Here is a 57,671-nt window from a genome sequence, read left to right on the forward strand (position 1 = left end):
ATCGAGCGCCACAAAGTCGGCTTCTTTGCCGACGTTGAAGTTGCCAAGCAAATCGTCGATGTACAGCGATTCGGCGCCGCCGAGCGTCGCGAGATAGAACGCGCGGTACGCGCTCAGCTTGTTCCGCTCCGCTTCGGCCGAGTCTTGCTCGCGCGGATTGACCGAGCCGTCGAGCATCGTGTTGTTGCACATGCCGACCTTGTACGCCTCTTCCATGACGCGAATGAGGCTGAACGCGTTGCCGCCGCCCATGTCGCAACCAAGGCTGATTCGGACGCGATGTTCCGGATCGAGCGCGCGGCCCAAGCGGAATAGACCGCTGCCGAGGAACAAGTTCGAAAGCGGGCAGAACGAAATCGCCGCGCCTGCTTTCGAGAACCGGCGGAACTCGTCGTTCGAAAGCCAGATGCCGTGGCCTGCGGTGAACTTTGGTCCGAGCAGACCGTGCTTCTCATGGACTTCGGTGTAGTCGTTGCAGTCGGGGAAGTGAATCTTCGCCGTCCGAACTTCCGAAGGATTCTCAGAAATGTGCGTGTTGATCCAGCAGTCGTTGTGCTCGCGTTTGAGTTGAGCGCACCGATTCATCAGCTCGCTCGTGCACCCCACGGCGAACCGCGGCGTGATCGCATAGAGATGACGGCCCTTGCGATGGTACTGCTCAATCAGCCGCTTCGACTCGCGATAGAACTCATCAGGCCCGATGAGGAAATCGTCAGGAGCGAAGCGATCGATACCCGTCAAACCGGCGATCGTCCGCATATTGCGGCGTTCGGCTTCGGCGAAGAATTCTTCGGTCGAAACCGGGCTACTGGTGGTAAACGCCTGACAGGTCGTCGTGCCGCCGGCAAGCAATGCATCAAAAAACTGCTTCGCAGCGCCGCGAGCGTAATCACGATCGCGGAACTTCAGCTCCTCGGGGAAAATCGATTCCTGGAGCCAATCGAGCAGCTGCGCGCCGTAAGCGCCAAGGACGCGCGTCTGCGGAAAGTGAATATGCCCGTCGATAAAGCCCGGCATGATCAGGCGATTTTTAATGTGCGTCACCGGCACATTGGCGTAACGCTTCGAGACTTCGTCGAACGCGCCGAACTCCTTGATGAGTCCATTCTCGGTGACCAGCAGGCCATCCTTCACGAACCGGGCCGAGGCCTGCTCATTTCCGATGTGCTTCCACGGATCGTCAACGAAGTCGAAGAACGCGCCGCGGACGGCCGAGAGGGAGGAAGACATGGCTGGGCCTTGGTAGGGAAATGGACGGAGAGCGTCGGCGCAACTGCTGACGGAGCTTCGCCTTCAGTGAGCGAAGTCACGCCTAAAGCTAGCATGTAGTCGAGAAGTCGGCTTTTACGATAAATCTCTGAATCCGCAATCTTCGTGGAGTAACCAGAGATTCATCATTGTCCGCCCGCACATTCGGAAGATTCGGCAAACCCCGGCGCCAGCTCATGAGCCGGCAACTAGGCGGACGACCCCGTGAATTGACGCGTCAACTCGGTTGATTGCCGACTCCACCGCCCATGATTCCACGCATCATTAGTAACGCGGCGCATTGGCTGGCGGTTGTCGCTGCGCTAACCACGGCAGGGCGCTCAGTGGCGGCAACGCAACCGAGCTCCGCGCTGGCTGCGGAGGAATACCTCGGCCAAGAGGGCTGGGGAGCGACCGACGATCGACTCTGGCCTGGCGCTAGTAACTCCTCCACCGCAGATGAAAGCGCCACGGCCGACGCCCACCTCGGCAACGACGACGAGAACCGCCCGCAGCACATCAGCTCGCTCGGCATGGCCGGCAACCCGGCCGCCGTCAACATTGTCGTCGGCACCGGCGCGCTCGGCCGCTTCCTCGGCGTGAGCGAAGAAAGCGGCCTCCGGCTCGGCGGGTTGTGGATCGGCGACGCCAGTGCGGTGCTCAGCGGCGGACTCGATGGAGGCGATTGGGGCCTCAACAGTCTGGCGATCATCGATCTCTCGCTCGACGCCGAGAAACGTTGGGGCTGGGAGGGAACCTCCTTCGGCACACAGTTCCTCAACTACACCGGCCAACCGACCAACAGCCTCGCCGGCACGGTGCAAGGCTTCGACGGTCTCCAGGCCGCGCCGCCGTTCGATCGCTCCGAACTCTACCAACTCTGGTGGCGACAGTCGTGGTACGACGGTCTACTGATCACGCGCCTCGGCAAGTCGGTCCCCTCCTTCGATTTCAACAACGTCCTCAGCGCCGTGCCGGTTGGCAACGACGCCTACAACATCCCCGCTGTCACGGGCCTCATCTACACGCCGATCTTCGTCAACCCAACGATGTATGGCCGCCTGCCCGGTTACTACGACTCCGCGACCGGCCTCACCGCGACGCTCGCCCCCGCAGACAACATCTACGCCTCGTACGGCGTTTACGACGGCAACGGCGCCCGCGGCGAGCATACAGGACTACTTGGACCGCAATTTACAGGCTATTACTTTCACATCGGCGAAGTCGGCTGCACCTGGGCGGCCGGCGCTGAAGAGAAGCCGGGCAAACTCGGCGTCGGCGTCTGGCATCAAACGGGCGATCTTGCACTCCCCAACGGCGGCTTCGACAACGGCGAAAGCGGCATTTATATGTTCGCCTCGCAACGTCTCTGGTTTCAAAATCCCGGCGTCAACCACGACGGCATCTCAGGCTTCGTGCAGCTGGGCGCCAACGACTCCAACGCCTCGTGGGTCCGAGAGTTCTTCGGCGCCGGCTTCACCGCGTTTGGGCTCGTTCCCTCGCGGCCAAACGACTCGCAAGGCGTCGGCATGGCGTGGTCGTTCCTGAACGACGCCCCAGAAGCGGGCTCGTTCTTCTTCCCGACGCACCAGGGCCCCAATCCGCCGGCTCCGTTGAACGACAACGAACTAATGTTCGCGGGATACTATCAGGCTGCACTCACCAAGGCGGCGTTCCTGCAACCGACGCTTACCTACATCCCCAATCCTGGCGCCCGCCAAGACATCTCCCCAGCCTTCGCGTCGTCGATCTACCTCACGGTGCTATTCTAGAGCGTTCCTCTAGCCCCCGGCTCCGCCGGGGGGTCGGCCTCCAAGCCGGTAAAGCACGCCCGCAGTTGACTCATCGAAAGAGCAGGGCAGTGGATCCCTACGCCGCACGCCGCCGCTCATCAATGCCGTACTTCTGCGCAGCCCCGTAAGCCTCGGCAAAGGCATGATAGGCGATCGCCGCTCGCGCAGGATCTTCCAGAATCGCTCGCACCTGCGCAATCGCAAACCGCCGGCACTGATTCCGAATCGCCGGCAAGCCAATCACTGTGAATGCAATCACGCCGCCGAGAATCTGAAAGCCGACCGCGTGAACATTGAACGCGATCAGCCCAAACGCCGCCAGCGCGAACACGAGCGTCGCCTCGACGCCCACCCAAAACCAAGACCACGCATCTAGCGCTTGCAGAATGAGCTGCTGATCGATCGGCGCCTGCGAACCGCTGACGAACGGGTAAAACGCCTTCCGCATCAACCCGTGCCGCACTCGTCGCAGCAGCGTGCGATCAAATTGCGCCAAGTCGATGTTCAACTGCTCCGCCATGTCGGCGAGGATCACGTCCAAATCAAAACACTCGCGAATTCCGAGCCAATCGGAAACCTTCGCGTGAATGCGGAAGACGCGAAAGCCAATGCCGATCGCCAGCGCCGGCAACAAGTATCCTGCGGTCGTCGACAGATTCTTGCTATCGACGGTCCAGGCCGCGTCAACCTTTGCGAGTAGCGCATCAGCCGCCGGTACATACATCCGCAACAGCCACACCGCCGCCAGCGCAGACGCCGTCGTAAACCAGAAGATGCGGTTGAGCATCGACTGGTAATCAGTCACCGGAGCGAGCGGATTAAGCGGCAACATTGTTGCGGGTCGAGTCGAGAAGAAGAGCAAGAAGTTGGGCAACGCCCGTAAGGCCGCGGGAGCGTAGCAGATCGGCCAGTGCTAGCTAAAGGGCAGTCGTTGGCTGCGGAACTTCGCGAGTTTCGACGGCAAGTCTGCCCGCAGCCGCGCGCCCGAATACGCCGCCGAGACGCGTCTCGATGCCGGATGACTTACGGCATACCGTAGCGATCAGCGTCCAGACCAAACCGCTTCGATCACTCGGAGCGCATCATAACATCGCTCACCGTTCACGCGGGAACTGCGGAGAATTGCGATCTCGCTCCCACGCAAAAAGTGGACTCAACCACTGTTATTTCTGCGCTCAAGCCGCGACGCCACAGCACGCTCTTTCCTAGATGCTTTCGCGAAACCTTACTAAAATGAAAGCTTACGCCAAGCGCGCCTCCAGGCGACCGTAACCCCGGCGCGATGAACGCCCATCCTGAGAGCTCAACCGTATGCAGTTTTTCCGTCTGATCGCTCAGCAGTTTGGCGCCATTCGTCCCGCCTTGGACGAAAATCAAAACACGCCTACCCGCGGCCGCCTTCTGCGGCTTGAGCCGCTCGAATCGCGGCAACTTCTCGCCGCAGCGGGCCTCGTCCCCATCGGGGCGGCGCCGGAAGGGGGCCTCTCTGGCAAAATCGTTTACACCCGCGCGGGTCATGGCTGGAACTATTACAGCAGTCTCGGACGCTGGTCCACCGATCGCGGCAACGTCCAATCGATCGTCGAGGACTTCGGCAACCAAGATCAAGTGACAATGTACGCCGATTACCTGCTTCGCGCCGGCGCGACGGTGGTGCCGCTGCGGCCCGTTGGCCGGCAGATCAACGAGGTCGTCCTCGATAACGATTCGCCCGGCGTCGCCTTCACCGGCACGTGGGCCAACAACGCCTCCGGAACGCGCTGGTACGACGAAGACTATGGCGTCGGCGGCATCGACGCCGTGAAGTATCGCACCGCGAGCGCGAACGGCGCGGGAGAAACGGCCGTCGCCACCTACACGCCAAACATCCCGCAAGCCGGTCTCTATCCCGTTTACGCATGGGTATCCCACGGTTCCGACCGCACCGATCAGCTCTACAAGATCAATCACACCGGCGGCCAAACGCAAATCACCGTCGACCATCGCATGGTCGGCAACGACTGGGTCTACCTCGGCAGCTACCACTTCAACTCCGGCAGTTCGGCAGTCGAAGGCTCGGTGCAAATCAGCAACTACTCCATCGGCGGCGGACGCTCGTCGCTCGTCGTAGCCGACGCCATTCGCTTCGGCAACGGGATGGGCGACCTCCCTTGGGGGAGTAGCGGCATCGGCACGGGCAACGTCTCCGGCTATCCGCGCGAAGACGAGGGGACGCTCCCCTGGGTCTACCGCGGGCTAGGGCAGGGGGTCACGCCATCGTCGGTTCTCGGCACGAGCGACGTCACCGCATCGACGCGCATGGCCGCGCACATGACGCCGTCGTCGAATCCGTTTGGTTCGAGTCTGCTGATCAGCTTCCACTCCAACGCTGGCGGCGGCCGCGGCACCGAGGGCCTGATTCATTCCACTGTCGCCAATCGGACGCCGAACCAGCAGGCGCTAGCCGTCATGTTTGCGCAGCAGATCGAAGTTGACATGATCGCGCGCAATGGCCAGTTCCCCTACAACTGGTCGACCCGTCGCGATTACGCCGAAGGCGCTTACGGCGAAATCAACAACACATGGATCGGCGGAAAGTTCGACGCCACGATCATCGAAGTCGGCTTCCACGACAGCGTGATGGACTCAGCCTTCATGCGCGATCCCCGCGGCCGCGATCAAATGGCCCGCAGCGCGTATGAAGCAACCCTCGAGTATTTCATCAATTTCGGGAATGTGAAGCCAGCGAACATCACCCTACCCTCGGCCCCGATCAACTTCGGCGTCGTCAGCAACGCTGCGGGCGACGTCACCCTCTCCTGGAACGCCGGCCTCTCGTCGTCCGGCGTCGGCGGCGTTTACGGCAGCCCCGCAACGGGCTACCGAGTTTACGCCTCGGTCGACGGCCGCGGCTTCGATGGCGGAATCTACGTCGCGGGGGGCGGCACGACCTCGGTGACGCTCTCCGGGTACGATCGGTCGATTCCGTACTATTTCAAGATTGTCGCCGAAAACGCCGGCGGCCAATCTGTCGGCACAGAAGTTCTAACCGTCCTTCCGCGCGGCGGAGCCAAGCAGGTCCTGATCGTCAACGGCTTCGATCGCCACGACGAGGCGCAAAACTTCCGCTACCCATACGCCTTTGGCGGAACCACCGCCGCTCGCGTTTGGTCGCGTTACAACAACAGTTTCGACTACGTCATCCAAGTCCAAGCCGCTATCCACGCCGCTCGCCCTGGAGCGAACGTTGCCAGCACAAGCAACGAGCGGATCATCAACGGCTCGGTTAACCTCAGCGACTACGACGCGGTCATCTGGATCCTCGGCAACGAATCGACCAGCACGTCGACCTTTAGCGCCGTCGAGCAAACGCGGGTGGAGCAGTTTATCGCCGCCGGCGGCCACCTGTTCGTCACCGGCTCGGAAATCGGCTGGGATCTCGACGCCTCCAACAATGGTCGCTCGTTTTACGAGAGCACCCTCAAGGGCGACTACATCGCCGACGCCGCCGGCGCCTACAACGTTACAGCCTCGGCGGGCGGAATCTTCGCCGGGCTGCCGCTGTTCCAATTCTCCAACGGCGCCGCATTCTCGAGTCTCGACTCGCAAATGTACAACGTCCAATTCGCGGACGTGATCGCTCCGCAAGCGGGCGGGCAACTCGCGTTGCAATATTCGGGCGGTTCCAACGGCGGGGCGGGGATCCAAGTCCCTGGCGTCGACGGCCGCGGCAACGTCGTCATGTTCGGCTTCCCCTTCGAAGCGATCACGACCGCCGCCAACCGAGCGAATGTTATGGACCGCGTGCTCGACTACTTCGGCGTGTCGGCCATCGCGCCCGCAAACGCCGACTTTAACGGCGACGGCATCGTTGACGGCGCCGACTTCCTCGCCTGGCAGCGCAACTTCGGCGCGACTGTTCCGCCTCGCACCAGCGGCGACGCCAACGGCGACGGCGCGGTCGATGGCGACGACTTGAATGTCTGGCGCGACCAGTTCGGCAGCCCGCCGCCGGCGATCGCTGCGCCGGCAGTCGTTGCATCGTTGGAAGCTGAGCCTGAAGTTCCAGTAGCAGCGCCGACTCACGCCGCGACTTCGTTCGCAAAGATGACGACCGAAGCAGAGTTGTCCCCCGCCTCGCTGAACTCCTACGCACCGCTAGCGCAACATGCAGCCAGCCTGGGCGCAGCTCTCTCAGACGCCCATCAAATCGGACGCCAACCACTCGGCCGATTCGTTCCTGCAGGCCCGATGCCGGTACGCAACAATCAAGCCGCCCTCGCCGCGAACGATCTTTCGCCACGCAATCGTCAGCTGTTCAAACGCCCCGACGCTTCGGTTCCGCAAGACGCTGCCAGTTTTTACGGCGACGCCTCAATCGACGACGCCCTCGCGACCGAGTGGAGCTGGCTCCGCCAAGTCTAGCGAATGACAATCTCGCGGGTCAGCACGCATTGTTGCAGGAAAACGAACGCCGCCGCCATTGCATCGAAGCTCAGCAGCGCGCGGACGACAGTGAGCGGAGCCAACTGGGACGATATTCTAAGTCTCGCTCATCCCTGCGGGCGGCGCAGGCGGCGTCCCCACTTTTCGCAGGCCGTCACGACGACGACGCTAACGGCCGCCAACGCCAGTGCCGACGGCTCCGGAACCGAGTCGGCTGGAAAGTAGCGAACTGCAAGACTGCGGCCGACTGCAAGCGATGGTCGCACCGAATACAACGCACCATCGGAGGGACCACTCACTTCCGACACGAGCGTATTCATCAGCCGCGAGGGCGCGCTAGTCGAGAAGGACAGGTGTGCGTCTGTGCTTAAACTAGAGCCAAATTTGAATTCCAGTTCACCCGGTTGAACCAGTTTGCCGCTCGCCGCGATTCCGGCTGCGCCGTACCCGTAGCCGCTTGAAGGAGGATCCCAAGTAACACTGAACGGACTCGTAACGACGCTCAAATTTGGCGGCGAAATCAGAGGCGAATCGGGGAAAGAGCTACGCGCGAAGGCAGACACGGTGAAACGATAAGTTTGGACGTCCGTTGAGTTTCCTATGGCTGTGGACGTGAAGTTCCATTCGCCGAAAGTCGCAGCAGTCAAATCTTCCCAGCTACTGAAATTTTCTCCAGGTATGCTGTTTGGCGGATACTCGGTCCCAGACGGTCCTCGCAGCGTCTCTGCGCGCCGGGGGGCAAGTGAAAAGTAGGACGGTGACATCGAGTACGATGTTGATCCGTCGAACGCTGTGCGTTCACTGACAAAAATCGTAATGGTAACCGGCGCCTGAGCCGCGACATCTTTACAGATTGATGCTTGAGCAAAGGCGAGACCGACACAAGCGCAGAGCGCCGCCAGCAGACGCCTCTTCATTAGACGTTCCTCCAAAAAGAGATAACCTGTTCCGCAGACTATTCTCTATTTGGATGGAGACGGTTGCAATAGATTTCCCCGTTTTCCGTCCCGACCTTGCCCGGCAAACCGCCGCTTGCCTTGAGAGGCTCCGCCGTATCAACGGGGCACTCAGTGTTGCGCCAACCGGAACGTTGCTCTAAACCGTTAGCCAGCGAAACGCTGAGTACGCGAGAGCGAAGAGCAGCAGCGCCACGCCAACGCCGCCGAATGCTAGCCAAAATGTTCGGTGGTACTGATCGATGAACCGGTCGCAAGCCGGGCAGATGATTAACTGTTGGGCCTCGCCGTTGCCCCTTGTGCTAGCAAATCGAAGCACCACGACCGATCGTTCAATCTGCTCATGGCGGGCGATGCGCTGGCCGCAGCGGTGGCACTCTACGCCGACGTACTTGCGCTTCCTCTTTCGCATGACCGCACGATACTCCTGGCGACGTGGGTCGAAAGCTAGGGCCGTCTCTGCACTGTTTCCGTAGCCGTACGATCAACCTCACGACGACGCTCGCTTTCCGCGATCGACGCCTCGATCGCGGGCAATAGTACGCCGACAAGATCGCCGACGACGACAATCGCAACGAGCGCACCGACGAGCCAAACTTCTCAAGGCGTCTTTTCCATAAAGCTTATTCTATCCCCGCCGCTCCCCACCGAAAGCAGACCTAGCCGCCAGATTCCGGGGCGGGCTTAGGCCGAGGCGGCAACAGAAAGTTGACGAGGCCCCCCACAACAATAAAACCTACGGATAGCTGCGCTGCCATCGCAGCATGTTCGCGCAGATGCCAGCGACTCGCCTCTTGCCGGTACGCGGCCTCAGTCTCCGGCGTAGGGTTCTCCGTCCATTCCGCGTGTGCATGGATGACGCTGCTGGGCATGATGCACGTCATGGCGCTGATCGCCGATGCAACCAGCGCTGATGCCACAACGATCTCGGCAACGGTGAATCGCTTCATGCCGCTCATTCTACCCGCCGCCGAGTCGGGTGGGAGAGGCATGCTCTTTACAACGCCGCCGCCATCTCCCAGCAGCCTCGCGACGACCGTCGTAGCGATAATCGCAAAAGCGTAGCAAATCGCGTTGTCCTAGCTGAAAAGCATTCGGCGCGAGACAGACCCCAGGCCCGTCGAGATAACGCCGCAGCCCTTAGAAGTCCTTTTGCTTGCCCGGTCTTGGCGAACTCATCGACGCAAATTAGCGACGACTAGCGACTTAAGTTAATAACGGGCTTTAGAGTCGCGAAGGCCTCCCGAACCGGCTTAATTGTATTACAATTAAGCCGGTTGATGCACATCGTTGCCAAGACAGTGCTAATCTCATCGACACTTCTACCGTCTAGCAAATCCACGCACATGAAAATCAAGAACATCGAAACCTACGCCGTCAGCGCCGGTTGGAAGAACTGGCTTTTCGTCAAAGTCTGCACCGACGACGGTCTCTATGGCATCGGCGAGGCCACCATCAACGGCTTCGTGAAGACCACCGAAGCGGCAGTGCATGAGTTGGCCCACTTCGCCATCGGACAGGATCCGCGGAACGTCAATGCCGTCGCGAAGCGCGTGCTCGAAACCATTCAGGACGCCGGCCACATCCATCGACTCGCCACCGCGGCAATCGAGGTGGCGTGCTGGGACATCCTGGGCAAATCGCTCGGCGCGCCAATCTGGCAACTTCTCGGCGGAAAGCAGCGCGAGACGGTGCTCGGCTACGCCAACGGTTGGTATCGGACCGAGCGAACGCCGGATGCATTTGTCGCCATGGCCGAAAACGTCGTCGCCAAGGGGTTCAAAGCGTTAAAGCTCGATCCCTTCGGCACGGCCAAGGACTTCATCAGTCACGACGACCTAGAGCTGTCGTATAACATCCTCGCGGCCCTGCGTGACCGGTTCGGTGCGGAGTTGGAAATTCTGATCGACGTCCACTGCCGGTTTACGCCGAGCGAGTCGGTGCGCGTCGCCCGGCGGCTAGCCGATTTGAACCTTTACTGGTGGGAGGAGCCGACGAGCGCCGAGCGAGAGGAGATGACGAACGAAGTGGCGATGCACTCGCCGATCTTGGTGGCGACCGGCGAGCAGTTCGACAAGATTGGGCGATTCGAGACGCTGGCTCGAGGCGGCTACGTCAGCATCTGGCAGCCAGAGCCGATGTCACTCGGCGGCATCGCCAACACGATCGCAGTGGCCAATATCGCCCGTGCCAACGGAGCCTGGATCGCCCCCCATCAAAGCGGCGGTCCCGTGGCAACGGCCACTTGCCTCCAACTTGCCGCCTGCGTGCCGAACTTCCTCATCCAGGAGCACTTCGACCCCTTCAACGAGCCTTGGACCCGCGATTTGGTCACATGGCGCCCCACGATCGACCCCAAAAACGGCCACCTGTCGCTGCCCACTGGCCCGGGCCTCGGTTGCGATCTGAACCTCGACGTGGTGCGCGAGCACCCATACGACCCCGAATCCTACTTGAACACCAGCGTGAAGGGTTGGGAAAAGCGGCTAGGCGTGCGTCAGCCGGCCGGGGCGAAGTGAGCGCGTCCGCCGCGAATCCGGATCGATCGTTGTAATACCAGATCCCCATCGCGCGCCATTCACCGGCATGGTTCGGCTCAAACCCGGCGATGGTCTTCTCGGTATCGCGGTCTGCTCGGCATCTTGCGCCGCCCAACGCGGTGCGAACTTGCTGGCGATCATTCCTGCTGGGCAGAGAAATCAGAAGTCGAATCCGATGCCGCCGACTCCCAGGTGATAGTTCATGTCTTTGAGTTGAACCGTCCAAGGGGAGGTGGGAGCGTGCCCGGGATACTGCGTGGAACCGAACGTCTGGGTCGTTGACTGAACGTAGAGGTAGCGATACTCGGTGAACAGGTACAGGCGTTCGGTCAGATTCAAGCGGAAGCCGGCCTTGAATTGCGCTGACAGACCCAAGGCGGACGAATTCGGGTTGGCGTTGAAATGGTTCACGCCCGGCTCCGCCGGATCAAGCTGAAGCGAATTCGCGCCATCGATCTTCACGTTGGTCATGCCGAGACCGCCGCCGAGATACGGATACAAATTAACCAGGGGCGTCTGCAAACTGACCACCCCATTCGCCAGCAGGGCGATGTTGTCCATCGGGAGCGAGTCGTCGAAAACATGCTCGGGGAGGCGGTTGGTGTCATTAATGAGTTGCCCGTTTTGCGTGCCGCTCAGATACATGCCTTCGAGTTCAACGGCGGGCAGCAATCCCCAACTCCCTTGCGGCGCGCTGCTCGCCCATTCATGGCCAATCTGCAAGCCGACCATGCCTACCCCGTCGTTACCGGAACTACCGACGGCGTTGACGCTCAAGGGGCCGCCATCGGACTCAAGGAAATAGGCCGTCCCCATTTGGTCGATGCTATTAATGTTGGACGAGCCGCCGCCGCCAAAAACGCCCCCGTACATCCCGCGCCCCGTCGGGACGCCGTCGCACTGAGCTAGCACCGGGAAACACGATGCGAGGAGAATGAAGATGCCGGCGAGTTCCGGACTTAAAACGCGTCTAAATAGCTGGAACATACAGCCCTCCATCCATGAAATAGTCTGCTATTAAGTGGATCGGTTAGGTGGCCGACAGACCTTTGCGTTCCCAATGATGAATGCCCCACCCGAGTTCATTTCACCCAGTCGACCCCTTAGGATTGAACTTCCTCAATCGCCCAGAGCCAAGCTAGCACCGCTGAAATGCACGCACCGCCGTAGGCGCCACAGTCCTGGAACCGTCGATGGAGTCATGGGATGTCCTCCATTTTGTGGAAGCTAGCACTCGCTTATTTTGACCTCCTTGTACCATTTTTTTCGGCCCGCCAGACGCAAATCAGTTTGGCTTCCTGAATGCCTAGGGAAGACGCCCCGCAGGCCTTTGCCGCACCTGCTAGCGTGCGCAGGTGAAATCGCCTTGCCCGCCAAGCGTCGATGCTTCAGGCGGAGCCTCACCGACTCAGCATGGCCGGTGTATCTGAGAGGGCCCATCTCTCGGCTCTTTGCCGCTCTTTTAGGCCCAGGCGGCGGGATCGGACTCAACGCCAGGGCTCGCAACAGTTCGACAAGGTCTCTCACCGAGGCCTGCAATCTATCAGGCATGGGACTGCGCGAAGATAGTCGCAGAAGCGACGTGTATAGTACCCGCGACTGGATTCGAACCAGTAACCTTCGGCTTCGGAGGCCGCGAAGGTAACCCGAGAAGGAAGTCGACAAAGGAAAACATCTAGTCGCAGATGCCGTCGGAGAACGTGCAATTGCCTACGGAACGCGGCTCCGAGCCGATTAGCGGTTTCGACATTCACTGACATCGGTCGCGACATCGTCTCGCCTGCCGACGCGAATTGCAGTCCAGTCTGCAGTCCACGCACCTTCCTGAAGGGCAATTTTTCTGACAGGGCTGGGAGCCAGCGTCCCCCTGTCACCCTCACTTCGGCTTTTCTCGTGTAGTTTTTCCGCACTCTCGCTCGCATTGGTCACGCCGGGACGCTGCACCGAGCACGCCGGAACGCATACCAACTGCCGATCGGCGACGCTGCCTCGGTTATACTCGTTTCGCCAGTCTTGTCCTCATGCCTTCGGCCGACTCGCGTTATGAAGCACTCTACACGGCGATTCTTGTAGTCAAGGCTGCTGTTGCATTCCTGGTATCGGCACGCGGACGAACTGTCTTATACTGCGTCGGTCGTGAACTCTGAAGCACGCAACGATTTGCGGTTCGGGCACTCAATTGGGGGTCCTAAGTGCGGACTCGGTCGTCGCTACCCAACTCAGTACACGCCCTCCTGACGCACTTAGGGAACTGATTTCCGTTAGCCGCATTTATCCTTTCGACTGCGCGTATTGACGTCGTGTAGGTACGCTGGCAAACCGACCGTTTTCGGGTTCGGTCGTGAACACCGGCGTACGCACGATAGTAAACAATTGACTCGTCGCTCAGGCTGATCTAAGCACTGAGGCACAGCGGCACGTCGATGCAGACGGCTTCGGCACACCGTAAGAGCCAAGCAATTAAACGAAAAGGAAGATATTGATTCCTAAGAATCCAACATCGAAATGAGTTCGCTTAGCACAACTACTGGGAATGGTAGATCGACCAATCGGGGTGAAACCAAGTCTGAATCCAGCACTAAAATGGGTATCACCCTCCATCGAATATTGTCAACCGGCGTAATTGCTAGCTCCTTTAGAACGAGGGCAAGATGCTCCTCGAGCCAAGCCACCCGCTCCAAATGTCGCCCTACCGCACCGCCGCGGCCGGCCAGATCGCCGAAGAGTTCGTCACGCTCATTCGCTAACTCTGCCGGTGTTTTCGCTAGCGAGAAGCATTTGGCCTCGATCGCAAAGATGACTTGCGTGATGGGATTGCATACCAGAACATCTATATCTCCTATATCGTCGCCATTGGCTCGTGCAAGCCGACGTCCAGAGAACTTCCTGATCTGTTGTTTAACGGCAAGATGTGGACGCATCGACGCTTCATCGGCTACTCGGTCGTTAAAGAACTTTCCGACGCGATTGACGATGCGTCCCTGGTACTGAAGCATTTCCTTCGAGCGTGCATTTTTTAATCGGCCGGAATTGCAAAGTCGTACGAGATACTCGGCAGCTTGGAATAATGCCCTCCGTCCCCATGCGCAAGTTCTATGCGTCGGCGTGGCCCAAATTACGATAGGTTTTCGCAAGTAAGAGAGCGCTCGATTGAATCTCCATGGAAAGACGTCGGTCTTGCTAAACGGCGGCGTCGGCTTAAGGAAGTCTGCGCGAGATTCAAGGCTAAATAGTCCGAGTGCAGATTCGACATGCAATCGATCAAGCCCCATACTTGCGCGTAGAGACTCGGTCAATTCCTCTACCGTGCAGCAGCCGACGCCAGAATCGTTTACGTACTGCGAAGCAGCTATCTGTAACAGAATCTCAACTAGCTTTGACATTGGGAGGCCGAATTCGACCTCAGTGGCGACTTCCAACTCGTTCAGCTCAGGCGGCAGCTCATCATTCGCCACTTGTTCGAACGCTCGATGAAAATCAGCGCCGCTCCTGTCGACGACACGTCGGTGATATGCATCGCGAAAATCCGCCATCGCGCGCTCAAACCGAGGATCGAACAACGCCAGTCTCCCCGACCTCAGCAGCTCAAAGTCGTGCTTGGCTAAGCCGTAGTGGAGTGCATCTCCAAGCTGGCCGTAACGAGCGATCTCGGATGCCAATGCGGTAAGATGGTCGTAAATAGTCAGCGACAAAGGTCTTGATCCGTCCGGGGGGCACGTCGCTACGTATTCAATCAGGAAGCGACTTGCCAAAGAAGCACGATCCACTTCCGCGATATCGCGTTGGAGCATTGTTAATTCTTTATCCGTCCTTCCGAAACAGGCCAAATGCGTTGCAATGGTGATGTCCAAAAGTCCCCTTTGCGCGATAAGTGCTTCGTGCCGCGAAATGAGATGTATCGCCAAGTCCTCGCTGGCAAGCGTGGCAGCAACGGATTTCAATTCTTGGAAGTGGAATGCAACCGCTTGATGGCAAACAGCCTCCTTCTGTAACTCGGGTATGGGCCCCCCTGTAGTATTGTGTAGGTTGGCCAAGTGCTGACCTAGTGCGTCCGCCAGGGCACTTTCCTCAAAACTCTCTACTGTTCGGACTCGTGGCAATCCAGAGGAGTCCACCGTGCCCTTGAGTTCGCCCCTTAAAACGCTAAAGCGGCGTTTTTCGCCGAGCGGCGCATGAAGCCCAACAATGCGCTCGACTTCGCTAGCGCTGAAATCAAGCTGAAGTAGTTCTAAGAGAGCGGCCACAATCGCACGAGCCAATTCACGCTCAGCCACGTTGTTACTTGTCATCGCGCGGAGCGAGAATTCTGGCGAGAACGAGATGCGTAAAGTGCAGTCGTCAACTTTTTGGACGCTAATTCCGGTTGGGCCCTCACTTAGCGGTGATCCTTCAAACCACTTGTCGGCGTCATATATAGCCACCTCGAATGAGACATGCTTCGTTAGGATCGCCTTGCCACCGCAAGCCGCTGATAGCGAAGGAGTTAGTTGCCATAACCAGAAGGCGATTGCATCGGCCAGATGAAAATAGAGGGAGTCACCGACGTTCGAATGAGTTGCTATCACTGATTGCGGCCTTACCCACAGTGCGAATGGAAGCCCTTCAACTAGCAGATGTGGATCAGGCTCATCTCTGGAATCCCACATGTAGACGGGAAAATCAGACCTACTCTGCAGCCGCAGCACGGTTCCAAATAGTCCAAGGTCCGGCCGTTGGACGGTGTGGGGATCGAGTCTCTCCATCGCTTCGAGTCGAACATCGATCCCGGTGGCGGAAAAACCTATCAGGTCCGGAACCTTATCATCACTGAAATAGAAGGACTTCTCACGGCGTCTGAATAGTGAGTACGAATCTAAGAAGCCACCTCCCATGAAGGATACGCTACGCGGCAATCGCGTCTTCGCTTGCGCTACATGCCATAATGCGATCGAATCGTTAAGATTGAGAAGCGAGAAGATTCGCAATTCATCTGCGGTCAACACGAGGCGCGTTACGTTGGGGTTAGTCGATGGCGAGATGCCTAGCATGTAGGGTCGTCCTAGGCTTTGAACGACTACTAAGTGAAGTATTTCGTTGGGAGCTTCGGGTTCTGCCTTAGCGAGATCACGCTCGGCGACTTCGAAGCGTTTTTCTAGGTCGGATACCAAAGGCTCGCAATTCCACCAATTAGACTCCTGTGAACCAGCGCTAGGGCGAAGTTCGTCGGTTACCAGATAGACAGCGGCGACCTTGTCGGCATCAATCTGGAAGAATGATTCTGACACAGTTTCTGATGGGAGGTGGGCTACCCGGTCGCCCAATGCCTCCCACCGCTGGCGATCAGCAAACTTATGAAGTTGTGCACTGACTGCCACGCGGAAGGCATCGACAACCAGTGAAAGCACACCGTGCGATCTGGCTAACTTTACTAATGCATCGCAGAGTGCGGGCACGATTGTTGAAGGCGAGACGGCAACTATATGCTCATCGACAGTAAGGAATGGACTGCGGCGTACTGGATTCACTCCAAGCGCGTAGTCTATCGATGCGTCGCCGGGTTTGGAGCTTATGGCCTCCAAGTTCGAAAGGCGCACGCCGTATTTAGCAAGTTGTGCGGAGACATCCTCTTTGCGGAACGATACTGCTTCCTCAAGCCGCCGAGCTATCGCGCTGTGAGGCCATCGAAGGTCGCCGTTATCCGCATCCGCCGAAGCCTGTGTACTTCTGTGGAGGCCTGCTTCTCTCACGGCTTTGTCGCTCATCCAAAGACCTGCAAGAGCGATGCCTGCAGCCTCGTCCTGGAACATAACGCAAGCGTCGTCCAGGTGGTGAAAAATGGCGACAAGCAGACAATCAAGCGAAAAGGCATCCTGGGGGTTGTCGGCTGGAATCGTGAGGTACGCACCTCCAAAGCACGCGACTTCGGAAACAAATGGTCCTTCGGCGGAGTCTCCTCCGATCTCGGGCGCTCCGCTCATGGGTTCGGCCGAGTTGATCCATTGGCGCCATTCGAAATCCGAGATCCTTGGCCGATGTTGCAGAGGCTCCGCCAAACTGGCGACGATGGCGCTAATCCTAATGAGTTCCGCGTAGTAGTCTGCGTTCTCTGGCAAAAGATGTAGTGCGCCAGCCTTTCTTGCGAGATCAAGAAGATCGTATTCTTCGATTGTCATGAAGCACGCCTATTACGAAAGCGTCAGACACTAAATCAAAATCTGATCAATATCGTCGAAGGTGGCCATCCGGAGTTCGTTGCTTACGTTGTGCCAGGCGTACAGCATTGGCACGGGATTTCTAAAAATAATCCAACCCTCGATGCGAGAATCCGGAGGCATGAATAGGCTCCCGAGTAAGACATCTTTACGAGCTTTCAGCAGCTCTACCCTGTTGAGATGCTTCCGCAGGTCGTCGGGCCTACCATCGTTCTTGATCTGCCCGCGATAGTCGCTGAGTTGCTCGGCAAGTTCGCCCGATGTTTTATGATGCTGAAGGTGCTTGCACTCGATGATAAGAACTCGTTTTGCCTCGGCGTTCCAGCAGAGGACGTCGACATCTCCGAAACGTCTTAAATCTCCGAATTCGGGGTCAGTGCCGCGAGCAAGAATCTCCTTGACCTGAAGTTCAATCTTTTTGATTTGCCAACCTCGTTCGCATATCCGTTCCGCAACTTGTTCCGCGAAGCGACTCCCCCGGACATTGACCCTTTTTGCTTGCCACATACGCATCTGACCGGAAACGGTGTGGCTGTCCGGAAAACTTCTTTCGAAATATCCGTCGACCACATACGCCACCATATCCCGGACGAGACCAGGGGCGATCAGCAACGACGGGTGTGCTGAATTATCCAACTGGATGACCGGTCGCCTGACCACCGATAGACGCCGCCTAAATTTCCATGCCTGCACATCGCGCGCATCGCAGCCATAGGGAATCTCCTTCCAACGGGTGCGTGGAACGAAGGAAAAAGCAGATAAGATTGCATCCATAGCCGACAATGGCATGCGGGTCGTAATAGACTCGCATAGCTCACTTTTGGTAATTTGATAGACCGCCTTCTGACGCTCAACGCCAATATCTTCGATAGCGTCGAGGAAATGTCGCAGGCTTTCCAAATCGAATCCAAATTCTACGCTCCACGCGTCTAAGAATTCGGAATCAAGGCGGAGGCTTTCGCCAGAAGGTAACGATGGTAGAAAATACTCTTCGTAGTCTGCGGATGCCGCATCAATTCGATCCTCACTTGCTCGCACTGCGAAGGGCATCGCCACGTTCTTTTGAAACTCAGTGTAAGCGTGAACGTCGCCCAAAGGTGTGATGGTCAGCGAAGGACGCATTGCGTCCAAATGAATTGCATCAGACCACCCGCCAAGCTGCCATATTGCATCGACAAGCGCCATTGCCCTATCTGTTTCTAGCCGATTGGGTTTTCTCCCGCCGATCGCTCGACATTCACAAGTTGCGACTTCGGTAAGCACAAGAGAGACAAGGATCGCCGAGCTGAGTTTAAGATCGTGCTCAACGATTACTCTGAGCGTTGATTCCTTGTCACCATGCAACCCAATGTTCGCCCGTGAGGTGCGTGCCCATCGCTTGCGGGCTACTTGCGCCCGTTCATGATTGCGAAGAGCACTCTCGACGACGTAAGCGCGATCCAATCCCGCCAACATGTCGCACAGTTCACATTCTAAGCTTGTAACAAGCTTATTGAGGAAGGTGGTGCATTGACGCTTCGTCCTTAGCGAACCCCGGCCGCCTTCTCGTTTTTCGACGCGAAAAGCAAGGCCCAGGCGAATGCTGGCCGAGTCGTGCTCGTCGACGAACTCGGGCTCTGCGGATAAGTCGGAAGACACAAACTCCCGAAAAGTGCGAGCCTGAAAACTATGCATGTGGCGTGCGTCGTCCGACCCGACCACCATGGACTCAATTTCCGAAGCCTCCGTCTTCGTGAACGAAGTTCCACAAAGTTCGGCAATTGCACTGCAGATTACCGCGACCAGGGCTCGTTCAGCGACATTTGTGGCTTGCGCCAGCCCTCGGTCGAAGGCCTGACCCACGACAATTCTTGTTATGGCCTTATCCTGCTGGGTTGCAATCGAAATGTCAGCTTCAATCTCAGATCGTGTAGGAGGTGGCGCCGTTATGTCGACGTGATCGCCAGCGTGAAAGCCAACCTCCAGTAAGAGAACTGGCGGCATGCATTTTTCCAGCAGTCGATCCAATATCGGCACGATGCGCTGCACCCACGTCTTGAGCATGAGCCACCGTTCATAGTCCAATCCATCTGACTCAAGGGTGGGGATGACGTGGCACCACCACGTCGACGTTTTTGAAACATAAACAAAGGGGATGCCCGATTCTGGTGTGAATTGTCTCCCGGCATAAATGGGTGCATCGTTGTCGTCGTCGAAGAAAGAGTCGTGAAGTTTTTCGACATTCCTCATCTGCCCTTCCACAGTCGACACTGCGATCCGGCCTGACCTCAGAGCGACCTTATGCCGCAAATCTTTGACGAAGCTGGGGGCGATCTGAAGTACGCCGCCATTTGCCCTGAAAGAAGGCGGAACCAGGTCATGTCGAATTGCGTGGCCGTCGTTAGCGTCGACCCACCCGAACAGGTTCAGCAGGCCGTTGTCGTTGAATAGTTCGACTCCGGCACGGCGAAGCCGATCGATGCTGTCGAGGACCTTAAGGAACTTGACCGGTGACATTCCGTGGCAGTGACTCAGTGTCAACAGGTCGGCCGCTGAAATGCCATGTAGGTCCCAGCCTTCTGGGACGTCTTCACGAAGTATGAAATCGCAGCTTCTTCCGACCCCGCAGTGCACAACAAGCGTCACGCCTCGTTTGAAGTCAGGATCTTGCTTGCATTGCTGCGCCGCTGCCGCTATGCGCGAACTGATCAGCTCGCCATACAGTGTCGATGATGGATCGGCTCCGGCGACTCCCGTGTCTCGTACCTGCTGAAGCGTGTCAATTAGGAAGAGATAGTGTGTGAAATGACCGCGCGTTGCTTGCGCAATTGCTTCCGCCTTTGGCACACCCTCTTTCCGCGTGAATGGTACAGGAGCGCGGTCTCGCATTCCAATCAAATAAGTCGAGCTGAAGAGCCGCTGATATATCGAAACTAGGTTTGCAACAAACGCCTCTTGTAGGTCAAACGCCATTGCAAAGTCGACGACGGCAGCGCGAATCGCGAACGAAACCGCGGTTGGCAGAACGAGAGCGACAGACTTGCCGACGCAAGTGACCGGAAACCGCTGAAGAGGCGTTCCCAAGAGAGGGCTATTAAGGACGTGGGGAAGAAGCTCATCTTCTAATATAAATGGTTCGAGGTCCGCTCTTGTAATTCCCAAGCCGGTGAGGGCCGCCTCATCGAATTGAACAATTCTTCGCTTCGCCGCAGACCAACATTTCTTTGGAATTGACGCCTTTGGAAATGGAAAGCCGATGCTGTGACGTTCAAGGCCCGCTCGTTGGCATACCGCCTCCGAAAGGGTCAGCAGTGCATCGATACTCCTTCGAAGTTGAGCAAATGCGCCTTCACCGGGCATTTTGTCCACGATTTCCAGAACGCGCTGAAGGTAGAAGGTCCCCGATTCCCAAATGCCTTCAAGAACGCGAAAGTTACCTCGCTTTGTCAGAGCCAGAGAAACGAATACATCTTCCGCAGGATCTTCCAATTGGCCGCATTCACCATGTTCCAGGTCGTTAAAGCAACTCGCGATCTCGTCCTGCTTCAGCAAGCTCGTGCCGCGCCCCAAGCCGACGGCGAGGTGAACGAGTGCCTCAAGACGTACGCAATTCGACTGCAGAGCAGGGTTTAAGAGAAGCGATCCGAATATGCATCCAACTTCCGGGCCGCATGTTCCGCGAAGGAGTTCTGCGATTTTCGGATGTGACTCAAGTAGCTCTGATGGGCGAACGCCCTGCTGCGCAAGCTCAAGCAGCCTGAATAGCTGATCGTTATCCTCTTCTTCGGCCACTACGGTATCCTCACATTGCTTGCCTGACACCGCGAGGCATCAGGTAACCCGAATACTACCACGCTCATCGCAATCTTCGAGTTCAGCAAAGAATATTGTGCAGTGTGTGGCCGAGGTTCGAAAGGCGCGAAAAGCGGTGACAATGCCTAGCGAGCGTGCACACCTTTACATCGTTGCTTGAGCCAGGCTTACTGGGGTGATACCGAGTCACGGACGCAGATGAGATAGGTCTCGCGAGACCTTGGACGCGACTGCTAAAAGCTGATTCACCCAGAGGTGCCTGGTTGCGTTTACTGCGCGCGTCGGTGAAATCGACCTGCGACTATGCGACGTCCCATGCCCTCAGGAACTGTCTTCCGGACTCGCCAGTGCGGTTACATCCGGACCGACAGGGACAGCCCTTCCCGCTCACACTCCTGACTTTGCCGCTGGCTTCTACTACTGTTCGACCGCTCAACTCTGCATACGCTGCCCAATACCGATCGATCGCTCCGCAGCCCCGACTTCCCGCTGTCGATCGCTTTACTGCATCGACGATGTTTCTATTCAACCACTAGGTCTCTCATCAGTGATCCGGGGTGAACTTCACCAATTCTCACACCAAACATCAACCTTCCACCACATCCACTTCGAAGGAATATATAGACAGTCCCATGAGCAATGTTACACTTGCATCAGAGGCAATAAACTTGATCTTCTCATACAGAGTACTGCGACTAATGCCCCTGATGTTCAGAACCATGAAGAAAGAGGATGATAACCATCCCGCAGTTGATTATTCGGGAAAAGGCCTAGGAGTACGAGGTGCGGCGGTGAACGGGCAAACCGACATCTCAACAGATGCAAGCGGCATGGTCATCCTTGATGGCAGTGGCATGTCAGTAGCACCTTCTTGGAGAGAACTCCCGTTCTTCCTAATACCTAAACGCCTCATCGAGCATGCCCCTGCGGCTCGCGGCTCACAATCGCTGCATTGCTTTCGAATGGGGGACGGGCAATTCATAGACAGCCCGATAGCCGCAGGTCTTGAATTAAAAGTCGACAAGCCGCTCCATGGAAACATTACCCCCGAGGAACCCGTCACACTACAGCAATTCCAGCAAGACCTAGCTAACACGCGAGGTCAATGGACCATAGATGAAAGCTAGACTAGTGACTGCAACACCTCCACAAAAGACAGAATACGCACAATTACTGGACGCACTACTCCACTTGCACGAACTTGAAAAGACGCACCTCTCTGAAAGCGATGATGCCGAACGACTGCGAGACCTCATGGAAGGTCATTGGAAGAACCTAACCGACCAAGAAAAGAACAGGCTTACCGGCCTGTCTCAGGACTTATACTCGATATCGGAGCCTCCAAAGAAACCTAACCCGCCCACTCGGAGCGAAGCTAAGAGAGTAAGTTCGCAGCTTAGACGCGTAGTGGAGGCACGCAAACGCGGCGAATGGGATTCTGCGCTGTCGCTAATTCGCGAAATCGCGGATAGAGTGCAGCCGGACGCCGCATCCTACATGCGAGGAAACATTCTGAGTGATGCCGGGGAATCACAGGCGGCTCTAGTCTTCCTTCAGCACGCACACAACCTAGACCCAAGCAACGGTAATTACGAAGCAATTTATTTGAACAAATTGCATGAAGTAAGCCCTGCGGACGCCGAGGTGGAAGCAGCAAACATCCTGGCGAGTGGGGGGCACGCAACCTCTGTCGTACTGAAGGCAATTGATATCCGCTATTCGTTCACGCGAAGGCAGCCTGACTTCGAGACGACGCACGAGCTTAAAACACTATCTCAAAAACTCCAGGGAATACTCCAAAGCCCCGATGTGGCAGGGGAAAAAAATCCGTCGCTGTACTCAATGGCGTGTGGGCTCCTTGGATTTATTTACGATCACCTCGGAAATTACAATGAAGCGTTATCCGCTTACAACCGTGGCATCGAAGCCAACCCGACAAACGATGGACTTATCGTTGCGAGAGGGATTCTGCAATACGGAAAAACCTCGGAATCCATAAGTGATTTCGAGAGAGCGGTCAATTTGAAAACTACGCTCACATGGCCATATTTCTATCTGGCTCACGACTCTCTCTTGAATCATGAGTTCAACAAGTGTCGCCAGCTAAGTGAACACGCACTCTCAATGCAGCAATCGAATTGGGTTAAAGCCGAGCTGTTCGAGTGGATAGCAATTTGCAAAGCCGAACTTGGCCTTCCGTCACCGCAAGTCGAAGCTGCATTCGTAGAAGCCCTCAAACACGACCCTCAAAACAGACGAATTTCATCTAATTACAATCTATTTATCACGGGGGCCGATAAAGCAACCACGCTGTGGAATATGGAATCCGCTGAGGTCGTTCGGCAATTGGGCCAGCGAGGCTTTGACCTAGCAATCGCAGCCTGATGATTAGGGCGCGCTACCATTCGCCTGTTTCAGCCATAGATCCAGCAAATCTACCTGCCATCGCCTTCTCTGACGCATTCTGCCAACTGCGATAGATCGACCGATCATGCCGAGCAGTCGGTCATGGATCATGCTAGATAAAGAGCAGGCGTCCTTAACTTCTCGGTCCATCCCATTCGACTGCCACAGTTGATCGCCTGACATCGCGGCAAAGCCGGATCACGAATTGACCTTGCCCATTCACCTGATCACCCATGCACCCGAGCATCGGCTTCAGAGGCCGCGAAGACGACCAGAGAACAAAGTCGACAAACGAAAACATTTAGTCGCAGATGCCGTCGACGATCGTGTAATCGCCAGCAGAACGCGACTCGTCACCTATTAGCGGTTTTGACATTCACCGCCATCGGTCGCGGCACCATTTCATCTGCCGACGCGAATTGCGGTCCAGACCACCTTCATGGAAAGCATTTTTTCCGGCGGAGCGGGGAGCCAGTGTCCCCCTGTCACCCTAACTCTGACTTTTCTCGAGCGTTTTTTCCGCACTCTCGCTCGCATCGTCCACGCCGGGACGCTGCATCGAGCACGCCCATCCGCAGGTCTCGCTCAGTAGAGTTAACAGATTCCATTGACAGCAACGTCCAAACCGCGTCCTTCGGATGCCGGTACGGCGACGGCTATCCGGCCCAACGTCGGATGCAACGACTCGCATTCCTCGGTCGCCACTAACCCCACCTCGCACCAACCGCCCCCAGTCTCGCTCGACGGCAAGAAAGATGTATTCTCGGACCTAAGAATATGCTTCTTCTATGCTGACGTTAGACTAGGTAGACAACAACTGTCAGTGCAGTCGTTCTTAATTGCGTTTGCCTTCACCACATATCGGGCGAGAAAGGCATCACGAAGACGTAAGCAGAGTGCGTTTCAACGAGTCTTACATCATTCTTACAAAGCCAATAAATCAATTTTACATTCCAATGATTTGTAAGCCCACTCATCCGATCGTTGTTCTTGGCGCAGGTGGGCAACTCGGTCAGGAAATTTGCAAAAACCTCCAAAGCCGAGCATTGCCTTTTACACGACTGGCGCTGGATATCACCAACCGCTTTACGGTGTTGAGGCAATTACGAGACTTACCCGCTTCAGCGGTAATCAATGCCGCGGCATACACGCAAGTTGATTTTGCGGAAGTCGATCCCGACATCTGCTATTCTGTTAACGCGCAGGCAATTTACCATCTGGTGGAGGCCTGCCGCCTCCTCAAATGTCCGCTCGTTCAACTAAGTACAGACTTTGTGTTTGGCGGTGATCGAACACGTCAATCTCCGTACAGTGAAGACGATTTGCCTAAACCACTCAGCGTGTACGGTCGCAGCAAACTTGCAGGAGAGCAGATCGCTGCAACCTGGCCGGCTCACTTTATCATCCGGACTTGCGGCCTCTACGGAGGGCTAAGTGCCAACGCAGAGGCGCCTAGTTTCGCCAAAACGATGCTTGAATTGGCCGAGAATCACCTCTCGCTACGAGTCGTCGCTGATCAGCGTTGTACGCCGAGCTATGTGCCGCATATCGCGCAAGCGATCCTCAAGCTGATTCAGACTGAAGCCTACGGCACCTACCACATAACAAACGCAGGTTCAACAACCTGGTATGAGTTTGCGTCGACTATCTTCCAGCGGCAGGGGCTGGGCGTGAGTGTCATTCCAATCAGTAGCGCTGACTGGGGCGCTGCGGCTGCACGTCCTCACTATAGCGTCCTCAGCTGCTCCAAATACGCCTCAGTGTGCGGCGCACCGCTCCCTTCTTGGGAGCTCGCACTCAAAGAATACCTAGACTATCGCAACTCAATCTAGACGGTCATCATCGTCGCAGTCGCGTCGCCGAAACAATAAGATTCCGCCAGCAAGGCCGCCGACTGATCTTTCGGCGAAAGAATCGGATTCCGAACAGGCCAGTCGATGGCGAGTTGCGGGTCGTTCCACGCAATCGAATGTTCGCTGCCAGCGGGGTAGAAGTCAGTGCATTTATAGGTAACGTCTGCGACATTGCTGGTGACGCAGAATCCATGTGCGAAGCCCGGCGGAATGTACAAGAACCGGTGATTGTCTTCGCTCAAATAAAACCCAGCCCACCGCCCGAACGTCGGAGAGGCGCGACGCAGGTCAACCGCCACATCGAAGATTTCTCCACGAATCACTGAGACGAGTTTTCCTTGCGGATATGGATTTTGATAGTGGAGGCCGCGCAGTGTCCGCCGCTTCGATCGGGAATGCCCGTCCTGCACAAAAGTATGCTCCAGGCCGGCGGATTGAAATTTTGCCTCGTGAAATGATTCAATGAAGAACCCTCTGTCATCCCTGAACACGGTCGGCTCAATAACTAGCGGCCCTTCGATCGCTGTACCATAGATATCCATATGGGTCTCGTCTCGTTTTAAGGCTAAGCCCGACTTGGCAGTTAGGAAGTTTGCGTTAACTCATCGCGATGGCAATCGCGTTCTCCTCAACTTGACCGGCACGAGTTGAGTAAGTATCAGGCCTACATACGGGACGCTGGGGTTTGTACCAGGCCCCTAGGCCGTGATGCTCGACGATCTCCGCTTTTCTGCCCGAAAGTTCGCGAAAGAATCGTCCTACGTCATCGGGATAAGATCTGGTGTCATGAAACAAAACACAGCCGCCAGGACGCACATGAGGCTCCCATGCCTCGAAATCTGCGCGCACGTTTTGATAGCTGTGGATTGCGTCGATATGTAGGACATCGATTTTTCCGACAAAGACGCGTGCGATCTCGCGAGATTCAGCTCGCAAAAGTATCGCTCGAGGGAACTGAGGCAAGAAACGTCGCACCCACGCCTCAGAATCGCTGCTGCCCATGACGCCGTATCCGGCGTCCCCAGCGTAATGGCCGGATAGAACGTTCTGGTACGGATCAATGCCGATCACGGTGGCATTAGGTAGCGCAGTCGCGAAACAGAAGAGGCTATACCCATACTCGACGCCGATTTCCACAACAGTCTCAATTGCCCCGATTCCTTCAATCAGGTTTTGAAAGCGTTGTTCAAGCCCTCTCCAGGCGCTCGGCGCGTCGAGAGCAAGGACGTTGCTCACCTCGCCGACGCTCGAGTAACGCGCGCTCGGATACGGACTATCGTAGTGATTAACGCCGGATTGGTGGAGGCAGGCGACGCGCGCCGCGGGGTTCAGGCCTATCCATCGTTCGCAGTCATGGCGATCGCGTCGATTGCTAATCGAATCCGCGTTGAATGTATGAATCGATGGAAGGCTTCTGATATAGGACGAGCGCGCCCACCAGAAATTACCTGGGAAATGGGGGCCGATCGACTGCTCGTGCCAGTTCACGCCGCAAACGTCGTGGGTAACTAAAGCGTTTACGCATTCATCATGTCGATAGATCGCAAAATGCTCCATGAGACGCCGCCAGTCGTCAGTGTGCGGGCTGACTCGGAATACCCCCTTCGTGTGCAGATAGTACGCAAAGCAATCGCGACTACTGCAAAAATCCTCCAAGAACATCAACGTGGGAAACTCAGCCTCTTCTATGTCAGGGCTGTAGTAAACGACCTCTAACTTGTCATCTTCAAAGTCGAAGTGATCTCGTTGCGGCCCAAGTAGGCCGACGAAGATTCGCTCAGTCCGGTCCCATAATCCAGATGCCTTTAGTTTCAAAAGCTGCTCTTCAACGACGCGTCGCCAATGGTTCATCATTGCGACGTGAATAAATCCATAAATTGGCAATTCGGCCTCTGATCGTCCGCCGGGCGAAGAGCCTAACGCGACGCTCTGCGATCTACGGCCCTCAAGTGCAGCGTGCTTTTCCGGTGAGGCCGACGCCGAAGTTGCTGAACAAAAGTCATAGTAGTACAACACCCGCTCGATACGCGCCTGAGTGCGGAGCCGGGGCGCGAGGGCAGCCGCCCAGCAAAAGTCCTCATGCCAGCTAACGGCTTCAAACGGCACTGATTTAGCAATTTCAGTGCGTATGGCACACAAATGGTTGGGGCGCCGGTAGTACGCGTCCGAGCGGTCTTCATTGTCGTATTCAATTCCGTACCGGCATGTGCGACCGCCGGCGCCGTCGTTGGTCACCCAGGCGTCAAACACAATACAATCGACACCTGCGTGGTCATTAATTGCTTGGAGAAGTGAATCAACGTAGTCGTCCGTCACACGATCATCGTCATCGACGAACGCGACATATTCGCCTTGCGCGGTGGCAATGAGCGAATTTCGCTTCTCACCGATTGAGGTGAGTTGATTGTCCAGAAGCACGAGCAACTCGACAGGGCGCTCACGTAATTGGATGGCGAGACGTTCAATAAGGGTTGGCAAGAATGACCGTACGCGAGCAGCGATTGACAATACGGCAATGGTTAGTCGAAGGCGGGGTCTGCGGCGTTCCTGTTGTGAAGCACCAGATGGCCGAGGAGGAGGCGACTCCGACATCGACGGGTCGTATCGGTAATAATAAAGCGTCCGGTCGAGACGCAATTCACGATGCACAAGTGGCATCGCCGCTTTCGACCAAGACGAATCTTCTCCCCACGTGATGTCCTCCCGCGGAACGCAACGAGCGATCTCCGTTCGGAAACAGCAAACGTGATTCGGGCGCCGGTAATAAGCGTCGTCACAATTGATATCCTCGTAGTCGACTCCGTACTTACACACCTTGCCTGAGCTACCGTTGACAGTGACCCAAGCGTCGAAAGTAACGCAGTCAACTCCCGGCTCACTTTGTATGGCTTCGACCAACGATTCAACATAATTCGGCGCCACCTGATCGTCGTCGTCAACGAAAGAGATGTACCGCCCCTTTGCCAGCGACGCTAGCCGATTGCGCTTGACTCCGAGCGTCGACTGCTTGTTGTCCATCAGTGAGAGTATCTCAACCGGCTTGCCCTTCGCCTGCCTCGCCAATTCTTCAATTAACGCGGGAAACGAACTACCTGCACGACTGGGTAGAGACGCGATCGCGACGGTGAGCAGCGTCTCCTCTGAAATCTGCGCGCTCGAGGTCTTGCGATCAAATACATCCTGCGCTCCTGCAGTAAACCGCTCCTTGTCGTCAGCGTCAATTAGCGAGTGGCTCTGGTTGAAGAGGTGCTCGACTTTAGCGTCAGTGACTAAGACATGGCGAGCGCCAAGCCGTTCCAGTTGCCAGCCGTAATAATTATCCTGAAACCAAAATTCAAACTCGGCCGGAAACAGTTCTTCGAATGACACTTTCGTGAGCAGCTCTTTGCGAAACGCTATCCCCCAACCACAAAGCTCGAACGAAGTACGTCGCCCCTCATGGAACCGCTGTCGAGGATCGAAATACTGTTCGTGATAATTTGGACACCAGGGACTCGCCGAATCATAAGTTCCAAGGGATTCTAGAAGCCCTTCTGCAAATTGCGGCCTGAACAAAACGTCATTGTTGGCGATTAAGAGATATCTCGCCTGAGACTTTTGAAGTCTTTCAAATCCTTTTTGCAGGAATTGATTGTAATTAAATTTCTGTTGCGGAAAGACAACTTCGCACTCATCACCAAAGCACTTGCCGGCACCCGCGTAGCCGTCCAGTAGATGGGGAGCAGCTGTTTCGACCATTACAACGTTGAAGCGAATGCGATCACTACTAGCCCTGAGCGTTCGCAAGCACTGGCACGTCATTTCGTACTCACGCTTCGTCTTACAATACGACAGTATGATGACATCTACGGTGAGACAATGATTCACAGTGGCAAGCGGATTCACATTCGACGACGATGAGCCATACCGCAATGCCTTAATTCCTGGCGATTCGAAGTCGGCTCCACGCGAGACAACGACCACATTCTCGCCGAAATCCGCTTGGGTCAGTCTTTCTCGCAATAAGAGAATAGTACTTTCCGGTGGACATTCGGCGCCGTCGAGCTCAACAAGCCAGTCTGACTGAATTATCCGCCGACGGGCGAGATCGATGCCCGACGCCGATTCACTAGGGGGGGCGCTCAAGTAGTGAGCACCGTACTCGTCGGCGATCGCCTCAGATCGATCCCGGGATCCCACTTCCACCACGATGACTTCATCGAATAACGGGACAATCGCTGCGAGTTTTGTTGCGAGAATACGCTCGCCACGTGAAATCACAACGCAAGCTGCAACGCTGATGAGTGGCCGATTTTCCGGAAAGGCGACTGATTTCATGGCGGCTCGATTCCACTGCTGGAAGAACGCAGAGTGTGACTAAGCAAGACGAAATCGGGCTCCGGCGATGCCGTTAGCCATCTGGTCGCAAGCAGACCTCGCCCAGAAACCGAAGCAAAGTATCGCTGAAGAGCAAGATGCGACGAATGCCATGCTCTGATGGCCTCCGACAAAGTTCACCGTAATATGCCAAGCACATGCAACTTGAAATTGCGGACAAAAGTCGCCTTGTCACTAGCAACCAGCCATCGCTAGCAATGACAGATTATTGCAAATCCGTCATCAATCACGCTCACGGTCTCGCGCTCATACCGCCACAAAGAAGACAACAGAATAACGTATCACGTTATGCTTAACTCACAAAACAATTTCATTAAAAACATTCGAAAACATTTGCACGCAAATCAACGCTGCGATAAGTTCAGTAAGCGGGAACTAGGAAGCCCTCTTGTTCGCTTGCCGGAGTGCTGCGATGAGTGCGCGTCCGCTAATCAGCCTCTGCATGATAGTGCGAGACAACGCGCGAACGCTCGGCGCCTGCCTAGAGAGCATTGCTCCATGGGTGGATGAAATGATCGTCGTCGACACGGGGTCGACTGACGACACGCGCCAGATTGCCCAGCTCGCCGGCGCGCAGGTCCACCAATTTCCTTGGTGCGACGATTTCTCAGCGGCAAGGAACGAATCTCTGCGGCTGGCGACGGGTGAGTGGCTGTTCTGGATGGACTCCGACGACACAATTTCGGAGGAATGCGGACGCCAGTTGCAAGAGCTCGCTATTGCGCCTTTAGATTTTGCACCAACTGCTTTTGTGATGCAGGTTCACTGTCCGGGACCTCCGGAGACATCCGATGTGACAGTCGTCGATCACGTGAAGATGTTCCGGAATGATCCTCGAATTCGATTCGAGGGGCGGATTCACGAGCAGATTGTCCCGGCGGTCCGGCGGATCAATGGCGAAATCCACTGGACGAGCATCTTCGTCACTCATTCTGGCTCCGAGCACACGGCTGATGCTCGCAAGCGCAAGCAGACTCGAGACTTACGGCTGCTCGAATTGGAATATTCAGAACAGCCGCAACATCCTTTTGTACTTTTTAATTTAGGGATGACCTATGCCGACATGGATGATTTCCCGCGGGCGGTTCGTTACTTAGAAGAATGCTTAACTGTTTCTGCGGCTGAAGAGTCGCATGTCCGTAAGGCGTATGCGCTGTTGGCTGGATGCTTGCAGCAAGTCGATCGCGATGAAGATTGCCGTGCATTGCTTGAGCGTGGCCTGCAGCTGTACGACAAGGACGCTGAACTACTTTTCCGATTGGGCGTTTTAGAGCAAAAGTTATCTAATCACCTAGCCGCGGTTAGCGCCTACACAACGGCTCTGGAGGATCATGGCGAACGTCGATTCTCGAGCCGAGATCGAGGAATCACAGGGTACAAGGCCCGACACAATCTTGCGGGGGTCTATCGGGAGATGGGCCGATTCGATCTAGCGGAACTGCAATGGCGATTGGCGATTCATGATGAACCTGCCTTCAAACCATCGTGGCAAAGCCTGATCGACCTACTCGCTGAGCAGAAAAAGCTGGTGACACTAGAACTTGAGCTTGAAAAGGCTGTCGAGCAGCAATGCTACGCGACTGGCGAGATCGCTGTTGGCAGAGCCAAGCTGCTGGCAGCGCGGGGCGAATATGGCGAAGCTATCAATGCGCTCGACGAGGCAATAGCTTGTTCGAGCGGTAATTCCTCGGAGGCTATGCGACTGAAGTGCCAGCTTTTGTTTGAGCATTTCTCGGCTGAAGACGCGGCCGTTTGGTTAGAGCGACTTTGTGAGATTATTCCTGAAGATGGCGCCGCTTGGCACAATTTGGCTACCGCCCATCAAATGACGGGCCACACTTCGCTTGCGGCGATTCATTACGAAAGGTCACTAGCACTACGGCCAGACGCGGCGAGAACGTGGATGCAGCTGGGGTATGCCCAGCGCGACCTAGGGAGAATTGAGGCGGCGCACCAGTCATGGAGACGAGCCAAAGAAATCGCGCCGCGTGACCCGTTCGTTTGTGCATTGGACGAAGCTTTAGCGTTTTCCGGGGAGCACTAATAATGTCGCGATTCTCCGAGACCTTACTAGAACACGCGCGTCATCCGCGGCACTTTGGGCGTGATGACGAAGCAGAATTATTCGGCCAAGCTGGACTGGAAAATGGTCCGCCTCGCGTTGAGATCTATCTTCGCGTCGCCAACGACGTGATTACGCGGGTGACGTTTTATGCAGCCGGGTGCGGCGTGACAATTGGCGCGTGTTCAGCGTTGAGTGAATTGATTGAGGGATGCACGTTGCGTGAAGCCGCGAGCGTCGACACATTGCAATTGACAAATGCATTGGACGGCGTGCCTAGCGACAAGGGTTACTGCCTGAACGTTTGCATTGCCGCGTTAAGAAATGCCTTAGCCCGTCGACTTCTAGGGGACTTACAGCCGCGATGATGAAGCCCCGCAAGCATCCACTACTAATGACATAATATCAAGCGAGCGATTTCATCAATTCGGCGCATCACTTGAAAGGATCAGTAAATGGCAAGTTGGATGACGTACAAAGGTCTCGAAGTCCCAGATACTCCCGTGGGTGATGCAGGCGTCAATTTGAAAGACGACCTGACTGTGCTTGCCGACCGCGCTCCCTACAATGCTGCCGCCAATCCAACGGTTAATGACGATTCCGGAGACGGATTCGTGGCTGGCTCGCAATGGTTTAACACGAGTACACAAACTCTATGGGTATGCACTAATTCGGGTTTAGGTGCTGCGAGGTGGCGTTCCCTATATCGGCGCATTGACAATGCGATAGTTCTAGCTCCTGACGCCGGCGTCGGTAGTGGTAGCGATAGCCGGGCGCTGCAACTCGACGATAGTGGAAACGCTCGCGGAGCGAATGCCGTCGATTTGCAACGAGTGAGATCCGTCGCTACACAAGTTGCTTTCGGAGCCAACTCGGGGATCTTTGCTGGGCACAATAATGTAGCTATTTCCGATAGTGGCGTCGTCGGCGGCGGCAAGAACAATAACGCAGGCGGCGGCGTCGGGGCCATCTCCAATATCGCCGTAGGCAGTCCAGCAGTAACCATCACTTCGACGAATCATGGCTTAATTACTGGTCAACAAATTCAAATCGCCGGGAGCAATTCAACGCCGGCAGTGAACGGGAACCGTTTTGTAACAGTCACAGGATCGAATACTTTTACTATTCCCGCCGCTGTCGCTATTGCTGGTAATGCTGGCAGTTGGTCTACAAGCGCTACCGCGGCTTATGCATTTGTTTCTGGCGGCGAGAGCAATCAAGCATTGGGCAAGTGGTCGCACGCTCAGGGACGAAGCACTATTAGTCTAGGCAACGGAGCACATACTGAAGGGGTCAGTACTACCGCTACTGGCGGATATTCCCATGCCGAAGGCAGCAATAGCACTGCGATTGGAAGCGGATCGCATGCTGAGGGGTGGTTCAGTACGGCCTCAGGGAATTACAGCCATGCGGAAGGTGCATTCACATCGGCAGGCTTATACGCCCATTCAGAAGGATACGGCACCTATGCTTTTTGGACGGCTCACGCCGAAGGGCAAGGGTGCGCTGCTCAAGGCGTTCCATCCCATGCAGAAGGTTTTGTGACCCAGGCTAGCGGTGCGTATTCTCATTCCGAAGGCGTATGGAGTACTGCAAGCGGAGAAGCCTCTCATGCTGGTGGCCGTAACAGCTCAGCAAGACTAACCGCCCAATGGGCACGAGGCTCCGGAGGCCATGACGATGCATTGGGGACTGCTCAGGCGACAATTTCAACGCTTTGGGGACGTACGACCAACGCAACCGCGACAGAGCTGTTGCTAGGGAGCACAATAGCATTGAGCCGATTCACGCTTGCGGACGGGCAGACACTATCTTGCTTTATCAATGTTGTCGGACGTAAGGAGAACGGAGCGGCGAATGATCATGCGTCGTTTTTACGACAAGCTTGCATCCGACGAGAGGGGGCTACCACATCTTTGGTAGGCGCTGTTCAGACCGTGGGCGCAGATATTAATCCAGCTGGCTGGGGCGGCATCGCAGTCACTGCAGACGACACTAACGAATCGTTGAAGATTGCCGTCACAGGCGCGGCTAGCACGAACATTCGATGGACAGCGACCGTGTTTGCAAGCGAAGCGGCTGACGCAGCAGTTTAGCGACTCAATTGGCGAGCCTCTGCATCGGCCTTTTCCATGCAATTACTCAATACAATCTATTAGCATCCAACACTAGGAGTTTTTAATGGGCGTTCTAAATACTCTCGCTCCCGCACAACCAACGGCGGATCAAGGCGCGCAACGGATCAAGCGGATGCTCGCGCAAACGTTCCAACAGGTAGAAGTCACGCTGCTTCAGCTCCGTCAAATTTCCGATCGACATGGCCCTACGGCCATATCAGCTGCATTAGGAGGCGACGCGGCGGAAGTGGCGGAGCTATACCGGTCGCTTAAATCGGTCGTTGAAAAGCATAAGCAAGGCGTCGCAATTCCAGACTTGACTATCAAACAATAATTATTCGATACGCCTAACCAATGGAAATTCCAATCCATTTTGTCGCCGGTCTGCCTCGTTCAGGTTCAACGCTGCTGTTGAATCTCCTCGGGCAGAACCCATCTCACCACGTCACGCCGACAAGCGGCCTCGTTGAATTGTTCGTGCAGCTCAAAAACCGCTGGCCTGAATTCATCGAATTCAAGGCTCAAGGACTTGAAAAGGTTAAGCCGCGGATTCTCGGCGCCCTTAAAGGATTGATGGCGGGATATTTCGAGAATGAATTGCTTTCCGGCCAAACCGTTTTCGACAAATCGCGAGGCTGGCTGCAATATATAGAACCCTTGGAGGAAGCCCTTGGCCGTCCAGTCAAACTCATTGTCACCGTACGAGACGTCCGGGCCATCGTTGCGTCGTTTGAAAAACTGTATCGCCAACGGAGCATTGAGTACCGCGAGGCAATTGGCCCAACATTCTATCAATGCCAGACGGTTCAGGGACGTGCGGAGGTACTATTGAGTTCTGGTTCTGTCTTGGGACTCTCGTTTGCACGGCTTAGAGATGCCCTGGCCCGTGGCGTTGGAGATCGATTGCTCATAGTTCCCTATCGCGCACTGACCGCTCGGCCCGAAGAGACTCTGGACATACTCCACGCAAGCCTCGGACTAATGCCGTTTAAATACGACCCGCAGAATGTCATTCAAATTACACGAGAAGACGACCACGTGCACGGGATGCCGCTCCACAAGATCCGTGGCCGTGTCGAACCGCCAGTTAACCAGCCCTGGGAGGGGATTCTGCCAGAGGCGTTATGTCGCGCATTGGCTGAGGAGTACGGTGATATTAATCGACTAGCCCTATACCAGCCAATCGAGCATAGGCCCTATCAAAACGTTGGTGATGAAAAAATCTCGCATAACGGCGTGCTCTCTCACTCACTCTAAAGCTTCGTATGGGCACAACAAGATACTCGCCTTTGCTGCTAGCGCATTTGCGCAGTCCTAGTAATTTTGGCGCAGACGAAGAAGCCACGCATATTGGAGGGGTGCTCAGTTCTGAGATCGCGCCAGAAATTATTTTCTATCTCCGAATGCAAGGAGAGCGAATCGACTCGATCCGATTTAAAACAGCAGGCTGCGCAGTCACGATTGGCTTGTGCTCAATCTTGGCCAGCAATATACATGGGTGGTTGGCTAACGAAGCCGCGGCGATAGACACAGCAACCCTGCAAGATTGGATCGAAAGTATACCCGCAGATCGACTCGGCTTGCTAGACGTGGTGCTTTCGGCTCTGCAAAATGCATTATCGTCATCTGATACGACGCAATTTGGCACGCCGGATGCCTCTAGCGCCTCCTTTCATGAATGCGCATCGCATAGTGCCGTCGCAATCACGCGACAATATCCACGCTTTGACACTCGCTTACCTGCTTGCGCAGCTCGTCACGACGTCAGGCCGAATACCGGAGTTTACTTCTGTGCTCACCCACAAGTATTTTCGCAACACAGCCATGTAACTGCAGAGCTGTGCCGTGTGTGTTCTCTAGCAGCTTTGCCGATGCCCGCAAATCTTCGGAAGTATCGAGAACTCCCAATTCATACTGGACCTTGCGAATACCTTGGTGAATTCCAAGAACTCCGTCCCTGCAAAACATGCCGGGGTAATGTAATGACAAAGGTCTTTAACTGTAACCACAGTGCTCACCGTCAGACGACAATGAAGGAGTGCGCAGCTTGCTACGATTACGTTGCCAAGCATGCTACTGACGCGGAGTAGAGCGAGAAGGAGCAAATTGCATGTCAGACATCGAATGCGGGTACTTCTGTGCGTGTCCTCTCTGTCGCAATGGGACGCCTACCAAGTTAGCGTTCGTTGTCGGGCAACTCACAAACAACATCCTTGAGTGCTGTACGGAATACCCCTACGGTACGCTGGAGTTGGAGTATTTTGCGGGCGGTATTGAGGCATGCAACTGGGCGACTTCGCATCCGCAAGTATCGTGCGCGTATTGGGGTGGCAGCGACATAGCGATTCAGGCTCCGCTAGTAAATTTAGCTATTTACGGGCTGACTGGAATCGATCAGCACGCGGGGATGACGAACGGTGGCGTGTACAGCTTCGGCTACTTCAAACATCAGCCTTCCTCGTCAATTGAATGCTTTGACAGTCATGTACTTCCATATGGCGACTGCGACATGTGTGAGGCTTGCGAGCCACCAGCGGGCTCCGCTGTTGTCTATGGGATGCATGGAGAGTCCGACAGGGAGTGTTACAAAATTACAACTTGCGCTGAGACTATACCTTGCGCTCAAGAATCAGCAAATTGCCCTCCGATGCCCTACATTGGAGCGCCGACCACTTGCTGCCAAGAGAGCGACAGTGAATGCGGGTGTGAATCCGGCGAAAGCGACGAGTGCAGCTCATGTGAGGTTGAAGTCTCCCCCCACTTGATCGAAATATTCGGATGTTGTCCGAGTTTTACCTGGCAGTGCCCCGAATATAGATCAGCCTCTTCTGGAGGCTCTGACAGCTCAGGAGGCGGCAACTGCAACAGCGGCGATTGCAATTCCACCCCGACGAGAGGGACTTTCTCAGACAATGCACTGTCGGATTTGGCGGGACTATTTCAGTATGTGCGAGACATTACTCGGCCTGTAATCCCCTCGCTTCAAACCGGCCCAGCTGGGATGAGTCCAGCGTGGGGATTTACGACCTACAGGATTGCACCGCCTGACGCGGGATCGCTTCAACCTCCGTTGTCCCTCATGTACAATTCAGTACATGCAAACCAAGATTCCGCTTACGGGTTTGGCTGGAGCAACGCACTGGAGCTGAGAATTGAAGGCGATCCTTCAGAGTCAGTTGTGTCGTTGACGAATGGAAGCGGACTACGCCTCAACTATGGCGCCACGACGGCAGGCGCATACCTGCCGCCCCCAAAGATCCCGCTTGCATTGAGCGGAGATTCCGGCACCAGTACTTTCGTCGCGACTCAACCCGATGGAACTGCCCTGCAGTTCGATAATTCATCTCCGCATCGGCTGTCTTCCATTACTAGTTCCGGCGGCGCGAAATGGACCGTAATGTACGACGGCACCCCTGAGAGGATGAGATCTATCCTGGATCCCAGCAATCGACGGACAACCTTAAGCTACGACGGGAATGGAAAAATTGCGTCGATCGTTCTACCAGACGGTCGGGAAACTCTATTCACTGTGACCGCTGGAAAGCTGGCCAGCACAACGACGCCGGAAGGTTGCATCACGCAGTTCAACTATCTCACGCAAGATGTTGGCGGCGAGGATTTTATTCATCTAAATTCGATAGTCGATCCAGCTCAGCATGCAACGACATACAGCTATGACAGCAGTGGCTGGTGCAATCAGATTGCTCACGCTGACGGATCAGTCGTATCAATTAGTTATTTGGACTGGAATAACGCCGTCGTCGAGATGGTTGGTTCGCTAAGCGAATCAACGAGTACATGGATAAAGTACAATAGCGCTCGGAACGTCGCGAGTTGCCAGACAATTGGAGGGTTGCCGACCACCTTCATTTGGGACAACGGCATTGTTGCCGGCGTCCAAGACCCGAGAGGTTATCTCACTACCTTCACGTACAAGCAATTGCTGTCTTCAGCACGCGTCCTCGACTCGGTCACTAACCCTGATGGGGGTGTTTACACAATTCAGTATGACGCAAGCGATCGTGTAGAGTCTCTAATTGATGCACGTGGAAATCGCAGCACAATTACATGGGATGGGTTTAAGCGAACTGAGCTTCGCGATGCGATTGGCAATCGATGGACCTATGTCTACGACGGGCTTAGCCGTGTCTGCGGAAAAATCAATCCTTTGGGAGAACGAATCACCTTTCACTACGACACCCTTGGCAATCGCGATTTTACGCAAAACGCCCTCGGGGAAGTATCGACTTCTACCTACGAAAACGGACAACGCAAGTCGATTCAGAATGCTGCGGGATATATCACAACCTTCATCCGAGACGACATGAATCGGGTGGTTCGGAAAATTGACGCTCGCAGTTACGCGACAACATTTACTTATGGGATTAACTGCAGGATATCGCGTATCGAGAACGCACTTGGAGTGCGTACATCCTTTCAGTATGACGAAATGAATCGTCTGCGAGCCACAGTCAATGGCCTTGGTGAACGCACCACATTCGGCTACGACGGTTTAGGAAACTCAAACTCTATGCAAAACCCGCTTGGAAGTGTTACCACTCAATTATACGACGCCAATCGGCGTGTCGTCGGAGTTGTGAATGCTTTGGGCTGCGTGTCGACGCTCTCGTACGACGCATCTGGAAATCTGAGGTCCATCGAGAATCCGCTGGGATATCGTACTACAACGCAATACGATTCGATGAACCGGCCTCGTGCTCAGATGGATGCAAGGGGCAATGTCACGACATTCCAATACGACCTAAGAGGGAGCAGAACGAGTTTAGAAAACGCGCTCGGCCAGCGAACCACAACATCTTACACGCCGCTCAATCGCGTTGAAGCGCTCGAGGAGCCTTCTGGAGCGATCACCACCTTCAATTATGACGCTGCGGCGCGGCAAAAAGCGATTTGGAACTCCCGCAGCTATGCGACTACGTTCAACTACGATGGCGTTGGACGCCTAAAATCCGATATAAATTCGCTCGGCTACCGAGCGACCTACAGCTATGACGCGGCTGGAAGGCGAGTTGCCGTGCAAAACTCGCGAGGATTTTCAACGACGACCCAGCGCGATTCCGTTGGCAATGTCGTCGCAACGGTAGATCCTTTGGGTTACTGCACCACTACCACCTACGACCCTCTCAATCGTCGCATCAGCGTTTTGAATGGCCAAGGTCACGTTTCGACGATGTCATACGACGCAGCCGGAAGAGTTACTGGGACGCAAAATCCGCTCGGCTTCCGCACGACATTCGCCTACGACGCAGCGGGCCGTCGGCTGGCGATCTGGGATGCGGAGAACAATCGCACGACAACTGTTTATGACGCCGCTGGTCGCACTCAGGCTATTGTCAATGCCCTCGGATGCCGTACGACGATGCAATACGATTTAGCCGGCCGCCGCGAGACTCTGCAGGATGCCAATGGGTATCGCACAACTTTCGAATACGACGCAGGTGGGAATGTGTCCGTTGAAGTTGACCCATTAGGGCGTCGCACCAGCTTCAGTTACTCTGCAACTGTCCAGCTGAAGTCGAAGCAGGATCCTCGAAATGTGCGAATCACCTACGTTTACGATTCAGTCGGGCGCCAGACAGAGCAAGTTTTTAGCAGTGGATTGCGATATACTTTCACTTACGACTCGATGGGCAATCGCTTGACAATGATCGACGGCAGTGGGGCATCCGCTTATGAATATGATGCACTTAATCGTCTTTCGGTTGCAGTTACTCCTTCCGGACAGCGGATTACGTATGGATACGATCCCGCTGGGAATCGGGCAAGCATGGTAGAGCCGACCGGCGGTAGGTTCACATATGCTTACGATGCCGTCGAGCAATTGACAGCGATTGATAACCCATTCGCTGAGCGGACTACTATTACCTATGACGAGGTTGGCAGGCAGAAGTCCACTTTATTCGCTAACGGAATGCAGACGTCCAACACGCATGACGGTGCCGGACGGCTGACTCAAATCGATTATTGGCGAGATACATCGAGCAACGCCAATTGGGTCAATTGGGAATTGCCTGACTGGGTCGCAATGGATTTATCAGATTGGCTGGAATTCGAGCTAGAAGGCTCCGGAATTCTGGATCAGGTGGTTTATCAACACGACAACGTGGGTAATCGAACTGCGGTTGCAGAGCATAATGGGAGTGTGACTACATTTATCTACGACACCACCTATCGCTTGACTCATGAACATCGCACGGGAATCGCCGCATACCAAATCACACATTCGTACGACAGCGTTGGAAATCGAAAAGTAGAAGTTGCCGATGGACTACGAACGACCTTCAATTACGATCCCTCTAACCAATTAACCACTAGTACTGATCCATCAGGCGCTACTACGTCATATTCATACGATAACGCTGGCAATCTAACGCAAGAAGCGAGTGCGGCCGGAACAACGGTCAACACTTGGAATGATGATTGTCATCTAGTCAAGGTGACGCAACCGGGTAACGTCGTCACCACGATGGGCTACAATGCGTATGGGCTGCGCGTCACGAGGGAAAGCGAGGGTGGAATCACCAAAAGCCTTTGGGACCTGCAGAACGTCTTGACAGAATCCAACGAGGACGATGCAATTTTGGCTACATACACGCTCGCCCCCCGGTCGTATGGAAAGCTATTGAGTCTTAATCGCGGCGGCACCTCGAGCCATTTCGCACTATCAGATGCATTGGGATCCGTCATTGGATTAACTAGTTCTACCGGAAGCATTAGCGATTCTTATAGGTACAAAGCTTACGGAACTCCAATCTATGCGTCAGGAACCACTGTCAACCCTTTTCGCTGGGGTGGTAGATCGGGATATCACTTTGACAGCGGCTTAGACGAGTACTATGTCCGGTCTCGTTACTATAGCCAAGCGACGGTACGCTGGGTGTCCCACGATCTTGCTGGGGTTTTTGCCGGTCTCAATAAGTATCTTTACTGCTGGAACGTCCCAACGCGTTTCCTTGATCCTTCAGGTCGCTTTGGCGTCGACGACGCTTGTGAATTCGCCAACCAGAAAGGACAGGGGAGGGATGCGGTGGACTGCGCATGCTGGTTGGCAGGGCTATTGGATATCGTGCCTTATCCTCCAGTTGGTGCTAATCCTGTAATTGAATTGGCTGATTGCCTCTGCAATGGGTTGACTAGTTTTCGCGTATATTGTGGATGTGGCTCAGTCCAAGATTCATCATTCCTCGCCTCGGCTGCGCTTACCGGTATCGATTGTTTATCGTTGCCGGTCGGGACAGCAGCTGGGTGCGCCGTAGGTTGCTTAGTGGGCGGTCTAGTTGGAATGCCACTAGTGCTTATAGGCGGTCCAGTTTTCGGATGCTCCATCGGCTCAGCCATAGGTTGCTATTTCGGTGATTTCCTATTTGACGTGGGCGCGCTTATCGGCCAACTTGAGTTATCTGATAGTGAATTAGGCGATGGCTTCGACGCTTGCCAACGCGCCGTTGGGTAACTGTGAGAATAAATCCATGTCTAAACTAGGCAGATCGCCTTATCTAATTTGGGGTTTACTACTTGGAGGGAGCATGCCTGTGGAGTTCTGCTGGGTGTTATGGGATCTCCACTACTACGGTTCAATTAGATTACTGCTTGGGATAGCGATTTTCGCTACGATCGTTTGCCTCACGTACAACACATACAAGTATGCGAAAACGCTCAGACGTGGTGTGGCTGGCCAGTGGTCGGAGTACGATCATGTCGGTAGATCGAACATGTTTTGGACAATGCGATTAAATGGATTGCTGGTTACTTTGTTTGCCGTCGGCATTGCGATATCGCTAGCGTCCGAGTCTCCTGATCACTGGGGGGCTTTTATATGCGCTTGGAGTCTCGTCTTGATTCTTTTCGTACTCGGAATCGGATGCTTCGTATTGACACTGCCCGGCAGGAGACGCTTATAACCTCGGATGGGGAACGGCTGGCGAACGTCAGGCATTGCGAATCGCCAAACGCCCATTTACTGAATTGCTTTTCTGACGCATCGCGAGACGTCAAAAAAACTTCCGGCTGTAAGGAAACCTTGGTCGATTCGATGATCGCCTTCCATCGATGCTCAATGTCATCGGTGTCCGACGGTTGAAGGCCTAATAGTTGCGCAAACCAAACTCCAACGGCCGGCGCTGTCTCTACCCATTGCTCAATGTCATCTGCGTCGTATGCGCGAACTTCCTTCCAACACCCATTTGACGCTTGCTCGTCAGCCCACTTCTTCTTGTTCTTCCAATGTCGAGGGGTGACTGCAATGTAGCCGGACTCGGTCTGATGTGCTGGTGATGTTTCCTGCGTGCGCTTCTCAAAGTCATCGTCGGCTTTACTTTTTACGCCTTTGTTGACGCCGAACTCCCATACAGACTTGCCGGCTGGTACCCAGGCATTTCCCGCCTCGCACGTAATGGTCCCGTCAAAACCAGATCGCTGGGTCGATTCACCAACGGGAAAGTCGATCTCAGAAATATCTGCCAAGGTCGTATGCGCGAGACGGCGTAGTACGAGCGGGAGAGTTGATCGCGAAGTGAGTTGATTTGCCCATCTTTGAATTGCCAACGCGGTGACTAGCTGATTCATGTGAACATCCAACTGGCCTTTACGCGCGATCCTCGGAAGCTTAGTACTGAACTAAAGTCGGGGCGCTTCGGTCTCGCGTGGAGCGAGACACCATCAATCATCAGGTCGATGCAATTAGAGTCGCGCGCGTGAAGATTGGGTCCAAGTGCGACTTACACTGTCTCAGCTCGGAGAGAGTGGGGCAAGGAAGGGGGGCCGTGCAACTAACCTCCCGCTTTTTCCGCCCGCTTGATCAATTCTGACACCGGCAAACTGAGTTCTCGGCAGAGCTTCACCAGCATCTCCAGCGTTGGAGATTTCTGGTCATTCTCCAGATAAGAAACGTACGTCCTGTCGACGTCGGCCGCGAATGCGAGCGCTTCCTGCGTCATCCCCGCCTTGAGGCGGGCATCTCGCAAAACTCCTCCGATCAGAAGTGTGTCCCGGCGTTTGGCCATGCCGGGAGTATCAAGTCTTGGTTCGGGAATGTCTGTCGACTATAGTCGATATTCAGGTGCGGCTAGAAGACTTCTCAAATTGCGCCCAATAATGCCTCAAGAAGGAAATCAGCATGGCCAACTGGTTCGTGAGTGTAGGAGATAGAGAACAGGGGCCGTTCGTGGACGCTCAGATTCGAGAACTGGCTCGCAATGGGAAGCTGACGCCAAAAATGAAAGTACGTCGCGAGGGGAGTGACCGGTTCGTCGAAGCAGGAAGCATTCGGGGGCTGTTCACCACAGTTAGCACCCCAACTCCAGTTGCTTCCTCTCCTCCAGCGCCGGCAGCGCCCTCGACTCTAAAACAGCTTCAAACGATCGACCTCCCCGCGGCGGAAAGAGCCATCGGTCTTAAGGCACACCGACTCGCGGTCGTCGCGAGCATGGCTGGGAAGCGATACGCCAAATTAGCCAGCATTGACGATAAGATCGCAAAAGGTGAAGCAGAACTCGCAGCTGCTAAGAACAAGTTCGAAACATTCGCTGTGACCGCAACCCTCAAGGCGTTACGAAAGACTCAAGCTCAGCTTCAAGAAGAGGTGGGCCGCATCATTAGGTTACATCCGAGCGACGACGCCATCCGCCGCTTGGGGACCGAACTCTCAGTCGCTCAAGCGATCGCAGACCGCCTTGTGAAGATGGGAGGAAAACCTAAATACCATCCTGGGCCAGTGGCGATTGTCTTCACGGGGCTAGTAGTCGTGGGCTTCGCCGCGCTGATGGTTGCAATCAGTCCGCCTATATCCAAAGGCGAGGGCGATGCAGGGCAGGCAATCGTCGCTTCGCAGGAATTCGTTCGTAATTCGCTGCAACATCCGGGCGCGGCGGAATTTCCCTGGTTCGGGGCCATGGCCGAGCCGCTGAAAGACAATCCTCGTGTATGGCGGGCGATCGGAGAGGTGGAAGCATCAAACGCATTCGGGATGAGAAGCACAATCAAATGGAGTACCCTCGTCTACCTCAAAGACGCTGATACAGGAGGAATTGGCGATTGGGAGTGTTGCTACCTTTCGCTTGACGGGAAAATGATGCATGTGCAGCCGATTCCCAAGTATCCCCCTTAATAATTCGTTAACTAGAGTGGAAGCACTGGTGATCAGCGGATATATGGATGTTCGGCTTCGCACTAATCGTTCCCCGGGGGCTAGTTGTCGGACAGACCGCTTCCTAGGGACGGCAGCTGACTTCTACCGTCATCCCGACGCGTTACTCCCGTCGTTGCGTTTGCTAGGCAAACCGCGTTGATGCGGTCGCTACTGCAAAAGAGGGGGTCAGAGCCCTCGTGCAGAAGGCGCGGGAACGCGTCACCATTGCACTCTTGAAGCAGTATCTGTGCGTGGAATTATTAACGCTCGATCTAACTCTGGAAAGTCGGTAGCGGCTAATGTAATTCCATACGATTCCGCGAGTAAGATCGCGAAGCTGCAGCCCTCCCCAGAGAGTGTTTGCTATAGAAGATGATAGCCGCGTGAGCCTCTTCTTTGCGTCCCGTTACGCCTCCTTTGGAATGCGTGCCTCTCCCTCGCCCGCGACCGAAAACGCAAAGAAAGCCAAACGGAGGCCTCCTCTGCGGACGCTACGCGAAGGCGGTGGTGATGCGTCACGGCGCACTACGTTCGCATTGTTCGCTAGGAATGCCCCCCGGCCTCACGAGGGCGGGATAGATTTTGCAGATCTCGCGTCCGACTTTCTTGTTTGATCGCTCCATCGCTAGGGTCATCAGCACTCGTGAAATTACCTCGTCCTCATCCGGGCATAGCCGATGGCAGTTGAACTTCCAATCATCCCAGACCTCAATCACTGGGTAGTGGAGCGTCAGTTTGTTCTCTACCCAGTACGATAGATCCTGGGACCAGCGTGCCCGTAAGGGGTAGCGATCGAGCAATTGAGCCGGCTTGATCAGGGGATAGCTTCGTTTAAGTTCTTCGAATTCCTGGGATGTGTACCTATTACCTCTCGGGTCGAATGGAAGATCAAGGGGCTGAGACGTTTTCTTGAACCGAGCAGACTCTCCCCAGGCCTCGACAAGTCTATTCCACTCCTTTGGGCTGAAAGGGTTTTTACAGGTTCGGATTCTCCATCGCTTCCGCAGCTGATTTATCCATACCCCGTTCCCACCGCCTCCATCTAGCAGCCACTTGAGCGCTTCAACTTTCTGTTCATTAACTGTCATATTATTATGTGTCCTTGTGAGTAATGCCGACGGCTGGAATTCCGTGCGGCCGAGGGTCTCAGATATTTACCCTTCTCGCGAGTGCTCCTTCCGGCATGCAGCCCCTCGGGCTGCATTGGGCCGGATGAGGAGCTGGCTCGCGAAGTTATCGACTCTCCGAAGTTCTAGGTTATTGATCCTTCTGGTCTTCAACGGGCCTAACTTCTCAAACTAGCTTGCTGGTTATGCGGCTATCGCAAGCACTGAGATTCCGCAATTGTCGAAGTTAGTGGCCTCCGCTGGGGGCTGCGGCCACACTTCGACGGTGCGGTTTTCAAAATGAAAGGGAGGTTGAAGGGGAGACCTGTCTTTTAGATTGAAAACGTTCCTGCATCCCTAGCGGACATACTCAGCGTGTCGTGCCATGGACATATCCGGCGGCACTCATGCAATGTCCTGCATACTCTTGATTGATTCGCTTGTAGTCCTTCCAGGCAGGTGCCTTCGGGTTGAGCGTGTAGATCGTGTAACGGTGCTTACTATTTGCGTTGATCTTGGGATGTCTTAACCGCATCTCCAGAGCTCCCACCGTCACGCTATGAAATAGCTGTAGCTTCTTCGCGGTGCGTAGAGCCCGGTTGACTGCAGACCGTCCGTAGCCGGATGCCCGCTGAATTGCTGCTTGTGATGGCCAGCATTCGTACGTGTCGCGATTGCAGTGCGAGAGGAGGACGGAAATCACGCGGAAGGGGCAGTGCGAGACGGGTTGAAGCAAGAACTTGCTGCGAAGTTTGCTGAGGGCAATACTCGATTCTCTAGACATGGCAGTTTCTCCGGTGGAATACAGCTCGGCCCCCGCCAGGGATAACTGCAAACTCCTGACGGGGGCCGGTTGGTTGGCTGGGGGATAGCGATGCGCAGTTTTTAGTAACGACGGGCGAGCTGTTCCAACCAACGTGCCGCGTCGTACAGGAGATTTGCTCAAGGCAACGACAACGAGCTCTGGCCGCTTAGAAGTTCATCCAGACGCGTTCGAACATCCGACGCTTCGAGTTTCCTCCTGCTGCATGATTGGCGATATCGAAGTCAACCGACCTCCAATCTCCATATAGTTCTTCGTACAGTTCCGATGGATATCCAGAGAGGACGACCTTAGACCGGCACCGCATCAGAACTGCCGCTAAGTCTCGATGGTCTTGGTCGGTCATTTCGAACTCGTAGATTGCCCTACTACCCTTAGCACGAGTGGCGTGAACGTAGGGAGGGTCGCAGTAAATCAGCCCCTCTGGATAGTCGAACTTGTTAATGGCCTCGATCGCGGGGCGATGCAGGATCTGGATACACTGCAAGCGGGCGATAATTTCAGGCAGCATTTCGATGGCAGACCACCAAGCATTCACGTCTCCGGCGATGCCGCCGCGGGCACGCGTCGTCGTGCAACTCCACGTTTTGCCTTGCCCGCCGAATGATTGCCGCCATCTCACGAAATCGCACACAGCCATATCGAGATCTGAAGCCGAGGCGGAATATTCTTGGCAGGCCTCGAACTCCGCTTCAGAGTAAGGCGTGAATGCGAGCTTAGCGGCAAACCGATCCCCCTCGTCGCGAAGCACACGAAATAGCCGGTTAATCCGTGGGTCGAGATCGTTGTACGCCTCGACGTCCACAGGCTTCTTATTGAGTAGCACGGACGCGGCACCACCGAAGGGTTCAAGGTAGATCCGGTGCTCTGGAAATAGTTCGATGATGCGGGAAGCAAGGTAGTGCTTGCCGCCATGCCATTTAACTGGGGGTCTAAGTTTCATGCCCGAGATTTGCCTTAACGCGAACGGTGCGATCAGACATCAATGCGGTCTGAAACGCCCTGTTCGAACGCGGCGTCAAATACATGGCACGGAGCTAGAACTATGGCTGGAGCAATCTAATGTCGTGTCATACGTCGAGCATGGTGTAGTCCCGCCGGTCGAGAACAACGAGTTAGTCATGGAATAGAGTAAACCTCTCATTGGTATTTGGTGGGATAACGGTGCGACGCTCGTGGCCGTGTCGCATCCACCGACTCAATGCGTTTCACGCACGGGGAATCTGCTGGACAGCGACCTGGAGCATTGGCGCGAGTGGCCGAAGATCTGCTGGAGCATTAACAAATCTCCCTCCGACGAGTACTTTGGCGTTCCCCGCGGCCGCGTGCTGTACGACACAGGGGAGGGTAGGGGCGTCATCTACCACGGCAGTGCCACCTCACCGGTACGATTGAATGATGTTGCCGAAGCATTCCAGCTAAACGCGTGGGTCGCCGCCACTGACCTACACTACGAGATGGGTGACATCGTTGACGAGATGTTCGACGATGATGATTAGTAACGTCGCCAGCCCGAGTGTCATGAAGGCCAAGGGGCTGATCGCAGGACGGTCGATCTCGAAGTTCACGCTGTGATTTGACTGAAGGATAGAGCAGCTCGCCTATTCTCAAAGATTCCGGCTCCGATCACTATTCTCAAAGGTGGCCCGACGGCATGTTCTCGACGACGGTGGCGAAACCATTCTCACACCTTTGAGGACAATTGTTCTCAAATGGTCCCTTGGGAATGGCTCGATCGCCCGGCTTGGGGAATCTCGTCAGTCAGCTCGTGCTAAAAGAAGCAGTTCTCCTCAACCTTTTGGAGCTGCCCATTGCGTCGATTCAACTGCACCACCCACCTGACGCCCGACGATCCCAAACGCCAGCGAAGCGAGCTTTACGGCAAGTTCCGCACCGACGCAACGAGTCCGCACGAAGTTGCAACGGGGTTTCTCGCCACTCTTCACGATGGCGTGCTGCTGAGCGTCGACGGTCGCATAGACTCGCAAGATCTTAAGCAGAACAAACTGCGCCTCACCTATTCGTTCGGGCTGCCCTTCCCCGGCACGGCTCTAGTCGAGATGCAAGAGATCGAAGAGAAGCTGACCCATCCGCTCACGCAGGAGGGATTCGTCGCTTGGGCGGAGGATCGAGTCGTCGCCGAACCGACCGTTGAAGGCAAACCTAACTCAGTAGAGTTAGAGCTGGCCGGCATCCTTCATGAACGGCTGGTCGAAGGAATGTGCGAAGAGAAGACCAGGGATTTGCAGGCTTGGCTCGGCGACATTCTCTGGTCGGGGCACAGAGGCTACAGCGAGATGTCGCGCGAAGAACTTTTGGCCCAGTTGCAAATCGAGTACATAGACGACGCCGAAGAGGCGTTCGACACGGTCGAGGACGCCCTCGAATAGCTCGAAATTGACGGCATCAACATCAACGGCGGAGGGGGACTAGCTGCCAGCCTCCGCCGTGACTGTATATGTCGTAGTCGTCGAATTCGCCGCACTACTCGAACGGCTTGACCTCTTCAGGAACCATCGACAATTCGCCGAGGACATCACCCATTGCGTCGCAGACGTCGAACCCGCTCCACTCCTTCGCCGGATCCCAGAGGAATTCATCCGCCTCTTCGTCATACCGCAGGTAGAGAGCCTGCTGCAACTCGTTGACGATGCGTTCTAGTTCATCGCGGCTGAGATCTTTAGGGCGCTGCAACGTCGACTCCCGAATTGAAGGTGATCAGGCTAGGAATTGCGGTCGTTGCTGAAGATTCGCCGCAGCATCAGGAATAGTCCGAAGCCGAGGGCGACTGTCAGCCACCATCGCGTCCGACCGCTTCTCGCAGGGACTGGAGGCGTTTCTACCGGCTGCGTCCCCCGCAGATCGTCGACAATCCGTTCGAGCACCGACGCGCATTCCGCCAACTGGGCTGTACTAACTCCGGGCTGCCGTATCTTCTGGGCCAATTCGGCAAGAGTATCTTGAAGCCAGTCGGCCTCGACATCGGGATCGATCACGAATGTGCCTCCGTAACATCGGGCGAGCCGGCCACGTCTCGTCGCTGCCAGCCGTAGCGGTGCGACTGGTACGCTGACCAATCAATCTTCCTTGTCTCTCTACTAGCACCGGCGCCCTCTTCATCAAGGTGGGCAAACGGATCAGGACAGAGGGGACGTTCCAGTGCCCGTTTGCCGATCCAGACGCTCTCACTTGTGTCGTGCAGTTCTAGCCCTTCGAGCCAATGCATCGGCAGGACTAATTGAGCGTCGCCCATCGGTTCGATAAGAGCGAACCAGGGGCGAGCGACTCGGAGTTTCCACTCGGTCTCGGGGATGCGTACTCCCGATCCGGCAACCGCCTCTAGCAGTTCTAGAACACGAGTATTGGTAAGCCCAAGTCGATCGATGCCGAGACTGGCGAGTCGTCCTGCGAAGAACTCCCACCCGGCAGGCAGTTGGCGGGTGAATCGACAGACTTGGACCCAACGCAAGCATAACTCGCGCAACTCGCTGTCGAGCCCGTGAATGTAATGAAGATAAGTTGACGCGCTCCCGGGGTTGCCATCCGGCGCACTTGGCGTTGGAAGAGAGCGAGGCTGCATCACAATTCCGGGATGTCGTGCTCGTTGGCGTCTGGATGCTCTGCTCGCAACGCAGCATCGTGAGCGAGAAGTGATTCGAGATCTGGCGTCTTGTAGTGGGGGCCCTTGAAGGCTTTTCCGAACGCAGTAGTCACGAGCGGAAGCTTCGAGCAGTTGCTCTCGTGCACAGCCTCAAACACTTCCGAGAGTGGAATCCCGCTGGCGACCGCATCTCCGCAGAGCACATACAAGCGGTCGCCGAGTGCATCGGCTGCGGCCGGGAGGTCGGCTTCGGCATTCGCCACCAGCCACTCCCCCAACTCCTCAATCGCCATGGCTGCTCGGCTCAGCAAGACGTCTTCCGTGCCATTGGCTGCTGCGGCCAACTCCTTCGACAACTCCAGCAGTCGGCTGCCAAACATCAATGCCGATGCCGGATCGCATTTCAAAGTGCGGGGCGTCGCGGCGATCGGGGCCTTGATGCGCTGGTGAAACAGGCGTACCAGCGAGACGCAGCTCCGAAGGGAGAGGAGGTCTCCGTCTGGGAGAGAGTTGGGCACCTATCCACCTACAAGGGGGTAACCATGGCGGGGAAGTTGGGGAATGGGCGGGTGGGTCGTCAATCTTCTCTGGCAAAGAAATCATTCGCCTCGCGCGTGACGAGCCAAGACTACCGATGAGCTTCCTCGTAAGTTAGCGCGAGGAAGTAGCCGCAGTTGTCATCGGAATGGAAGGTCGCAAGGATCGGGATGCGATCTTCAGCGGGGCCGATTCCGAAGCGGAACTGCGTCATCGTTTCGAAGCGGCCTAGCAAAAATGCAAGCGGAACAAGGACTCGGTTGATCTGTTGCGCGTCAGGATAGGTTGTTTGTTCCAACACATGACGAATCCGCGGGTCGAGAAGGACTGCATACTCAATCCCTACGAGTAGAGCATTCCTGGAAACATCCTCGTAGGCTTGCCGCAGCACCGTGACGAGCAGCTGGTCATATTCCACTGAGTGGCAGTTCAAAGAGTTCTCTCCAAATCAGGCCAAAAATAGCAGGCTCCTGATTGCTGTTAGCTCCGTCTGACACGTTCAAGAACTCTCAATTGCCTAATCTGGTTCGAGTGTATTGATGGCCGCGTGAAGTCGATTTCGAATAGGCGGAGGGATGTACTCATCCCGAGCCCATGCGTTGACTCGGCCAACGCCCACTCCAAGCGTCCGCGCGATTTTTATTTGCCCGAGTCCGCGATCACGCATCTCGGTCGCTTTCTTCACATCGAAGTACCGTTTCTTGGGGCCGATCTGCTTTCCTTTGGCACGAGCTGATCGCATGCCTGCCTTTGTGCGTTCTTTGATGAGTGACAATTCGTAGTCGGCGAGCACAGAGAATAAGCCCGCCAGCATACGACCTTGGGCCGTGGACAAATCAAAAGACTCACGCAAACTGATCAGAGTGACGTTGAGTTCGCCGACTTCCGCGAGGATTCTCACCAGGTGCGCGAGCGACCGACCGACGCGATCGATAGCGGAGACTACGAGAACGTTGATCTTGCGTTGCCGTAATTTGGTCAGCAACTCAGACCAAGCGGGGCGACTATCCTTCGATCCCGATTCGCCGACATCGACGAACTCTTCAATCTGTTCCCATCCACGGAGGCGGACGTATTCGCGGAGATCAAGCAGCTGTGCGTCAGGGCTCTGCTCGTCGGTCGAGACTCTAGCGTAAATCGCGACTTTGGGCTGACGTGACATCGTGATTCCACAACAGGATTTGCCTACATACTGTTTTGGCTTCGTGAGGCGCTTGAGATAATATGGAACGCCTCGTGGGTTGAGCGGAGCATGCGTAGAGAAACGAATCGATAATGAGTGCTCAGGCAAGGTTGCAGAAACTAGCGCTCGCAGTAGCAGCCGGTGTTCTGATGGGGTGCGGCGGTGACAATCCGTCCGAGGTGGATTCCTTCTCCGGAAAATCCGAGACGGACAAGCTGTCGCCGAATGGACTGACGACGGCCCCGACGTGACGCTTGTGCAAGACTTCGCTTACGTTGAACCAAATGGTAATCGCCGGGCGGCGCCAAAGGGCTCCGTAGAGAACGGGGCATCCATCCCGCAGTCCTTATTCTCCTGGACGCCCTCGGGCGATCGTCCTGATTATCTCTAAATCCAACGGAGAAATGGGGGGGGCGCTGCCGCACGGCAGCAGCTAACGACTATCCATTCTCGATCCGTAGGATGCCCCTGCACTTATCCTCCAGGATACGCTGTATCCGTACCGGCAAGCAGAAGACCAGCAAATCGTCGCTTTGCGAGCGATTCTTAGCGAAAAGAGGCGTTTGTTCTGCTCGCGATAGCGCCTAGCTGCTTGGCGGGTGACACTACTCCCTAAGGGCCCTCGCTGAGGGACAACCGAAGGCCGACCGGCGACGCCGCCAAATCCCTACTTACTCGCTGTTAATATCTACGACTCACGTTTTTGGTCGATCATCTCGTTTCGTCAGAACAGTCAAGCCAACGGTGGTCGTCGCCAAATGCTCAACGAGCGCCGAGAGTCGTTCTAGAAAACCAGTACCAGTTGAATGCGTGCAGGGCGTTCGAGGCTCGATGGTAGTAACTGCTGCCCTCGCGGGCTGTCTTTCGACGGCAATGGTGATCGTTGCCGAAGCGATATTATCAATGACATTCGAATCCTTAAAGACACATTCCATACGCACACGGCTCCTCAATACCAACAAGCGGAGCAACGGAGGCCTTTGAACTCTGCCGAGTAACGTCGACATGTGTTGCCGATCAATCAGATTTCCAAGTGCTACACCTGTATTACGGCGTCACTTTTGGCCACTGGTTCGTGCGCCGGTAAACACCTCAGCAGACTTGACCAACTCGCGCGTAACGTCTTCTACGCCAAGTTTCTTTACGTCGGAACTCTTCGCCCGAACTAGCAGGTCTACTAGCGAGCGGAAATGCCCCGTAATAATCGATTGGGCGGCACCTTTGAGTGACCCCATGGCGGTCTTCAGCAAGTGCGACATATCTGCAGTCGGTTCATCGTTTTCGATCTTCGAAACCAGTGACTCCATCTGCCCAATGGCTTTTCTTAATCGAATCAAGGCTTCCTTCTTTTCCTCGGCGGTGAGCATCTGCGAACCTTAACTCGCGGGTGGGGCTGAAAAAAAGCATCCTACATACCCCCCCTGGGTATACAACCCCCCCCTCGTTGATTCGTAACGTCTTCCAACCAAATGACTTAAGGCGCGAACCGCCCCGTCAGCAACAGCAACCCCAGGTGTGACTGCGAGCCCACGGATTCCCCTAACCCATTCCAACCAAACAACTTACGCACGGCACACCTGTAGCGAGGAGGCCGCAATCGCGTTCACGTACTTGAGTGAACGTGGTTTCACTTCGATACCGCCGGCGTGCCAGCACGCTGCCCGAGTCTCCTATCCAGGGGAAAAAATGAAACTGTTAGTAGTTCGCGGCGGCTCTCCCTCGCGGGGCAGCCACATAATGCGGCTCGACGAAGTCGAGCTGGTTACTAGTCGGTGGGGCAGCGATGCCTACCGATTCCACTTCCAGGTCCAATATGGCCCGGACAAGGGAAAAGAGGTCACCCGTCAGACCTCTCGCAGCGCGAAGCAGGGCGGCTCCCTGATCAAACTGCTTTCGGAAATGGCTGGCCGGGAACTGCTTCCCGGCGCTCGTCTCTCGCTCGACGACTTCGTCGGCAAGGACTTTGTTGTCCAGGTCGCTTCGTCGGCATTTTCATCGGGGCAGGGCGAGTACCTCTTCGTCCAGAGCGTGCGCCCTGCGTCGATCCCCGTAACCCAAATTCAAGGAGCAAACTGATGAATATCCAAAAAGCACTGTCCGAACGTGGCGTTCAGCCCGTTCCGGCCCCGCGTAGGAAGCGCGCCCGCCAGAAGGAGACGCTCTCGGCGTTCGCCGAGCTGATTCTCACCGCCTTCCACGAGGGCAACGACTGTCCGCTGCGCGACCTCGCTGACGCCGTCGGCCAGCACCGGACCAACGCCGTCGCCACCGCGTGCGGCGCCGGCGTCGGCGGTAAAGGAGGCGGCAACTTCTGGATGGAGCACGGCGTCGTCATCCGCTGCCGTGAGAACGCCGCGCTCGCTGCGGAATTCCTGAGCGAGGATGCGGCTCAGGACCTAGTCGGTTCTCTCGGCGTCGATTTCGACGACTTCATCGATTCGATGCTGTCGTTGCCGTCGCTGAGTCCTGCATGCGACGCCTCCGGTGCCTAGTCGGTAGGGTCGGTCAGCGTGCTTCGCACGCTGGCCGACCATTTTTTCGTCGCTACAGGCTTTTCACCAGTGTGCATCACGACTTCAATCGATAGCCGGCGATGCCATTTAATAGGAGATTCTCCATTTGGCTAAGAATGATGTTCTGGCAGCACAGTTCGCCACTACGGTACTGAACAATAACGCGTCCACTTCACCACACCGCACGATCAACGGTACGCTCTACCGCTACTCACCCGACCATGGTCGTTACATCAGCTTGAGCGCAGGGCAGCTTGAACATGAATTGTGCCGCGAGTTCGACGTTTTCATGCAGGAGCCAGCTGCGTTCTATCGGAAAACCGTCAAGGAGTTCTTACTACGGGCTCCTCGACTTGGCCCAACCGAATGCCCTCAGGCGGTCCTCTTCAAGAATCGCCAAATCCTCAGCGACAAAGCGAGCGTTCGAGATTGGGTCCTCCTACAAAACGGCATCTTTCGCTTCAGCAAGTTCGCGAAAGGGAAGCGCCACTTCACTCGCTGCCATCCTCGGTTCTTCACCAAGGCAGTGCGGCCTTTCGCTTACGATCCTACGGCACAATGCCCGCTGTGGCTCGACTGTCTCGCTCAGTGGCTCGACGTTCCGTCGATCAAATTGCTCCAAGAGTGGATGGGCTATACCTGCGTCTTCGATTCCAGCATGGAGCGGTTCGGCATCTTCTTGGGACCGTCTCGAACGGGCAAAAGCACGGTGGCAAACGTGCAAGAGTACCTGCTTGGAACCGATAATATTTCGAATCTTGGACTCGAACGCTTCTCTGGCAATTTCGGGTTAGAAGAGCTGGCGGAAAAGTTGCTGAACGTCTCAGCGGACATCGGCAATCTCCCAGTCGTCGCCGAGGGGCAGATCAAGGCGATTTCTTCCCGTGATCGCATAAGCTTCGACCGCAAGCATAAGAGCGCGATTAATATTCGTCCGGAGTCCAGGCTGTTATTCATCGGCAATCACATGCCGCGGTTCAAAGATCGCTCGAAAGCTATTCGGGATCGTGCCTTGATCATCGCGTTTGATCGCTCAGTGCCGCCCAACAAACGAGATCGCTATCTCGGCGACAAACTGCGAGCTGAGATCAGCGGCATCTTCAACTGGAGCATGGAAGGACTGCGGCGACTGCGGGAGACGCAAGCATTTACTGTTCCGCCGAGGATGGTCGAAGAGCTTGAGCAGATGAAGTACCTGGCGAACCCAGCACTGGAGTACTTGGAAGACTACGTCGAAGCGAGCGAAGCCGGCATTGTTCCGACGAGACGCTTGTTCGAGAGCTATGACCTGTGGTGCCGTCGCAACGGACTTTCTGGCCGCGACGTTAGTAACGTCAGGGAGCTCGGAAAGATGCTGAAGCAGCTATTTCCTGACGTGCGAAAGGCAGACAAGCGGATTGGCCCAGCCAAGATCAAGGTCTACTACGGCATTACGATCCATGACCAGGATCCGCCCAATCGTTTTCGCATCTCTGACCTACGCACCGAAGAAACCCCTGAGGAGAAAATCAATGAAGCCTGCTAGTTTCAATTTTGACCTGTTGTCCGCCGACGATTTGGCTCGCATGTTCAACAAGTCGACCGCGACGATCACCCGTTGGGTGAAGAAGAATAGGTTGCCGACGCCTATCCGCCCAGGAGGTCCCAACAGCACCCCATTTTGGCGTGCTGTCGACATTGAGGATTTCTTGCGGGCCGGCAGCATTCACGCCTACCGTCGCGAGCGTCGCGAGTCCTGACCCAAATTATGCGTGACGCTCGCCCCTGATCCAATTGTCCTATGACTGGAGAATCCCGTGGGATTTCGCAATGGCTTCGCTCGTCCTCCGCCGAAAAACCTGGTACATCACCTTCCGAATCGCTGGTCAACCGCGCCGCTACTCTACCGGTTGCCCCGAGCATGACCGGATTGGCGCTGAGATCAAGCTCCGAGAGCATCACCTCGCTGCTGCACACGCTGGCACGCGAGCTCAACCTAAGACGCCGCCTCGCTCTTTGTTAGAGACCGCCGATGCATACTGGCAGTACCAGCGAAGTCGCCAGATGACAGAGAAACAAGCTGACGGCAATCGCATGCGGATTCGTCGGCTGCTCGCCATCATGGGAACCACGGACGTTTCGTACATCACAGAGGCCGCCACGCAGGCAGCGCTCGCCTCGCTCCGCCGCACGCCTATGTCACCACGTCGCAAGCCGGAAGATATGCCGCTGGTCTCGCCCCGCACCCGCAACACATACCTGAAATCGCTCCAGTCACTCCTGACCTGGGGGCTGAGGAACAAGTTCATCGATTCCAATCCGCTAGCCGGTATGGCGTGTGAGAACGAGCAGGTTGACGTTCGTCACGCTCGCACCGCCTACACAGATGACGAATTCCGAGGCCTCTATCAAGCAGCGCTAACCAGCAACCGCGTCATTGAGGGCATTGACGGGCCAACGCGAGCACTCGCCTACTTCATCGCCGCTGCGACAGGCCTGAGCAGGAGCGAGTTGGCCAGCGTATCTCCCAATTCTTTTGACCTGAGCGGAGAGCATCCGGTCGTCAAGATTCGGGCGGCTCACTCAAAGCGTCGTCGACAGGATACACTGCCGCTAACCTCGCAGCTGGTCAGCTATTTGAAATTAGCGCTTCGTGACCTGCCAGCGGACAAGCTAGTGTTTCCAGGGCTGGAGAAGCGGAAGACGCACGTCATGATCAAGAAGGATTTGGCGGAGGCTGGTCTCGACTATCAAAATGCTGACGGCGAATTTCGCGATTGGCATGCACTCCGACACACTTATGTCAGCCGCGCTTGGAAGTCAGGGGCGGCTGCGCATGTAGTCAAGGAGCTGGCTCGACATGCCGATATCCGCACGACGTTGAGCTACAGCCACAATAGTCGCGAAGAGCTTAGGGCTGCGGTCGACGCGGTCCCGCAGTTGCCAATCTAGGACTAGCGAGGGCTGTCCCTGTGTCGCTATCGGTCCAGGGTTTTATGCTTCTTCCGGCAACCCGGTCCAGGGCCACGTCGACCACTTCCCGGGCCGCCCACTAAAGTTTTTTGGCGGGTGGCCTGCAGTCCAATGTGCAGTCCATGGGGCTTTGGGGCTGCGCGGAGATGGTCGCAGAAGCGACATGTATAGTACCCGCGACTGGATTCGAACCAGTAACCTTCGGCTTCGGAGGCAAGACTTGCGGTCGGTGAGATTGTCAAGAAAGCCCGTGTTTTCCGGGACTCTCTGAAGTATACAACACCGATTGATAAGCTCAAGTGTGTCCTAATTAGCTGCTGTTCTCGGACAAGCTACGGACACGGCTTTTTTGGTTCAGCGTCCGTAGCTGCGGGGCATTTGTCCGAGTTTGTCCGCGGATTGGCTGCCGTCACTGATTTGGCCACCACCATTCCGAAGATTTCTTCCATCCCCTATCGGGTGGAAGCCATAGCGGCGCTCCAACTGGCGCTAAGTCGGGCCGCATCTCAGGCTGGCCGATGCTCAACAACAACTCACCCGGAGCGTGTTGGCGAACCGCAATTGTTAGCTTCTGCAACCGGCTTGATGACGACGAAAGCCATGCCGTAAGTATCTGAGTCTTTGTTGACCGGTGAGCCATAATTGGCACCAGCAAGTCACTTGTTCTTGGCAACAAATCGGGGCCAAGAACTGAATGGTTCTCAGCGGTTGCTCCGCCTGCTAGGTCACAGATTGCAACCAAGTCTTCCGCAAGCCGGCCATCATCCATCTGGCTGGCAATGCCAAACATCAATTGACCGTGGGGGCGCGGGCAAGTTCGCGCGAACATTGTCGATATGATGTTGCCACCGGCTTTCTGTAAGCGCTCATTCGCAATGATCGCGTCATCATCCATCATCCATCGTATGACTTGCCCGGCTCCTGTAAGTCCGCCAGCCAGAACAGCACCGAAATGGCCGATACGCAGCAACTTCTCCCAAACATCTGGTTTCCAGAGTTGGGCTGTTTTCTCCGCGAAGGGGTGCATTTTCGCAAAGGGCTCAATCGCC

The 57,671-nt window shown here is 55.6% G+C and carries 41 protein-coding genes (2 of these 41 only partly in view); 21 read left to right on the plus strand and 20 right to left on the minus strand.

The features are described from left to right. Positions 1–1,230, minus strand: the 5' portion of a protein-coding gene (guaD, locus tag PLANPX_RS17575) for a guanine deaminase (RefSeq protein WP_152099990.1). The gene continues 186 nt to the left of window position 1, outside the view; only the first 1,230 of its 1,416 coding nucleotides appear in the window; it begins with the start codon at positions 1,228–1,230; its stop codon lies beyond the left edge, outside the window. 287 nt (positions 1,231–1,517) lie between these two features. Between guaD and PLANPX_RS17580 the strand changes: the two genes are divergently transcribed. Continuing rightward, entirely contained in the window at positions 1,518–3,020 is a 1,503-nt protein-coding gene (locus PLANPX_RS17580) for a carbohydrate porin (protein WP_152099991.1), read from the plus strand. Positions 3,021–3,117: 97 nt separating this feature from the next. Here PLANPX_RS17580 and PLANPX_RS17585 read toward each other — a convergent pair whose 3' ends face one another. Next, positions 3,118–3,873, minus strand: coding sequence for a hypothetical protein (locus PLANPX_RS17585; RefSeq protein WP_152099992.1), 756 nt, complete (start codon positions 3,871–3,873; stop codon positions 3,118–3,120). 479 nt (positions 3,874–4,352) lie between these two features. Here PLANPX_RS17585 and PLANPX_RS17590 point away from each other — a divergent pair, with 479 nt between their 5' ends. Further along, positions 4,353–7,445, plus strand: coding sequence for a hypothetical protein (locus PLANPX_RS17590; RefSeq protein WP_152099993.1), 3,093 nt, complete (start codon positions 4,353–4,355; stop codon positions 7,443–7,445). Positions 7,446–7,573: 128 nt separating this feature from the next. Here the strand turns inward: PLANPX_RS17590 and PLANPX_RS17595 are convergent, their stop codons facing one another. Together PLANPX_RS17595 and PLANPX_RS17600 are read right to left on the minus strand one after the other, a co-directional pair. Then, positions 7,574–8,383 carry a hypothetical protein gene (locus PLANPX_RS17595; protein ID WP_152099994.1) on the minus strand — a complete coding sequence of 270 codons (810 nt, stop codon included), beginning with the start codon at positions 8,381–8,383 and terminating at the stop codon, positions 7,574–7,576. Positions 8,384–9,081: 698 nt separating this feature from the next. Next, complete coding sequence (locus PLANPX_RS17600; RefSeq protein WP_152099995.1) at positions 9,082–9,372, minus strand: hypothetical protein; 291 nt, start codon at positions 9,370–9,372, stop codon at positions 9,082–9,084. Positions 9,373–9,768: 396 nt separating this feature from the next. Here PLANPX_RS17600 and PLANPX_RS17605 point away from each other — a divergent pair, with 396 nt between their 5' ends. Then, complete coding sequence (locus PLANPX_RS17605; RefSeq protein WP_152099996.1) at positions 9,769–10,941, plus strand: mandelate racemase/muconate lactonizing enzyme family protein; 1,173 nt, start codon at positions 9,769–9,771, stop codon at positions 10,939–10,941. Between the two features lie 180 nt (positions 10,942–11,121). Here PLANPX_RS17605 and PLANPX_RS17610 read toward each other — a convergent pair whose 3' ends face one another. From PLANPX_RS17610 to PLANPX_RS17620, 3 genes are all read right to left on the minus strand, one after another. Continuing rightward, complete coding sequence (locus PLANPX_RS17610) at positions 11,122–11,949, minus strand: outer membrane protein (RefSeq protein ID WP_172992143.1); 828 nt, start codon at positions 11,947–11,949, stop codon at positions 11,122–11,124. Positions 11,950–13,448: 1,499 nt separating this feature from the next. Then, entirely contained in the window at positions 13,449–17,114 is a 3,666-nt protein-coding gene (locus PLANPX_RS17615; RefSeq protein WP_152099998.1) for a hypothetical protein, read from the minus strand. A 30-nt stretch (positions 17,115–17,144) separates the two neighbouring features. Further along, positions 17,145–20,954: a hypothetical protein gene (locus PLANPX_RS17620; protein ID WP_152099999.1), complete on the minus strand. Its 3,810-nt coding sequence runs from the start codon at positions 20,952–20,954 to the stop codon at positions 17,145–17,147. 689 nt (positions 20,955–21,643) lie between these two features. On the opposite strand from PLANPX_RS17620, the gene PLANPX_RS17625 reads away from it, so the two are divergent. The 3 genes from PLANPX_RS17625 (at position 21,644) to rfbD (ending at position 25,183) form a co-directional block, all read left to right on the plus strand. Next, positions 21,644–22,072 carry a hypothetical protein gene (locus PLANPX_RS17625; protein ID WP_152100000.1) on the plus strand — a complete coding sequence of 143 codons (429 nt, stop codon included), beginning with the start codon at positions 21,644–21,646 and terminating at the stop codon, positions 22,070–22,072. Between the two features lie 4 nt (positions 22,073–22,076). Beyond that, complete coding sequence (locus tag PLANPX_RS17630) at positions 22,077–23,330, plus strand: tetratricopeptide repeat protein (protein ID WP_172992145.1); 1,254 nt, start codon at positions 22,077–22,079, stop codon at positions 23,328–23,330. Between the two features lie 917 nt (positions 23,331–24,247). Continuing rightward, entirely contained in the window at positions 24,248–25,183 is a 936-nt protein-coding gene (gene rfbD / locus PLANPX_RS17635) for a dTDP-4-dehydrorhamnose reductase (protein ID WP_152100002.1), read from the plus strand. Here the strand turns inward: rfbD and rfbC are convergent. Beyond that, the gene (gene rfbC / locus PLANPX_RS17640; RefSeq protein ID WP_152100003.1) at positions 25,180–25,746 is read right to left on the minus strand and encodes a dTDP-4-dehydrorhamnose 3,5-epimerase; all 567 of its coding nucleotides are present in this window, start codon (positions 25,744–25,746) and stop codon (positions 25,180–25,182) included. The genes rfbD and rfbC overlap by 4 nt on opposite strands. 55 nt (positions 25,747–25,801) lie before the next feature. Continuing rightward, positions 25,802–29,521, minus strand: a complete 3,720-nt coding sequence (locus PLANPX_RS17645; protein ID WP_152100004.1) for a glycosyltransferase — start codon at positions 29,519–29,521, stop codon at positions 25,802–25,804. A 472-nt stretch (positions 29,522–29,993) separates the two neighbouring features. Here PLANPX_RS17645 and PLANPX_RS17650 point away from each other — a divergent pair, with 472 nt between their 5' ends. The 7 genes from PLANPX_RS17650 (at position 29,994) to PLANPX_RS17680 (ending at position 41,234) form a co-directional block, all read left to right on the plus strand. Then, positions 29,994–31,625, plus strand: coding sequence for a glycosyltransferase (locus tag PLANPX_RS17650; protein WP_152100005.1), 1,632 nt, complete (start codon positions 29,994–29,996; stop codon positions 31,623–31,625). A gap of 2 nt (positions 31,626–31,627) precedes the next feature. After that, complete coding sequence (locus PLANPX_RS17655; RefSeq protein ID WP_152100006.1) at positions 31,628–32,011, plus strand: iron-sulfur cluster assembly scaffold protein; 384 nt, start codon at positions 31,628–31,630, stop codon at positions 32,009–32,011. A gap of 87 nt (positions 32,012–32,098) precedes the next feature. Next, positions 32,099–33,739: a hypothetical protein gene (locus PLANPX_RS17660; protein ID WP_152100007.1), complete on the plus strand. Its 1,641-nt coding sequence runs from the start codon at positions 32,099–32,101 to the stop codon at positions 33,737–33,739. Positions 33,740–33,824: 85 nt separating this feature from the next. Next, positions 33,825–34,094: a hypothetical protein gene (locus PLANPX_RS17665; protein ID WP_152100008.1), complete on the plus strand. Its 270-nt coding sequence runs from the start codon at positions 33,825–33,827 to the stop codon at positions 34,092–34,094. A gap of 20 nt (positions 34,095–34,114) precedes the next feature. Continuing rightward, a complete protein-coding gene (locus PLANPX_RS17670; protein WP_152100009.1) occupies positions 34,115–35,017 on the plus strand; it encodes a sulfotransferase family protein in 903 nt (300 codons plus the stop codon). Positions 35,018–35,025: 8 nt separating this feature from the next. Beyond that, positions 35,026–35,850 (plus strand): iron-sulfur cluster assembly scaffold protein, encoded by an 825-nt coding sequence (locus tag PLANPX_RS28485; RefSeq protein ID WP_152100010.1) that lies wholly within the window; start codon positions 35,026–35,028, stop codon positions 35,848–35,850. Between the two features lie 989 nt (positions 35,851–36,839). After that, complete coding sequence (locus tag PLANPX_RS17680; RefSeq protein ID WP_172992147.1) at positions 36,840–41,234, plus strand: RHS repeat-associated core domain-containing protein; 4,395 nt, start codon at positions 36,840–36,842, stop codon at positions 41,232–41,234. Positions 41,235–41,593: 359 nt separating this feature from the next. Here the strand turns inward: PLANPX_RS17680 and PLANPX_RS17685 are convergent, their stop codons facing one another. Next, positions 41,594–42,346: a hypothetical protein gene (locus PLANPX_RS17685; RefSeq protein WP_152100012.1), complete on the minus strand. Its 753-nt coding sequence runs from the start codon at positions 42,344–42,346 to the stop codon at positions 41,594–41,596. 203 nt (positions 42,347–42,549) lie between these two features. Beyond that, entirely contained in the window at positions 42,550–42,783 is a 234-nt protein-coding gene (locus tag PLANPX_RS17690) for a helix-turn-helix domain-containing protein (RefSeq protein ID WP_152100013.1), read from the minus strand. Between the two features lie 113 nt (positions 42,784–42,896). Here PLANPX_RS17690 and PLANPX_RS17695 point away from each other — a divergent pair, with 113 nt between their 5' ends. Next, positions 42,897–43,886 (plus strand): DUF4339 domain-containing protein, encoded by a 990-nt coding sequence (locus PLANPX_RS17695; protein WP_152100014.1) that lies wholly within the window; start codon positions 42,897–42,899, stop codon positions 43,884–43,886. A gap of 1,497 nt (positions 43,887–45,383) precedes the next feature. Here PLANPX_RS17695 and PLANPX_RS17700 read toward each other — a convergent pair. Next, positions 45,384–45,797, minus strand: coding sequence for a helix-turn-helix domain-containing protein (locus PLANPX_RS17700; protein ID WP_152100015.1), 414 nt, complete (start codon positions 45,795–45,797; stop codon positions 45,384–45,386). A gap of 187 nt (positions 45,798–45,984) precedes the next feature. Beyond that, positions 45,985–46,779 (minus strand): DNA adenine methylase, encoded by a 795-nt coding sequence (locus PLANPX_RS17705; protein ID WP_152100016.1) that lies wholly within the window; start codon positions 46,777–46,779, stop codon positions 45,985–45,987. A 238-nt stretch (positions 46,780–47,017) separates the two neighbouring features. Between PLANPX_RS17705 and PLANPX_RS17710 the strand changes: the two genes are divergently transcribed. Beyond that, entirely contained in the window at positions 47,018–47,335 is a 318-nt protein-coding gene (locus PLANPX_RS17710) for a hypothetical protein (protein WP_152100017.1), read from the plus strand. Positions 47,336–47,647: 312 nt separating this feature from the next. After that, the gene (locus PLANPX_RS17715; RefSeq protein ID WP_152100018.1) at positions 47,648–48,226 is read left to right on the plus strand and encodes a hypothetical protein; all 579 of its coding nucleotides are present in this window, start codon (positions 47,648–47,650) and stop codon (positions 48,224–48,226) included. A gap of 94 nt (positions 48,227–48,320) precedes the next feature. On the opposite strand, the gene PLANPX_RS17720 is transcribed toward PLANPX_RS17715, so the two are convergent. The 6 genes from PLANPX_RS17720 to PLANPX_RS17745 all read right to left on the minus strand — a co-directional run bounded on the left by PLANPX_RS17720 (position 48,321) and on the right by PLANPX_RS17745 (position 52,524). Beyond that, positions 48,321–48,530 carry a hypothetical protein gene (locus tag PLANPX_RS17720; protein WP_152100019.1) on the minus strand — a complete coding sequence of 70 codons (210 nt, stop codon included), beginning with the start codon at positions 48,528–48,530 and terminating at the stop codon, positions 48,321–48,323. A 29-nt stretch (positions 48,531–48,559) separates the two neighbouring features. Then, positions 48,560–48,832, minus strand: coding sequence for a hypothetical protein (locus PLANPX_RS17725; RefSeq protein ID WP_152100020.1), 273 nt, complete (start codon positions 48,830–48,832; stop codon positions 48,560–48,562). 583 nt (positions 48,833–49,415) lie between these two features. Continuing rightward, positions 49,416–49,817 (minus strand): hypothetical protein, encoded by a 402-nt coding sequence (locus tag PLANPX_RS17730; protein WP_338034236.1) that lies wholly within the window; start codon positions 49,815–49,817, stop codon positions 49,416–49,418. Between the two features lie 248 nt (positions 49,818–50,065). Then, entirely contained in the window at positions 50,066–50,407 is a 342-nt protein-coding gene (locus PLANPX_RS17735) for a hypothetical protein (protein WP_152100022.1), read from the minus strand. 84 nt (positions 50,408–50,491) lie between these two features. Further along, positions 50,492–51,265, minus strand: a complete 774-nt coding sequence (locus PLANPX_RS17740; protein ID WP_152100023.1) for a recombinase family protein — start codon at positions 51,263–51,265, stop codon at positions 50,492–50,494. 947 nt (positions 51,266–52,212) lie between these two features. Beyond that, positions 52,213–52,524 (minus strand): metal-sensing transcriptional repressor, encoded by a 312-nt coding sequence (locus tag PLANPX_RS17745; protein ID WP_152100024.1) that lies wholly within the window; start codon positions 52,522–52,524, stop codon positions 52,213–52,215. A 370-nt stretch (positions 52,525–52,894) separates the two neighbouring features. Here PLANPX_RS17745 and PLANPX_RS17750 point away from each other — a divergent pair, with 370 nt between their 5' ends. From PLANPX_RS17750 to PLANPX_RS17770, 5 genes are all read left to right on the plus strand, one after another. Beyond that, positions 52,895–53,233, plus strand: a complete 339-nt coding sequence (locus PLANPX_RS17750) for a hypothetical protein (RefSeq protein ID WP_152100025.1) — start codon at positions 52,895–52,897, stop codon at positions 53,231–53,233. Next, positions 53,233–53,649, plus strand: coding sequence for a hypothetical protein (locus tag PLANPX_RS17755; protein ID WP_152100026.1), 417 nt, complete (start codon positions 53,233–53,235; stop codon positions 53,647–53,649). Before PLANPX_RS17750 ends, PLANPX_RS17755 begins: the two co-directional genes overlap by 1 nt. 310 nt (positions 53,650–53,959) lie before the next feature. After that, positions 53,960–55,195, plus strand: coding sequence for a DNA primase family protein (locus tag PLANPX_RS17760; protein ID WP_232536429.1), 1,236 nt, complete (start codon positions 53,960–53,962; stop codon positions 55,193–55,195). After that, positions 55,182–55,409 carry a helix-turn-helix transcriptional regulator gene (locus PLANPX_RS17765; protein WP_152100028.1) on the plus strand — a complete coding sequence of 76 codons (228 nt, stop codon included), beginning with the start codon at positions 55,182–55,184 and terminating at the stop codon, positions 55,407–55,409. The genes PLANPX_RS17760 and PLANPX_RS17765 overlap by 14 nt, the downstream gene beginning before the upstream one ends. A 304-nt stretch (positions 55,410–55,713) precedes the next feature. After that, on the plus strand, positions 55,714–56,601 hold the full coding sequence (locus tag PLANPX_RS17770) for a tyrosine-type recombinase/integrase (RefSeq protein WP_172992148.1): 888 nt from the start codon (positions 55,714–55,716) through the stop codon (positions 56,599–56,601). Between the two features lie 430 nt (positions 56,602–57,031). On the opposite strand, the gene PLANPX_RS17775 is transcribed toward PLANPX_RS17770, so the two are convergent. Next, positions 57,032–57,671: the 3' portion of a hypothetical protein gene (locus PLANPX_RS17775; protein ID WP_152100030.1), read on the minus strand. 380 nt of this gene lie beyond the right edge of the window; the window shows 640 of its 1,020 coding nt (coding positions 381–1,020); the start codon falls outside the window, past its right edge; its stop codon occupies positions 57,032–57,034.

The organism is Lacipirellula parvula (assembly GCF_009177095.1).
Taxonomy (GTDB): Bacteria; Planctomycetota; Planctomycetia; order Pirellulales; family Lacipirellulaceae; genus Lacipirellula; species Lacipirellula parvula.

Coding starts and splice junctions, on each gene's coding strand:
- PLANPX_RS17680 (WP_172992147.1), top strand. CDS start 36,840: ATGTACAATTCAGTACATGCAAACCAAGATTCCGCTTACGGGTTTGGC.
- PLANPX_RS17760 (WP_232536429.1), top strand. CDS start 53,960: ATGCAGGAGCCAGCTGCGTTCTATCGGAAAACCGTCAAGGAGTTCTTA.
- PLANPX_RS17650 (WP_152100005.1), top strand. CDS start 29,994: ATGAGTGCGCGTCCGCTAATCAGCCTCTGCATGATAGTGCGAGACAAC.
- PLANPX_RS17670 (WP_152100009.1), top strand. CDS start 34,115: ATGGAAATTCCAATCCATTTTGTCGCCGGTCTGCCTCGTTCAGGTTCA.
- PLANPX_RS17665 (WP_152100008.1), top strand. CDS start 33,825: ATGGGCGTTCTAAATACTCTCGCTCCCGCACAACCAACGGCGGATCAA.
- PLANPX_RS17605 (WP_152099996.1), top strand. CDS start 9,769: ATGAAAATCAAGAACATCGAAACCTACGCCGTCAGCGCCGGTTGGAAG.
- PLANPX_RS28485 (WP_152100010.1), top strand. CDS start 35,026: ATGGGCACAACAAGATACTCGCCTTTGCTGCTAGCGCATTTGCGCAGT.
- PLANPX_RS17590 (WP_152099993.1), top strand. CDS start 4,353: ATGCAGTTTTTCCGTCTGATCGCTCAGCAGTTTGGCGCCATTCGTCCC.
- PLANPX_RS17695 (WP_152100014.1), top strand. CDS start 42,897: ATGGCCAACTGGTTCGTGAGTGTAGGAGATAGAGAACAGGGGCCGTTC.
- PLANPX_RS17755 (WP_152100026.1), top strand. CDS start 53,233: ATGAATATCCAAAAAGCACTGTCCGAACGTGGCGTTCAGCCCGTTCCG.
- PLANPX_RS17730 (WP_338034236.1), bottom strand. CDS start 49,817: ATGTTTGGCAGCCGACTGCTGGAGTTGTCGAAGGAGTTGGCCGCAGCA.
- PLANPX_RS17645 (WP_152100004.1), bottom strand. CDS start 29,521: ATGAAATCAGTCGCCTTTCCGGAAAATCGGCCACTCATCAGCGTTGCA.
- PLANPX_RS17625 (WP_152100000.1), top strand. CDS start 21,644: ATGCCCCTGATGTTCAGAACCATGAAGAAAGAGGATGATAACCATCCC.
- PLANPX_RS17770 (WP_172992148.1), top strand. CDS start 55,714: ATGACAGAGAAACAAGCTGACGGCAATCGCATGCGGATTCGTCGGCTG.
- PLANPX_RS17595 (WP_152099994.1), bottom strand. CDS start 8,383: ATGAAGAGGCGTCTGCTGGCGGCGCTCTGCGCTTGTGTCGGTCTCGCC.
- PLANPX_RS17690 (WP_152100013.1), bottom strand. CDS start 42,783: ATGGCCAAACGCCGGGACACACTTCTGATCGGAGGAGTTTTGCGAGAT.
- PLANPX_RS17700 (WP_152100015.1), bottom strand. CDS start 45,797: ATGTCTAGAGAATCGAGTATTGCCCTCAGCAAACTTCGCAGCAAGTTC.
- PLANPX_RS17745 (WP_152100024.1), bottom strand. CDS start 52,524: ATGCTCACCGCCGAGGAAAAGAAGGAAGCCTTGATTCGATTAAGAAAA.
- PLANPX_RS17685 (WP_152100012.1), bottom strand. CDS start 42,346: ATGAATCAGCTAGTCACCGCGTTGGCAATTCAAAGATGGGCAAATCAA.
- PLANPX_RS17580 (WP_152099991.1), top strand. CDS start 1,518: ATGATTCCACGCATCATTAGTAACGCGGCGCATTGGCTGGCGGTTGTC.
- PLANPX_RS17610 (WP_172992143.1), bottom strand. CDS start 11,949: ATGTTCCAGCTATTTAGACGCGTTTTAAGTCCGGAACTCGCCGGCATC.
- PLANPX_RS17585 (WP_152099992.1), bottom strand. CDS start 3,873: ATGTTGCCGCTTAATCCGCTCGCTCCGGTGACTGATTACCAGTCGATG.
- PLANPX_RS17600 (WP_152099995.1), bottom strand. CDS start 9,372: ATGAAGCGATTCACCGTTGCCGAGATCGTTGTGGCATCAGCGCTGGTT.
- PLANPX_RS17660 (WP_152100007.1), top strand. CDS start 32,099: ATGGCAAGTTGGATGACGTACAAAGGTCTCGAAGTCCCAGATACTCCC.
- PLANPX_RS17615 (WP_152099998.1), bottom strand. CDS start 17,114: ATGACAATCGAAGAATACGATCTTCTTGATCTCGCAAGAAAGGCTGGC.
- PLANPX_RS17705 (WP_152100016.1), bottom strand. CDS start 46,779: ATGAAACTTAGACCCCCAGTTAAATGGCATGGCGGCAAGCACTACCTT.
- rfbC (WP_152100003.1), bottom strand. CDS start 25,746: ATGGATATCTATGGTACAGCGATCGAAGGGCCGCTAGTTATTGAGCCG.
- PLANPX_RS17655 (WP_152100006.1), top strand. CDS start 31,628: ATGTCGCGATTCTCCGAGACCTTACTAGAACACGCGCGTCATCCGCGG.
- PLANPX_RS17765 (WP_152100028.1), top strand. CDS start 55,182: ATGAAGCCTGCTAGTTTCAATTTTGACCTGTTGTCCGCCGACGATTTG.
- PLANPX_RS17750 (WP_152100025.1), top strand. CDS start 52,895: ATGCGGCTCGACGAAGTCGAGCTGGTTACTAGTCGGTGGGGCAGCGAT.